The following is a 57,395-nucleotide window of genomic DNA, read 5'->3' on the forward strand; positions in this document are numbered from 1 at the left end:
GCGCACGCCACCTTCTCCGGCTCGCTGGCGTGGCCGTTTTTCTATCCGTGGCCGCCGCATAACGAGCAGCGTTTTCAGGAAGCGTTCGAGGAGCTGGCAACCCGCTGGCGGCCAATACTGGATACCTTTGGCGAGCAGGGGGTGGACGTCTGCTTTGAGCTACATCCCGGGGAAGATCTGCACGACGGCGTGACCTTCGAGCGTTTTCTGGCGCTCGTGGATAACCATCCGCGCTGCAACATCCTCTTTGATCCGAGCCATATGCTGCTCCAGCAGATGGACTATCTGGCCTTTATCGACATCTTCCATGCGCGTATTAAAGCGTTCCACGTGAAGGATGCCGAGTTTCGCCCCAGCGGACGCAGCGGCGTGTACGGCGGCTACCAGCCGTGGATCAACCGCGCCGGTCGCTTCCGTTCGCCCGGTGACGGGCAGATCGACTTTAAGGGCATTTTCAGCAAGCTGACCCAGTACGACTACGACGGCTGGGCGGTGCTGGAGTGGGAGTGCTGCCTGAAGGATGGCGATACCGGGGCGAGTGAAGGCAGCGAATTTATTCGCCGCCATATCATTCCCGTTTCCGGACGGGCGTTTGACGATTTCGCCGCAGGGGGCAGTCATGATTAACGTCGGGATCGTCGGCAGCGGGTTTATTGGCCCGGCACATATCGAGGCGCTCAGGCGCCTCGGGTTTGTTCAGGTGGTCGCGCTGTGCGACGGCTCGCTCGTTAAGGCGCAGGAAAAGGCGCGCCTGCTAAACGTACCGCACGCGTACGGCAGCGTTGAGGAGCTGCTCGCGCACCCTGATTTGCACGTGGTGCACAACTGCACGCCGAACCACCTGCACGCACAGATTAACCGCCAGATCCTGCGCGCGGGCAAACACGTGTTTTCTGAAAAGCCGTTGTGCATGACGCCTGAGGAGGCGCGCGAGCTGGTGGCGCTGGCGGAGCAGGCGGGCGTGGTGCATGGCGTGAGCTTCGTCTATCGCCAGTTTGCGATGGTGCGTCAGGCGGCGAGCATGCTGCGCGCGGGCAGCCTCGGGCGGATTTTTGCCTCACACGGCAGCTACCTACAGGACTGGATGCTGCTGGAAACCGACTACAACTGGCGGGTGGATGCCGCGCTCGGCGGCGCATCGCGCGCGGTGGCGGATATCGGCTCCCACTGGTGCGACACGGTGCAGTTCGTCACCGGGCGGCGCATTACCGAGGTGATGGCTGATTTATCCATCGTCTGGCCGACGCGCAGGGCCAGCAAGGGCGGGAATCAAACCTTCTCCCATGACGAACAGGCGGAGTATGAAGACAAACCAGTCACGACCGAAGACTTTGGCTCGGTGCTGTTCCGCTTTGACGACGGCAGCAAAGGCAGCTTTAGCGTCTCGCAGGTAAGCGCCGGGCGAAAAAACCGTCTGACCTTTGAGATCAACGGCAGCGAGCGGTCGGTGGCATGGGATCAGGAGATCCCGCAGCAGCTGTGGATCGGCCATCGCGCGCAGGCCAACCAGACGCTCACCGACGATCCGGGGCTGATGAACCCTGACGTGGCCGACAGCGCCCATTTCCCTGGCGGGCATATTGAAGGCTGGCCGGATGCCTTCAAAAATATGATGGCGCAGTTCTACCGCGCCGTGCAGGCGGGCGCAATGCCGGAGACGCCGCAGTTTGCGACCTTTCACGATGGCGCAAACGTGATGTATATCATTGATGCCATTGTGAAAAGCCATCAGCAGCAGCGCTGGGTGCGCGTGGAATGCTGACGCATTGCCCGGTTCGCCGGGCAACAAATTTATGGTAGCCTGCACAAAACGCTAACCGCAGGATGTATCGTCGCTATGTCAATTCAGAAAATCGCTCAGCTGGCCGGGGTTTCCGTGGCGACGGTCTCCCGCGTGCTGAATAACAGCGACACCGTGAAGGCGAAAAACCGCGAGCGCGTTCTGCAGGCGATTCAGGAGAGCAACTACCAGCCAAACCTGCTCGCCCGTCAGCTGCGCACCGCCCGCAGCTATATGATCCTGGTGATGGTGTCCAACATCGCCAACCCGTTCTGCGCCGAAGTGGTGAAGGGCATCGAAGCCGAGGCGGAGAAAAACGGCTACCGCATTCTGCTGTGCAACTCCGGCTCGGACATCGAGCGCTCCCGCTCGGGCTTGAGCCTGCTTTCAGGCAAAATCGTCGACGGCATTATCACCATGGACGCCTTCTCGAAGCTGCCGGAACTTGCCGCGCTGATTGGTTCTGCGCCGTGGGTGCAGTGCGCCGAATACGCCGATGCGGGCGCGGTCTCCTGCGTCGGCATCAATGATGTGGACGCTTCACAGCATGCCGTCAGCCAGCTGGCCGACGGCGGCCGCAAGCGTATCGCGATGATCAACCACGATCTCAGCTACAAGTATGCCCGCCTGCGCGAACGCGGCTACAAGAGCGTGATCCACCTGCGGGATCTGGACTATCAGGCGGTGGAGTATGCCAGCGATCTCAGCTCCGGGGCGGGCATGGCGGCGATGCAAAACCTGTTAAAAGATAATCCGCCGGATGCAGTATTTGCCGTTTCCGATACGCTGGCGGCAGGCGCGCTGCGCGCCATTCAGCAGGCAGGTCTGCGGGTGCCAGAGGATATTGCCGTGGTCGGCTTTGACGGTACGGAGCTGGCGGACATGATTTCACTCACTACCATCGAACAGCCGTCGCGGGATATCGGGCGCAAGGCGGTCAATCTTCTCTTAAACAAAATCGACAACCCGGATGCGCCCACGGAAAGGGTGATGATGGACTGGCGCTTTATTTCCCGCGCCAGCACCTGATTATCTGGCAATAACGCCTGCCAGGGAGCGAATATCGTTCCCGGTCGGCGACTGGTGAATACGCAGGCCAAACTCATCCACTACCGCGAAAATATGGTCGAAGATATCGGCCTGAATATCTTCGTATTCCGCCCAGATTACCGTATTGGTAAAGGCATATATTTCAATCGGCAGCCCGTTGGCATCCGGCGCCAGCTGACGCACCATCAGCGTCATATCTTTACGAATACGCGGATGGTTACGCAGATATTCATTCAGGTAGGCGCGGAAGGTGCCGATATTGGTCATCTTGCGCAGGTTTAATACCGATTCCCCTTCGCCGTTCTGCTGATTCCACAGGCTAATTTCCTCATGGCGCGCGGCCAGATAAGGCTTCAGCAGTTTTGCCTGAATCAGCTTCTGCTGCTCCTGCTCGTCGAGAAAATGAATGCTGGTGGTATCGATATTCAGGCTGCGCTTGATGCGTCGCCCGCCGGAGGCGGACATCCCACTCCAGTTGATAAAGGCGTCGGAGACCAGCGCCCACGTCGGAATGGTGGTGATGGTGTTATCGAAGTTGCGTACTTTAACGGTCGTCAGGCCGATGTCCGTCACTGTACCATTAGCGCCGTACTTCGGCATCTCCAGCCAGTCGCCGAGCTTGAGCATGTCGTTGGCGGAAAGCTGAATACCCGCCACAAGGCCGAGTATGGGGTCTTTAAACACCAGCATCAGGACGGCGGCCATCGCACCCAGACCGCTGATCAGAATCGCCGGGGACTGGCCGATCAGCAGGGAGATAATCAATATCCCCACCAGGATAGCGCTCACCAGCTTGATGCCCTGGAAGATCCCCTTCAGCGGCAGCTGCGAGGCGGTCGCCATCTTTTGCGACAGATTAAATATCACGTCCAGCAGCGAGAAGAAGGAGAGCAGGGCATACACCATCACCCACAGCTTCGCGCAGGTGGTGAGTATTTCCGCCGCTTCGCTGCCTTTTTGCAGCCACAGTACCGCCTGAACGTTGACGATTATCCCCTGCAGGGTAAAGGCCAGACGGTGAAATAATTTATTCTGGGTAATAATTTGCAGCCATAAATGGCTACTGGCCTGCGCGCGTTTCTCGAATGCGCGCAGCACCAGTTTGTGCAAAATAAAATGAACAATGATGGCGGTGAGAAAAATAATACCAAAGATAATCACTAAAGAGGTGGTGTGATTAATTTCAATCCCTAACTCTTCAACCTGAGCAATTAATTCCTGCATAACGTCTCCTGTATTGTTGCAGCCCCATAATGGCGGCTGCGGATCTATTATGCAAATTCACAGGGTTATTTGGCGGCCTCACAGACCTTCACTACCGGCAGGCAGAGACGATGACGCATGCGCAGCGTCGCCAGCGCCAGGATAACCATCAGGCCGGTTTCCACCGCCAGGAAAAGGTTAATCGCCTGCACGTAATCCCCGTAGTAATGCTGCAGCCCGTGCAGCAAAATCGCCCCGAAAATGGCCGGTCCCAGACCCAGCGCGGCCTGCTGCAGCGTGCTGAGAATGGCGCTTGCGGCCCCTGCGTCGTCAGGCTGGATGTCGCGCATCCCGATGCGGTAGAAGCTGTTTACAATCAGCGCCTGACCGTAGCCCACCAGCCCGGTGGCAGGGGCCAGCGTCAGCGCGGTATTGTTCACGCCCCAAAGCCGGAACGTCGCGATGAGCGCCAGCAGGCCGATTATCTGAATTGCCAGACCCGTCAGCAGAATCGTGCTGGTACTGTAGCGGGCAATCAACCGCGGCGCGAACCAGGCAGAGATAAAATAGGTCACGCCCAGGGCGATAAAGCTGTTCCCGGACTGCCACGGCGCCATCCCCAGACCGGTCTGCATGGTCAGCGCCATACAGAACATAAACCCGGACCAGACGCTGAAAAAGAGCAGCGCAATCACGATGCCAAAGCGAACGCTGCGAAGCTGAAGCAGGCGTGGCGGGATCAGCGGATGGGCATTCTCTCGCTCCTTTTTGCGTGCGTTCTGCGCCATCAGCCAGGCCAGCGGAATAATGGCAAGAAGCATAACCTTCAGCGACCACGGCCAGTGCCACTGCGGACCGAGCGCCATCGGGAACAGCAGGCAGCAAAGAATGAGGGCCAGCAGCACGGTGCCTGTCCAGTCGATGCGCGACGGCGTTTCGCGACGGGTTTCCGGCACGTAGCGGCGGCTTAACGCCAGCACCACCAGACAAATCGGCACGTTGATAAAGAAGGCGTTACGCCAGCCCAGCCCGGCGATATCCGCCGACACCAGCCAGCCGCCGCCCATCTGCCCGACGATAAACGCAATCCCGCCAATGCCGCCAAACAGGCTAATGGCTTTCGCGTGGGCGCTCCCTTTTAGCGTGACGTGCAGCGTGGCGAGGATCTGCGGCATGATGAGCGCTGCCCCCGCGCCCTGAACGATGCGTGCGGCCAGCAGTAGTTCAATATTTCCCGCCATCCCGCACAGCAGCGAGGCCAGCCCAAAAACTGCCACGCCCCACATAAACAGGCGACGGCGGCCACGGTTATCCCCCAGCTTGCTGCCGAGCGCAAGGCAGACGGCAAAGGCCACGCCGTAGAGAGCGACAATGAGCTCCAGCTCGGTGGCGGTGGCGTGCAGCGAGTGGGTGATGGCGTCCAGCGCCACGTTGGTGATTGAGGTATCAATCATCGGCAGCATCTGGCCGGTTAACAGCAATATCAGGCCTGCGCGACCCGGTGAAACAACTGACGTATTCATGGTAACTCCATTGCGTCATTCATCAGATGGTCGTAGCATCAACCATCTGATAAACGGGTACCAGTTCTTGCTTATACTGGTACTGGCACTACCATGCAGGGGGATTTATGGCCTTGATGTCTGAACCCGTCACCTCACTTCAGGATGACACCCGAAAACAGCTGGGGGCATTTTTACGCGCCCGGCGGGAAAGCCTCGATCCCCAGCGTCTCGGCCTGCCGCGCAGCGGTCGGCGGCGCACGCCGGGCCTGCGCCGGGAAGAGGTGGCGATGCTCGCTGACGTGGGCGTGACCTGGTACACCTGGCTTGAGCAGGGCAGGGACGTCAACCCCTCCAGCGCAGTGATGGCCGCCATCGCAAAAGCGCTGCAGTGCACCCCGACCGAGGCCCGGCATCTTTTCGTGCTCGCCGGCTTGCCGCCGGGTGAAGCCCCGCAGGCGGTCTGCTGCGAGGGCATCAGCGAAGGCACGCGCCGACTGCTCGATACCCTGATGCCTAAACCCGCCAGCATTCAGAAGCCCAACTTCGACATCGTCGCGTGGAATGACAGCTTCGGGCATCTCATGGGCGTCGATTTCAACGCCATCCCGCCGGAAGACCGCAACTGTATTTATCTGTTCCTCACGCATCCGGCGTGGCGCGCGCGACTCGGCAGACGCGACGACGTGCTGCCCATCTTTGTCTCCTATTTTCGCGCGGCGATGGCCGAACACCGGGGCGATCCGCTGTGGGAGGCCAAGCTGGCGCGCTTCTTCGCGGTGTCCGAAGAGTTCAAAACCCTGTGGCACCAGCGCAACGACGTGCGCGGCGTAGAGAACCAGCTCAAGCTGTTTACCCATCCAGAACTGGGAGATTTTACGCTGCAGCAGATGTACTGGTACTCCGCGCCGCGAAACGGATCGCGGCTACTGGTGTATCTCCCGGTGGATGAGGCGGGGGAAAGGGCGATGGAATGGCTGGCGGCGCAGGGGAAGTAAGTTTTTTGCGAGGCGCTTTCAGGTAATCAAAGCGGCTCCGGTTCTTCCTGTTAAAAATGGGTAAGGTGGGACACGAAAAGCTAAATTAGCCTTTAATGCAAATTGCCTTATGTGCTAATATCATCAGGGATGAAATATCGTGTTCAGACTTATCGTTCATGAGGCGGTAAGGGAAGAGATTCTCTTACTGCCTGCTGGGGTGAAGGCGAAGCTGATTCGCCAGCTTGATAAATTGCGTTTAAACCCGACGGCTCTTCGGGAACCTGACAGCAAACCATTGCCGCATGGCCTGTTTGAAATAAGGACCGTTGGGCTGATCCATACCCGAGGTATCTATGTTTACCAGCGGGAAAAGACGATTTTTCTTTTGCGCGTGTTTGTTAAGAAGACGCAAAAAACGCCCTCTGCTGAACTTCGTCTGGCACTGAAGCGACAACAGGAGATGTTGGATGAGCAAGAAGATTATTGACTGGGATGAACTCAGGGCTGAACTGTTAAGCGATTCAGAGGTTCAGGCTTCCTTTGATGCAGAAGAGCGCAAGGAGCGTTTGCGGGAGATGCTGGCGCAATGGCGCAATCATGCTGGCCTGACGCGCGCCCAGGTGGCGGAGCGGATGGGCGTCAGCGCACCAACGGTATCAAGAATGGAAGCGAATATTACCCGGGCGAGTCTTGATACATTAACGCGTTATGCGCTGGTGTGCGGGATAAAGCATCCGCAGATTACGCTCTATTGACGCTTAATCAACTTACTGAATTTACGCGATTTCTATTGGAAGTTAAGTTGACTATACTTATGCGATGAGAAACAACTAATGTCGCCACTAATGATTGATTCCGCAGAGTTCAGCCAAAAACTCGGGCTTATCTCCCGAAACGTCGAACATACCGAAGCATTTCTGGCGCGGGGTACTGCGGATTTTCATCTGCCGGGGTTCTTGCTGCCTGTCGGATACCGGCTTTTAAAATCGCGTTATGGTGATGAATATCGTCTCGTGACTACCGATGACGGTAAGCCTTATACGGCGTATGCCGTGAAGCTTACATTTCATAAAGAAATTACCTTTCCCCACGGTGCCGCCACGCAGGTGATGGTATGGCGTACCCCGCGCGCCGTCCACCAGCGCGTAATAAGCGGATTACCGCAATTATTTTTCCAGTGGGTGCTCAGCGAATACGACATCGTAGTCTCCGACAGCGAGCAAACGGGGGACGGGCAACGGTTCTGGCTGCGCATGATCGACTGGGCGTTCACCATGAACTATCGCATTAGCGTAGCAGACGGTACAGTGGGAGAAGAATGGACGTTAACGCCCGTAAACTCTTACGCCGAGCTGGAAGAGCGCTGGATTGCCTTTGCCTGGGGAAGCGATCGCGATGTACATCCACACCGCAGGCTGGTCATCAGTAAAACGTAACGGGCCGCGTGCAGCGACCCGTTTGAATCAGCACTCGGTCACAATCGTGCTCAGCGGCAGACGAGACTTCGGCAGCGTGGCGTTAAAATCTTCCACGCTGTGATGCCCAACTGGCACCACCACCAGGCTGGTGAAGCCTTTCTCTTTCAGGCCAAACTCTTCATCCAGAATCGCCGCGTCAAAGCCTTCAATCGGCACCGCGTCCAGGCCCATCGCGGCCACGCCCAGCAGGAAGTTACCGACGTTCAGGTAAACCTGTTTCGCCATCCACTGGTCGTCATCTTTCAGATCCACGCGGTGCATATCGGCGAAATAGGTGCGGCCCTTGTGGTTCGCGGCTTTGGCTTCTGGCGTGGCGAAACGGCCATCAGCCTCTTCCTGATCAACGACGCGCTCAAGCCAGGCGTCGTCCATCGCGGTTTTCGCGCAGAACACCACCACGTGAGAGGCGTCCAGCATTTTGCGTTCGTTGAACACGTAAGTGCCCGCCGCGGATTTCGCCACGCGGGCTTTACCTTCCTCGGTGCTGGCCACAATGAAGTGCCACGGCTGGGAGTTGGTGCTGGACGGGCTGTACTGCAGCAGGGTTTTGATTTTCTCTGCTTCTTCAGCGGTCAGTTTTTTGGTTGGGTCGAACGCCTTGGTAGAGTGGCGTTTCAGGGCGACAGAAATGATATCCATAACTACTCCTGGTAATGAAATTCGCCCGTGCGCGGGCGCGAAAGGAGAGCAGATTACCGCGCGAAGCGGCAAAAGATAAGTGCGATTCGAGCGGTTATACTGTTCGGCACAGACGAACAATCAGGCAGGGCGTATCCATTTCTGGTCTTTTTTCGGCAGCTTATCGACGACCAGGTTCCACGAATCCGCGATTAGGTCGGCGACCAGTTCTGGCGTGATGTCCTCGGTGCCGTAGAGCGAAATCCAGTGTTTTTTATTGAGGTGGTAACCCGGCTCAACGCCACGGTAAATGTGCTGATTTAACAGGGATTTTTCCGGGTCGGATTTCAGGCTAACGTGGGGGCGTCCGTGCGCGGTGGCCATCAGCATAAAAATTTTCCCGCCCACCTTAAACACGTCGTACTCGGGGCCAAACGGCCAGCAGTGTTCGGTGAAAGGCATCTCCAGCGCGACGCGTTTTGCGTGCGCCTGCAGGGATTTACTGTCCATCGTTATCCTCCTGAGCCAGCCCGCGCCACATGGCTTCGAAACCCAGCGCTTTAAAATCGGTAGCGCGGGACGGATCGCGGGTGGCAAACTCCATGGTGGTTTCCGCCAGCGATAAGAAAAGCGCATCGCCAAACGTTTTGAATTCATCGGACATAAACACCGGGCGCACCGAACGACGGCATAGCTCGTGAAGTTCCGGAAACATCTCTTTCACCGCCTGTTCCGTTTCAGCGCTTAGCTTTTCACTCACGCCAATCTGGCGGATTGCCGCATGCGCCACGGGGTTACGAATCCCCCAGTCCACGTAGCTGTTCCAGATATTGCGGGTATGCTCTTTAGGAAGCGTGAGGGTGCGATCGAGGTTCGCCAGCATGGTCTGGCAGAGATCCTGCTTGAGGTGCAGGTAAAGGGCATTCAGCAGATCGTCTTTAGTAGCAAAGTAGCGAAACAGCGTGCCTTCAGCGACGCCCGCATTACGGGCAATTAACGCCGTTGAGGCGGCAATACCTGACTGTGCAAATGCCACCGTCGCGGCTTCCAGTAAGGCCTGTTTTTTATCTTCACTCTTCGGACGTGCCACTAAATTTTTCCCCCTTTCAATTATAAAAACCCTGATTGAAACACGTGCTTTGACACGCTGCAACGCGGAATGTCAAAGATCGAAAACGTCTTGACGACTTTATCATCATATCTATAATGAGTGCTTACTCACTCATAATCAAGTTTCCCCCGCGTAAACCATCGGATGGCGCGCGTTTTCGGGTCAGGATATGAAAAAGCCTCTCTTCATCTGCGTGGTGTTCCTCATGATTATTGCTTCAGCTGCGAGTTTACCGTTTGTTCTGAATGCCGGATTTGGCCAGCCGCCGCAGGGTGCGCAGCTTACGGAAGTGGAGGCTTCTCCGCACTATCGCGACGGGAAGTTCCACAACGCGCTCCCGACGCCTGGCTTTACCGGGCAGCAAAACATGCTGGTGGCGTGGTGGCAGTTCCTGACCCGTAAAACCGAAAACGCTCGTCCGGCGCAGCCGCTGCCGCTGGTGAAAACCGATCTGGCGAGCCTGCCTCTGGAGCAGGATACGCTGGTGTGGCTCGGCCACTCCTCGTGGTATATGCAACTGGCGGGAAAACGCATTCTGATCGACCCGGTCCTCGGCAACTACGCCGCGCCGTTCTCGTTCCTCAATAAAGCGTTTGCGGGAGAGTATCCGTGGCGCGCGGAGAGCATGCCGGAAATCGACCTGCTGATTATCTCGCACGATCACTACGACCATCTGGACTACGCCACCATCCGGGCGCTGCTGCCGAAGGTGAAGCGCGTCGTCACGCCGCTCGGCGTGGGATCCCACCTGCGCTACTGGGGAATGAAGCCTGAGATTATCGACGAACGGGACTGGAACCAGTCGGTGCACATCAGCGATGCGCTGACGGTTCACGTCCTGCCCGCGCGCCACTTCTCGGGGCGCGGCATTAAGCGTGACCAGACCCTGTGGGGCAGCTTCATGTTTGTCACGCGAGAGCAGAAGGTCTACTACAGCGGCGATTCCGGTTATGGCCCGCACTTTAAGGCCATCGGCGAACAGTTTGGTGAAGTGGATTTAGCCATCATGGAAAACGGCCAGTACGACCAGGACTGGAAGTACATCCACATGCTGCCGGATGAAACGGCGCAGGCCTCGGCGGACCTCAATGCGAAAGCGGTGGTGCCGGGGCATAACGGACGTTTCGTGCTGGCGAAACACACCTGGAACGATCCGCTGATCCAGCTGGCGCGGGCCAGCAAGGACAAAAATTATCGGCTGCTGACGCCGGAGCTGGGTGAGCCGGTCCGGGTGAGCGATAGCACGCAACAATTTCGTGAGTGGTGGGAATAATGTTGAACCAAGAAACAGAGGGGGAGAGCAGCATGACGATTTCCGCTCAGGTCATTGATACGATTGTCGAATGGATCGATGACAACCTACACCAGCCGCTACGCATCGAAGAGATCGCCCGCCACGCGGGTTACTCCAAGTGGCATTTACAGCGGCTGTTTATGCAGTACAAAGGCGAAAGCCTGGGGCGCTACATCCGCGAGCGCAAGCTGCTGCTGGCGGCGCGGGATCTGCGTGAATCTGACGAGCGCGTGTACGAAATCTGCCTGCGCTACGGCTTTGAATCGCAGCAGACGTTTACGCGCATCTTTACCCGCACCTTCCATCAGCCGCCCGGGGCTTACCGCAAAGAGAACCATAGTCGGGCGCATTGAAATTGACGAAACAAAGGCCGGGTAAGGCATCGCTGCTACCCGGCTTTTTTATTGGCCTACGACGCCAGTGAAAACCAGCGGCGCCAGACGAAACGCAGGATGAAGAATTCGATAGCGCCGAGCAGTAAAAACCACACGCAGAACAAAATGGTGTAGAGCTGGTTCAGGTCGACCATATGAAAGGTTTGAACCAGCTTCTGCGCCAGCACCAGACCCAGCGACGGCGCGGGTAGCAGTAAGCAAGAGATCAGGGCCATCAATAAAATGCCCCCCGCAGTCAGCAGCGATTCCAACGGGTGTTTCATCGTAATGTTAATCGTCAGTTAAAAATGTCATTGTCCGGCATCCTTTAACGTAAAGCAATATCAACCCGTCGGCCCTTTTTTAATTAAATAATTCCTTCCCCCGAAGAATAATGCGCGGAAGGAGAATAATTTAATCCTGATGATTAAATTAATATCGCGCTATGTAAATAAATGTCTGCATCACGAAAATAATTTTACAAACATATAGGTGCTATATCCAATTAACGTCGCAATAACAATGGCTGCGACAATGTATAACGCCAGGCGCCGTCCGCGATAAATACCAAACATGGTTCCCCCTCGTTTAGGATTGGTTTAGAAATATTTTGTAAAAATCAGCTCGTCGAAATAATTTTAATCAATTTTGAATAACCCAGTGGTAAATATATTGCGGTAGATCAATTTTACCCGCAAGACTTTAAAATCAATTTATTTAAGCCAGAAAGGAATTCAGGCTTCTGTTCACCGGATATTGAAGGAAAAATATGATGACCGAAAAAAAATACTCCCCAAACGTGCCGCCTTCCGGCGGGCTGGCATACCAGCAGACCGCAGAGCAGGTGCTTACCCACGTGCAGAGCCAGGCCAGCGGTCTGGATCGTGCAGAGGCGCAGGCGCGTCTGCAAAAAACAGGGCCGAACGCGCTGCCGGAGAAAAAAGGTAAACCCGCCTGGCTGCGTTTTTTGGCCCATTTTAACGATGTGCTGATTTACGTTCTGCTGGCCGCCGCGGTATTAACGGCGGTAATGGGTCACTGGGTCGATACGCTGGTAATTTTGGGCGTGGCGGTCATCAATGCGCTAATTGGCCATATTCAGGAAAGCAATGCGGAAAAATCCCTGAAGAGTATTCGCAATATGCTCTCCAGCGAGGCGCGCGTTATTCGTAACGGCAATCATGAAACTATACCCACAACTGAAATAGTTCCGGGCGATATTATTGTATTGCGCGCGGGGGATCGTATTCCGGCGGATATGCGTTTAATCGAAGCGCATAATTTACGCGTGGAGGAGGCGATTCTGACCGGTGAGTCCACCGTGGTGGATAAACACACGAATTCGCTGAGCGGCGAATTACCGCTGGGCGACCGCACCAATATGGTTTTTTCCGGGACGACCGTGAGCGCAGGCGGCGGCGTCGGCGTGGTCACCGCGACCGGTAAGGATACGGAACTCGGCCACATCAACCAGATGATGGCAGGCATTGAAAAGCACCGTACCCCGCTGCTGGTGCAGATGGACAAGCTCGGTAAAGCCATCTTCGTCATTATTCTGGCGATGATGGCCGCGCTGTTCGTCTTCAGCCTGATGTTCCGCGAGATCCCGATGGGCGAGCTGCTGCTCTCCCTGATCAGCCTGGCGGTCGCCTCCGTACCGGAAGGCCTGCCGGCGATTATCTCCATCATCCTCTCCCTGGGCGTACAGGCGATGGCACGCAAGCGGGCGATTATCCGCAAGCTGCCGACGGTTGAAACGCTGGGCGCGATGACCGTGGTCTGCTCGGATAAAACCGGGACCCTGACCATGAACGAGATGACGGTAAAAGCCATTATCACCGCCGACGTCTGCTACCGCGTGGACGGTAACAGCTACGAGCCGGTAGGCAATATCTACCTGGAAGGCAGCGACGAGCCGGTGCAGATCCAGCCGGGCACCGTGCTGGAGCAGTACCTGCGCACCGTTGACCTGTGCAACGACAGCCAGCTGATTCAGGACGAGCGCGGCCTGTGGGGCATTACCGGTGGGCCGACCGAGGGCGCACTGAAGGTGCTGGCGGCGAAAGCTAACCTTGAGCCGGTGATGACCACGCTGGTTAATAAGATTCCGTTCGACTCGCAGTATAAGTACATGAGCACCCACTACCAGATTGGCGGTGAGGATCAGATTTTGATTACCGGCGCGCCGGACGTCATTTTCGCCCTGTGCAACCAGCAGCAGACGCGCAACGGTGCGGAAGCCTTCAACCGCGCGTACTGGGAAACGGAGATGGAGCGCTATGCGCGTCAGGGGCTGCGCATGGTTGCCGCGGCGTTCAAGCCGGCGAACGGCGAACAGGCGTTAACGCACGACGACCTGAGCCACGGCCTGATTTTCCTCGGCATTGCCGGAATGATGGATCCGCCGCGCCCGGAAGCGATTGATGCGATTAACGCCTGCCAGCAGGCGGGGATCCGCGTCAAGATGATCACCGGCGATCACCCGCAGACGGCGATGAGCATCGGCCAGATGCTGGGGATCAGCAACAGCGAGCAGGCGGTCACGGGCTATCAGCTGGAGAAAATGGACGACGCCGAGCTGGCGGAAGCGGCGGTGAAGTATGACATCTTCGCCCGTACCAGCCCGGAGCATAAGCTGCGCCTGGTGAAAGCGCTACAGGACAAAGGTGAAATCGTCGGCATGACCGGTGACGGCGTAAACGATGCCCCGGCGCTGCGCCAGGCGGACGTCGGCATCGCGATGGGCATTAAGGGCACGGAAGTCACCAAAGAGGCGGCGGACATGGTCCTGACGGATGATAACTTCGCCACCATCGCCAGCGCGGTGAAAGAGGGGCGTCGCGTTTACGACAACCTGAAGAAAACCATCCTGTTCATCATGCCGACCAACCTGGCGCAGGGGCTGCTGATTGTGATTGCGCTGCTGGCGGGGAACATCATTCCGCTAACGCCAGTGCTGATTCTGTGGATGAACATGGCGACCTCCGCCACGCTCTCCTTCGGCCTGGCCTTTGAGGCCGCCGAGCGCAACATCATGCGCCGCCCGCCGCGCCAGACCGGGCAGCACGTGATGGATGCCTACGCCGTATGGCGCGTGGCCTTCGTCGGCACCATGATTGCCATCGCCGCCTTTGCGCTTGAAGCCTGGCTGGCCCCGCGCGGGCACAGCGCGGAGTTCATCCGCACCGTGCTGCTGCAGATGCTGGTCTGCGCCCAGTGGGTGTACATGATTAACTGCCGCAACACCGAAGGGTTCTCCCTCAACCGCGGCCTGCTGGCGAACAAAGGGATCTGGCTGGTGACGGGCGTACTGTTCCTGCTCCAGGCGGCCATTATCTACCTGCCGTTTATGCAGATGCTGTTCGGCACCGAAGCGCTGCCGCTGCGCTACTGGTTCGTGACGCTGGCGGTGGCTGGGGTGATGTTCTTCGTCGTCGAAATCGAGAAGCGACTGACCCGCAGGTTCCGTAAGGCTGCATAACGAAAATCTTACCCCTCACCCTAACCCTCGCCCCTTTGGGGAGAGGGCCGGGGTGAGGGGAGAAACAACGCTGAGGTACTCCCATGAAACTTCCACTCCTGTTCGCCCTTCTTGTCAGTACCCTGCAACCCGTCTTCGCCGCCGCGATCCCCGTTCGCGTCGCCACCGTGGAGCAGACCGCCCATGCCGCCGAGCGCCAGATCCCGGGCCGCATCGAAGCCATTCACACCGTTGAGCTGCGCGCGCGTACGGAAGGCGTGATAACGAAAATCAACTTCCGCGACGGGCAGTACGTGAAAAAAGGCGACGTGCTGTTCGAGCTGGACGACGCCGAGCCACGCGCTGCCCTGCGTCTGGCGCAGGCTGAAGTGAGAAGCGCCGAAGCCACGCTGCGTCAGGCGCAGCAGCAGCTTTCCCGCTTCGAAAGCCTGGGCAGCAGCAACGCCATCAGCCGTCACGACGTGGATAATGCCCGCATGCAGCGCGACGTGGCGAGCGCCGCGCTGGAGCAGGCGAAAGCCCGGCTCGACACCCGCAGCGTCACCCTGAACTACACCCGCATCACCTCGCCGATTGACGGTCGCGTGGGCCACAGCCAGTTCCACGTGGGCAGCCTGGTGAATCCTGCCAGCGGCGTGCTGGTGGAGGTGGTGCAGCTCGATCCCATCCGCATCGCCTTTGCGCTGGAAGAGGGCGCGTTTGCCACCAAAGCCGGACAGCACGCGGATATCAGCGCCATGAAGCAGGCCTGGCAGGCGCTGATCGACAGCAACGGCCAGCGCGTCGGCGGGGAACTTACCTCCGTGGACAACCGGATCGATCCGCGCACCGCCAGCGTGATGCTGCGCGCCGAGTTTGCTAACCCGCGCCACCAGCTGCTGCCCGGCGGCAACGTGAATGTCTATTTGCGTCCGGCAAGCGAGCAGCCGGTGCTGACGCTGCCTGCCGCCGCGGTCCAGCAGAACGGCGCCGGGTTCTTCGCCTGGGTCGTTAATGCCCACGGCAACGCCGAAAGGCGCCCGCTAAACGTGGCCGGCCAGATCGGCCAGCAGTTTCAGATTGCCTCCGGCGTGAAGCCCGGTGAGCGAGCGATTACCGACGGCGCGCAGCGCGTGCAGCCCGGCGCTGCCGTCCAGATACTCAATTAAGGAGCCATCATGCTGACGTTTTTCATCAAACGCCCGCGCTTCGCGATGGTGATTGCGCTGGTCATCACCCTGCTGGGGGCCATCGCGCTGAGGATCATTCCGGTAGAGCAGTATCCGCAGATCACCCCGCCGGTGGTGAATGTGTCCGCCAGCTGGCCGGGCGCCAGCTCGGCTGACGTGGCGGAGGCCATCGCCACGCCGCTGGAGACGCAGCTTAACGGGGTGGATCACATGCTCTATATGGAGTCCACCAGTTCGGATGAAGGTAGCTACAGCCTGAACATCACCTTTGCGGCAGGGACCGATCCGGACCTCGCCGCCATCGACGTGCAAAACCGCGTGGCGCAGGCCGTGGCGCAGCTGCCGACCGAGGCACAGCAAAACGGCGTGCAGGTGCGCAAGCGCGCCACCAACCTGATGATGGGAGTAAGCCTTTACTCACCGAACAACACCCACACGCCGCTGTTCGTTAGTAACTACGCCAGCACCCAGGTGCGCGAGGCGCTGTCGCGTCTGCCGGGCGTGGGGCAGGTGCAGATGTTCGGCGCGCGCGACTACAGCATGCGCATCTGGCTGCGGCCGGACCGCATGAACGCCCTGAACGTGACCACCGATGACGTGGCGCAGGCGCTGCGCGAGCAGAACGTGCAGGGAGCGGCGGGCCAGATCGGTACGCCACCGGTATTCAATGGCCTGCAGCAGACGCTGACCATCAACGGTCTGGGGCGCTTAAGCCAGGCCGAAGACTTTGCCGACATCATTATTCGCGCCGGGGAGATGGGCCAGCTGGTGCGCCTGAAGGACGTCGCCACCATCGAGCTCGGTTCGCGCAGCTACAGCTCGGGCGCCCAGCTGAACGGGCATGACTCTGCTTACCTTGGCATCTACCCAACGCCGTCCGCCAACGCCCTGCGCGTGGCCGACGCGGTGCGCGCGGAGCTGGAGCGTCTCTCGACGCGCTTCCCGGACGACCTGGTCTACGAGGTAAAATTCGACACCACCACCTTCGTTGCCGCCACCATTAAAGAGATTGGCGTCTCGCTGGCGCTGACCATGCTGGCGGTTGTGGTGGTCGTTTCCCTGTTCCTGCAAAGCTGGCGCGCGACGCTGATTGTCGCCCTCGCCATTCCGGTGTCGCTGGTGGGCACCTTTGCGGTGCTCTACGCGCTCGGCTACTCCGCCAACACGCTGAGCCTGTTCGCCATTATTCTGGCGCTGACCATGGTGGTGGATGATGCCATCGTGGTGGTTGAGAGCGTCGAAACCCTGATGGCGGAAGGGCAGAGCCGCACGGCAGCGACCGCGCTGGCGCTGCGCCAGATTGCCGGGCCGGTGATTGCTACCACGCTGGTGCTGCTGGCGGTGTTTGTGCCGGTGGCGCTCCTGCCGGGAATTGTGGGCGAGCTGTACCGCCAGTTCGCGGTGACGCTCTCCACCGCCGTCACGCTCTCAAGCCTGGTGGCGCTGACCCTGACGCCCGCGCTCTGCGCGATGCTACTGCGCCCGCGTCCGGCGAAGCCTGCCGCGATTTTCCGTGGGTTCAACCGTGGGCTGGACGCCACGCGCACGCTTTACACCCGGATAGTGAGCGTGTTCAACCGGCGTCCGTGGCTGGCGCTGCTGGCCACCGCAGGCGCGGCGGCAGTGGTGGCGTTCAGCTTTATGTCGATGCCAAAGGGCTTTCTGCCCCAGGAAGATCAGGGCTACTTCTTCGCCAGCGTCCAGCTGCCGGAGGCGGCCTCGCTGGAGCGCACCGAAGCGGTGATGACCTCCGCGCGCGAGCTGATCGCTAAAAACCCGGCGGTGGAAGACGTGATTCAGGTCTCCGGGTTTAACATCCTTAACGGCACCAGCGCGTCGAACGGCGGGTTTATCTCCATCATGCTGAAGGACTGGAGCGAGCGCCCGCCGCTGGACGAGGTGATGGGCACCCTTCAGCGCCAGCTGCTGGCCCTGCCGGAAGCGACCATCATGACCTTCGCGCCGCCGACGCTGCCGGGGCTGGGCAACGCCTCTGGCTTCGACCTGCGCATTCAGGCGCAGGCGGGGCAGAGCCCGGCGGAGCTGGAGCGCGTCACGCGTGAGGTGCTGGCGAAAGCCAACCAGCATCCGCAGCTGAGCCGCGTGTTCACCACCTGGAGCAGCAACGTGCCGCAGCTGACGCTGACCGTTGACCGCGAGCGTGCGGCCCGGCTCGACGTGCCGGTGTCGCGCATCTTCAGCAGCCTGCAAACCGCCTTCGGCGGCACCCGCGCCGGGGATTTCAGCGTCAACAACCGCGTTTACCACGTGGTGATGCAGAACGAGATGCAGTGGCGCGAGCGCGCGGAGCAAATCAGCGAGCTGTTCGTGCGCAGCAACAGCGGCGAGCGGGTGCGTCTGAGCAACCTCGTCACCATCACGCCGACCGTCGGCGCGCCATTTATTCAGCAGTACAACCAGTTCCCGTCGGTATCGGTAAGCGGTTCGGCAGCGGAAGGGGTAAGCAGCAGCACCGCGATGGCGGCGATGGGCGAAATTCTGGCGCAGAGCCTGCCTGCCGGGTACGACTACGCCTGGAGCGGCATGTCGTATCAGGAGCAGCAGACCGGCAACCAGGCGGTATGGATTGTGCTGGCGGCGGTGGTGATGGCGTGGCTGTTCCTCGTCGCCCAGTACGAGAGCTGGACGCTCCCGGCGAGCGTGATGCTCTCGGTGCTGTTCGCCATCGGCGGGGCGCTGGTGTGGCTATGGCTGGCGGGCTACGCCAACGACGTGTACGTGCAGATCGGTCTGGTCTTGCTGATCGCGTTAGCGGCGAAAAACGCGATTCTTATCGTGGAGTTCGCCCGCGCGCGGCGGATGGACGGGATGGCGATTGTCGATGCCGCGCGGGAAGGGGCATCGCGCCGCTTCCGCGCGGTGATGATGACCGCCGTGTCGTTCATCATCGGCGTCCTGCCGATGATGCTGGCGACCGGGGCGGGTGCTCAGAGCCGCCGCATCATTGGCACCACGGTGTTCAGCGGCATGCTGGTGGCAACCGTGGTAGGGATTGTGTTTATCCCCGCGCTGTTCGTGCTGTTCCAGCGCCTGCGCGAGTGTGGCCACGGCCTTACGGACTCGTCGCCCACAGCTCGCAGTGCTTCTGAACCAGAGAAATCAGCGAGCCGCCGTCGGCGATGAAGTCCCGCATGCGCTGCGCCTCGCTCTTGCCCTGCTTTAACAGCAGGGCAATTTCCTTGATGGCGCTCGTTGCGCCGAGCTTCTCGGCCGACGGCGCCACCTGCTCCAGCAGCCAGGCGATATCCTCCGCCACGGTTTTGTGCTCGCCGGTATGCACGTCCGTCAGAACCCCCTCCAGCCCGTAGCGACACGCCTGAAAACGGTTAAAGCGGTACAGCAGAAAATCCCGCTCCTGATGCTTATACGGCCGCGTGGTCAGCAGCCAGTGGGACGTCGCCTGGATCAGCCCGGCGATATTAATCGCGTGGCCGAGCGTCAGCGGGGTATCCATCACCCGTACCTCGACGGTACCAAAGTGCGGGCTGGGGCGGATGTCCCAGTGCAGATCTTTAATGCTGTCGATCATGCTGGTAGCGCTCAGGCGGCGAAACAGCCCTTCGAACTCCTGCCAGCTGTTAACCCACGGCATCTGGCCGTTATCCGGGAACCCGGAGAAGATGTTGAGCCGCGACGAGGAGAACTTCGTATCGGTGCCCTGCATGTACGGCGAGGCGGCCGCCAGGGCGATAAAGTGCGGCACGAAGCGCGACAGGCCGTGCAGGAGATAAATGGCGTCATCCCCGGTCCGGCAGCCGACGTGCACGTGCTGTCCGAACACCGTTGCCTGCAAAATCAGGTAGCCAAAGCGCTCCAGCGTGACGTTATAGCGCTCGTCGTCGCACACCTCCTGACGCTGCCACTTCTGGAACGGGTGCGTCCCGCCGCCGCAGATCTGAATGTGCTGATCCGCCGCCGCGCGCAGGATGCTCTGCTGCATCACCGAGAACTGTGCCGCCGCCTGGTCGATGTTCTGGCACACGCCGGTGGCGATTTCGAGCATGCTTTCGGTGATGTCGTGTTTGACTTCGCCGCCTTTGATGTCGTCTTTGACGGCGGCAATGAGCGCGGAGGAGTCCTGGCTCAGATCGTAGCCCGGCGGGTTAACCACCTGCAGTTCGAGTTCGATGCCGAGGGTGAACGGTTCAGAGGATTTGAAATCAGGTAAAGGCATGGCGCACTCCGTTGTCTGTGAATGTTGAGTATAGACAACGGGTGTGGCGCGCTCGTCTCAGGGTGGTATAACTGATAGCAGGCTTAGCAAAAGGGGAGTGACTCATGTCTGACCATCCAACCATTGCGCTGATTGGTCCCGGTGCGATTGGCACCACCATTGCCGCGGTGTTGCATGACGCGGGCCGCACGCCGCTGCTGTGCGGACGCACCGCGCATCCTGAGCTGCGTTTGCGCTACGACGAGGGTGAAACGGTGGTGCCTGGGCCGGTATTCACCGATCCGTCCGTCATTACTCGCCCCGCAGCTCTTGTTTTTGTGGCGGTAAAAACGACGCAAAATTCCGACAGCGCCGGGTGGCTGCGCGCGCTGTGCGATGAAAATACCGTGGTCTGCGCGCTGCAAAACGGCGTAGAGCAGAAGGCGCAGCTTGAGCCTTTGGTCAGTGGCGCAATGGTGCTGCCGTCGGTGGTCTGGTTCCCGGCGCAGCGCGAGCCGGATGCCTCCGTCTGGCTGCGCGCCAAACCGCGACTGACGCTGCCGGACGCGCCGCAGGCGCAGCGGGTGGTCGAAGCGCTTCGTAATACGCGCTGCGCGGTTGAGCTCTCGGAAGATTTCCCCACCGTCGCCTGGCGCAAGCTGCTGCAAAACGCGGTCGCCGGGCTGATGGTGCTGGCCAACCGCCGCGCCGGGATGTTCAGGCGCGAGGATATCAGCGAGCTGGCCCTGGCCTACCTGCGCGAAGGGCTGACCGTCGCCCGCGCTGAGGGGGCGAAGCTGAACGATGACGTGGCGCAGGAGATCCTGACGAACTTCCAGCAAGCGCCTGAGGACCTGGGTACGTCGATTCTCGCCGACCGCCAGGCGGATCGCCCGATGGAGTGGGATATCCGTAACGGCGTCATCCAGCGCTACGGCCGCAAACATGGCATTGCGGTGCCCATCAGCGACGTGGTGGTGCCGCTGCTGGCGACGGGGAGCGAGGGGCCGGGCTAACGGCCGCTGTTTTTCCGTTCGGCGAGGGTGTCCGCGGAGCAATAATCTGGGGATAGTCAGCCTTAAACACATATGCGAAACTTACCGCTTCTGAAAAAATGTGGTGGGACCCGCTCAATGTCAGAACCAACTTCGCAGTGCCTTTTCAGTGAAGGACTGATCGCTTTTCCTGAAGGTTATCAGGATCGTACCGTCAACGTATTCGCGCCGCCCGCTGCGGATGCGCCAGCGTTCAACATCTCCCGCGATGCCCTCAACCCCGGCGAAGCGCTTGCCGCGTATATCGATCGCCAGCTCGCCCTGATGGCAAAACACATCAAGGGCTGGAAGCAGGATGAGCGCAGCGCCGCGACGCTGGGCGACGGCCTTTTGCAGGGTGAAACCGTCCATGCAAGCTACCTGCGCGACGGGAAACGCATCTGGCAGCAGCAGGCCGTATTTAACGTCGAGAACGATAAAATTCTGGTGTTCACCATGACCTGCACTCGCGCGCCGGGCGATGCCGACGGCGCGCTGTTTGGCGATCTTCTCAGGAGCTTCCGCTTCCACCATTAACACCAGGGACCGTTGTTATGTTTGAGGCTGCACGCGTAGGTGATGATATCGGCCACTCCGGTGCGCTGGCCGGGATGATTGCCGGAACGATTGTCGGGGGCCTGATTGCCGCCGCCGGGGGCATTCTGGCGGGGGCGATGTTTATTGCGGGACTCGGCGCATCCTGCCTTGGCGTGGGCGTCCTGCTCGTCGGCGCCAGCCTGGCCGTGGGATACTACACCGGGGAGCTGGCAACCGCCGCCCGGGACAGCATCGCGGACGCCGGGGCATCCAGCATGACGAAGAAAGGCGTCATCACCTCCGGCTCGCCCAATGTGTTTATCAACGGTAAACCCGCCGCCATGGCCACGGACAGCGCGGTAAAGTGCTCTGACGACGGCTCGCAGCAGATGGCCGAAGGCTCCTCGCGTGTTTCCATTAACGGCCTGCCTGCGGCCCGCATCGGGGATCGCACCACCTGCGATGCCAAGGTGATGACCGGTTCGGACAACGTCATTATCGGCGGCGATCCGCAGCAAACCCTGCCCATTCAGTCTGAAGTCCCCGAGTGGCTGTATAAAGTCTCCGATCTTACCCTGCTGTTCGCCGGGTTGATTGGCGGGTGGGGCGGTGCCGCCGGCAAAGTCGGGGCGCTCTCTAAGCTGCTGGGGAAAATCCCCGGGATCAACAAGCTGGCCCGTATCGCCTGCCGCGCCGGCACGCTGATGACCGGCGTGGCCGCCGCGGGGATCATCGCCCGCCCGGTGGATATCGTCAGCGGACAGAAGTTTCTCAGCGGGGATGATGAGCTGGACTTCATCCTGCCTTCCCGTCTTCCTGTGCGCTGGCAGCGCTACTGGCGCAGCGGCAACCCCGGCGACAGCGTGCTGGGCCGCGGATGGAGCCTGTTCTGGGAAAGCCGCCTGGAGCCTTATCAGGACGGCCTGGTGTGGCGCGCGCCGTCCGGCGATTACGTCGCCTTCCCGAAGGTCCCGAAAGGGATGCGCACCTACTGTGAAAGCGAAAAGAACTGGCTTGAACACCACCAGGACGACAGCTGGTCGGTGTATGACGTCAGCGGCGAGCGCTGGCACTATGCGCCGCTGCGGGAGGATGCCCCGTCGCTGCTTCAGCGCATCTCTGAACCCTGCGACAACGCTATCCTCTTCGAGTGGAATGCGGATAATACCCTGCATGCCCTGACCGACAGCGCGGGCCAGCGCGTGGTCTGCCGCTACGACCGCGACAGGCTCGTCGGCGCCTGGCTGGATGACGAGATCTGCCTGGTCAGTTACGCTTATGATGAACAGCGCCAGCTGGTCAGTGTGACCGGCCGGGGCGGTAGCGTGCGCCGACGCTTCCGCTGGCAGGACGGGCTGATGAGCGCCCACGAGGACGCCAACGGCCTGCTGAGCGAATACCGCTGGCGGGAGATTGACGGTCTGCCGCGCGTGGTCGGCTTCCGCCACAGCGGCGGCGAACAGCTGACGTTCGAATACGATTTTGATAACGGCACCCGCCGTGCGACCCGCGAAGACGGCGCGCAGGCGCACTGGCTGGTGGATGACGATGACAACGTCGCGCGCTTCACGGATTACGACGGTCGCCAGACGACGTTTGTTTACCGCGACGGCGAGCTCTGCGACGTCATCCTGCCCGGCGGGGCGATGCGCCGCAGCACGTGGGACAAATACGGCCGCATGACCAGCGAGACGGATCCGGCGGGCCGCCGCACGGAGTATCACTGGTATCGTCTGACCGACCGCATCACCCACACGGTGTACCCGGACGGCACCTCATCGCAGGCCATGTACGATCTTCGCGGTCGCCTGCTCTCGGAGACGGATCCGGCCGGTAGCGCCACCGCGTATCGCTATCCCGACGAAGAAGAAAACCTGCCGGAGAGCATCACCGACGCCACGGGCGGCGTGGTGCGCCTGGTCTGGAACCACCTGGGGCTGCTGACGCAGCGCACCGACTGCTCCGGCAGCGTGACCCGCTTCACCTACGACCGCTTCGGGCAGCTGATTGCCAGCGAGGATGCGGAAGGGAACATTACGCGCCGGGAGTGGAACAACGCCGGGCTGCTGAGCGCCGTTATCCACCCGGACGGCAGCCGCGAGGCGCTGGTGTGGAACGAACGCGGCCAGCTCACGGGCTGGCGCGACCCGCTGGAAAGCGAGGTGAGCTGGATCTATAACGCGCTCGGCCTCCCGGTCAGCCTTACCGACCGTATTGGCCGCGTGCGCCAGTGGCGCTACGACCCGCGCGGTAACCTGCTGCGACTCGATAACGGCAACGGAGGGGAATATCGCTTCACCTACGACGCCGTGGGTCGCCCGCTCAGCGAAACGCGCCCGGACGAGACCGTGCGCCATATGGAATGGGACGCGCGAGGGTTCCTCTGCGCGCTCGAAGAAAACGGCCGGCCTGCCGCCGACGGCGGCATCGCCCGTCGCGTCCAGCAGTTCAGCTATGACGACAGCGGCCTGCTGATCGGGCGCACTCAGCGCCACGCGGAGTACCGCTACTTCCGCGACCTGAGCGGCCAGATCGCCCGCATCCGCCGCACGCCAACCGCTGAAGGCGTTGCCCTGGGTATCGAAAGCGATGAGATCGCTTACCGCCACGACGCCGCCGGGCGCGTGCTGAGCGAGTCCGGTATTAACGGTGAGGTAAGCTACGAATGGGATGCCCTGAGCAACCTGACCGGCCTGACGCTGCCCGGCGAGCAAAAGCTGGCCTGGCTGCACTACGGCTCCGGCCACGTCAGCGCCATCCGCTTCGGGCAGCAGCTGGTGACAGAGTTCACCCGCGACCGCCTGCACCGTGAAGTTCGCCGCACCCAGGGCGCGCGCGAGCAGCTCCGTCAGTATGACAGCCTCGGCAGACGCACCCTGCAGCGCAGCGAATTGAGCACGGACGTGACCCTGCCGGAGCAGGCGATACTGGAACGCCTGTATCGCTATACCGCGCGCGGTGAGCTTTCCGGCGTCAGCGACACCCTGCGCGGTGAGGTTGACTACGGCTACGACGCCGAAGGGCGCCTGCTGAAGCACTACGAGGCCCGACAGGGGCACAGCCGCGCGCAGTTCAGCTACGACGCCGCGGATAACCTCGCCGCCAGTGACGATGCGGTACCGGTCACGGATAACCGCCTGCAGCACTGGCAGGCGCTGTTCATGAAATACGACCATTGGGGTAACCTGGTCAGCCGCCGCAACGGGCTGTATGAACAGCATTATGCGTATGACGCCGAGAACCGTCTGGTGTCCGCCCGGGGAACCGGGCCGGAAGGGCGGTTTGAGGCGCGCTATCACTACGACGCGCTGGGCCGCCGCACGCGCAAAATCGTCACCACGACGCACGGCACCACCGACACCCGCTTCCTGTGGCAGGGCTACCGCCTGCTGCAGGAGCAGCAGGAGAGCGGGCTGTGCAGCACCTATGTATACGATCCGAATGAGGCCTGGAGCCCACTGGCGCGGGTGGATCATCTTCGTGACCAGAGCAGCGGTGAGATTTACTGGTTCAACACCGACCTGAACGGCGCGCCGCTGGAAGTGACCGACGAGCGCGGCGCGGTGCGCTGGAGCGGCCAGTACGGCAGCTTTGGCGAGGTACGCCACCAGAGCGAAGGGTTCTCACGGGTTGTGAATCGCACGGCGATGGCGCGCCAGCCGCTTCGCTACGCCGGGCAGTATGCGGATGGTGAAACGGGGCTGCACTATAACCTGTTCCGCTACTACGACCCGCAGGTCGGGCGGTTTATTGTGCAGGATCCGATTGGGTTGAATGGCGGGTGGAACCTTTATCAGTATGCGCCGAATCCGCTATCTTGGATCGATCCTTGGGGCTTAAGCGGGGAAGATGTATTTATCCATTATACGGATAAGGCTGGCTTAGATCGCATCATGAATACCGGAGTTATTGAACCTAACTCAAAAGGTAAGGTTTATGTTACTGATATATTAATGTCACCTCAGGATGCAATGAGAGATATTTTCATTAACGATCCATTACATGCAGGACGTGGCGACTATTCAATTATATTCAAAGCTGATAATTCCCAAATGGGTAACATTATCCAGAGTTCCGAATTAGAATACATTCATTCAGGCCGGTTGAAATTAGGTGAGGTACTTCATGCAGGTAAAAATCCTTATGATATTGTATCCCATTTACCTTATGAGCAACGACTGAAGATGAATCAGGAACAAATAAAGTCTAGAGGAGGTAGATGTGGCTGATAACCGAGAAAAAAAATTGACTTTAAGTCAAAGTGAAGTAGTCGCCTTAAAAAAAGCGATAATGTATTTAAAATTTTCATGTGAGGAAACCGAGTCTGTAATGTATGCAGGTAGTCCTCTGATTAACTCTATTTTTTCTAAACTATTAGAGATTGATGATTTAGGGCAGCAATCTATTGATTTTTATAATAAAGGTCATGCTGAGAACGAAAGGTTTGTTTTGGCTAAATTAGATAAATTAGAACTTGAAAATGGTCGAGAATTTCAAAGTGAAGTGAAGGAAGCTTCTTTTAGGGAATGTCTTTTCCCGTTCTCAAGAAAGTAACTTATGTATTGTAAATGGTCGGTTGGGAAATAATCCTTACCGGCTCTTTTTTTATCCCCTGATGGTTAATGTTTCATTAGAGAAAAAATTACTGTACTTCGTTGTGTCTTTCTCGCATTGAGGTTCTATAGGTCAATTTGAAAATATCACGGGGTTAAGTACGAGTCTTTTGAAACTAAGAAAACAGCCAACTCATTGAGTTGCAAATAAAATAGGGGGCGCAATGTCACTTGAACTGGATTTTTATGAAGACGATGAAGGTATTTCAGTAGATTTAGTATTATCGGTATTTGGTCCTTCTCTCGTCCAGTGCATAAACCTTGAATCTGATTCGGTCGATGAAAAAATGAAAAAAGACATCGATTTTCTTATTAAGAAACAGAAAGATTTTTTCGAGAAAATCGCAACTGAAACCCAAGCATATAGCAAGCGTATTTATGGTGCGGATGCAAAAGACTTGATTTTGCTGAAAGTTTATCTATCCCCAGATGAGGACAATGAATTTGGGTTCATGTTCTCGACCAACTTAGATGAGGAACATGGGATTGGCATCAAATTTAAAGGGCTTGAAGTGAAGAAAATTGGTAGTGGCGAAACAGCATTTTTATAAAATTTAATTATGTCTATCCGATCGGTTAGACCCATTCCTGTGGCAGGATTACCGCCTGCTGCAGGATGCTGGCCTATGTCGTACTTACATTTACGACCTGAATGAAACCTGGATCCCGCTGGCGCAGGGGAACATCTTGGTGACCAGAACAGCTGTAACATTTACTGGTTCAACACCGACCTGAACTGTGCGCCGCGGTAGGTGACCGACAAGCACGTTGCATTACCGTAAGGTTATAGCCGCTATATATTTATCCTCGTTACTACTCTGATAATGTAGGCGAGCCATTTCGAGCAGATGGCGCAAATGTTGAGCCAACGTTTAACGTCAAATAGGATGGCTGCGTCACTTTTTTCTTAATACCTAGTAGAATTCCATCCAAATCAATTCCCCATAAATGCACCCACCGGCACGCCAAAACGCTTCGCCAGCGCGCGCATATGATCCAGCGTTAGCGTGCGCTTTCCGTTAAGGACCCGACTTACCAGAGACTTCTTGCCTTGACCTGCTCCGCGTTGATTCACACAGAACGCTGTTAGTAGTGTCCGCAGATCGCTCAGAGCGGACCTCCAACCCAGTTACCCTGTCCGCTCCGTGCCAGGAGCGGACAGGGCCAATACCACTGGATATTAATCAATGGGGGCAGGCCTGCATTACAAACCAAGAATCTGGGATAGCGCTGTTGCAGCCGCAGACAATGCCGCAAATGAATTGTACTTAGATTGAAGCCGCGCAGTGGCGAAGAAATCATGGAGGTTTACATTAAGTTCGGGCTCTTCATATGTGACCATGACAATTTTTTTGCCTAGCTCTACTTTTGCTGTGGCAGATTTAATCCATAAAATTGCAGATAAGACTCCAAAAGTTAATGACACCACATGATGATCCTTAATCCAGCTCATCACAAAAAGTATATCTTCCACTCATCACCTCCCTGATAAAGAACAATAGCATTACTGACAAACAAGAAATCTCTTGTCGCGAGTACCTCGTCGATTTAAACCACTACACTAGTGATTGGCTATTCGAACAGGATACAGCGGCAAGACTGCGAACTTCCGCTTATCGCTCATAAAAGCCTGATGAATTATGGCGCATTTTATGCCAGAGTTGCATATCACTCATCTCAGGATAAGCTCGTTGACGGAGAATACTTATGAATCTGCGCAAAGATGGATATCCACAAGGGCCGTTGGTACGGGCTGTATGGGAGTGTTGTGATGAACTTTATGAGAAACTAGGCCGAGCCCCCTCCCGACAGGAATTTAATGACGAAATTGGTAAACGCGAACCACATCGTATAGGTATTAGTACACATTCTCGCCAATGGGGAGAGTGGATGCGTCATCATAATTTCTCAACATTTGTTGCTAGTGAGTCGGGTATCATCCCTGAAGAAATGCACTATCCACAATATCTACGTGTATGGTATGCCGTGACACAACTCGGTTCCGCCTCTGCTGCAAATATTGTTAAGTGGATCCGTAACAGCAACGCCACTCTGAAAGAAACCGAGATTCGCATTCAACTGGATGCATTAACTGTTAATAGCAATTCACGTTATCGATATCTTGGTAGCCGTAAAAGCGCTCGTACCGACCAGGGCAATCCATACGACGTGTTGTTTCGTACAGGAAACCTACGAAATACACGGTATGAACTATATATCCAAGAACTGCACGGTATATGGGATATTGGCGATGATGGGAGAACGCCAGTTCAGATTGCTGCCTCAAGGCCATATGATCGGTTAGTACTTGAAATGAGGAATGAATTATTCACGGAGTCGCCGGAGGATGAAGGTGACATCCGTCTAAAGGCTTTACGTGAAGTCATTGTTCGGGAAGGACAGCCCGTATTTAGACGAAAACTAATCGAAGCTTATGACGGCAGATGTGCGGTAACAGGTTGTTCTATCCAGGTGTTACTAGAGGCTGCTCATATAACACCTTATGCCGGTTCCTGGCATACCCGCGCCCAGCATGGTTTATTATTGAAAACAGATATTCATACTTTATTTGATCGTGGTTTGCTCTGGATTGATGTCGAGCTAAAAATAAGAATATCTGAACAGCTCGTTGGGACGGAATATGCAGAGTTAGATGGTAGGTACCTTAGATTGCCAAAAGATAAGAAAGACTGGCCGTTAATCAATCATTTGCAAAGTCATCGGCAATACTGGAGTGATAAATATAATTATGGTTAATGCACTTAATCCAGAAACGACCCTTCCTCGCTCTTGAAGGAATTGATGGAATTAAATCATGTCCACTCTTGGTTAAGAGTGGACTATAAACATGGTAACCGCTTAACTAAATATAAACTTTATTGAGAATGTTGTTTAACTATTTATGATAAGATTTAGCGAGTTAACTTCATCTAAATCATATTTTTTAGTAAACCTTTTCCATCTTTCGACAAGAGCTCCGTAGTTAACTTTATACGTTACATGCAACTTTTTACCATGGTATCTTATGTACTCTTTATCTTTGATCTGTGGGGAAAAGTAAATTACGAATGAATTCGGTTCGATTGCAAATAGGTCCAGATCGTAAAGAGTATGCATATCACAGCGCAATAATAGTCCATTGCTGACATGATTATGTGTATCATTTTTGTATGCGGTGATATGTGCCGCTTCGAGGATATCAACTATTTCACAGCCACTTACTGCACATTTTGCTTCTTGATTTAACAAATTGTCACGGAAACTTTTTTGTCCTCGCCTTTGCTTAATTTGCCGTAAAACTGCATTGCGCTGATCATCTACATCGAGACAAGTATCATCAATGTCAGCTTCAGAAGGCTCCAACTGAATGATGCCACTAAATAGAGTACTTGCCCATTCAAAATCAATTTCTTGAATTGAACTTTGGACGTTGTAACGCGGTGTATGAGATACTAAATCCATCATGGAGATAGAATTAATGGGCATGTAGTTGTGCTTATACTCAGCTTTAAATTTGAGTGCCGGCACGTTTTCTACTTTGGGCTGCTCAAATTCATGATTATTGCTACATCGCCACTTTGGGTTTCTTGATTTTCGAAGGGTCAATTTTGCTGGTGTGCAATTCTCATATGGGCATCGGTTACGAGCTTTTAAATATGGGGAAGATGATAAATTATCTATAACTGATATACCCAGAACGTTATTCCTGTCAGTTATTATGACAATATCTCCTTTTTTGACTTGCTTATGGTTTGGTACAAAATTGTCATATTGGTAAAAACTAGTTGAGTCATCGTGATAACCATTATTCCCAAAGTACCGGAGATCATCATTACCTACTGCTTTAAAAGACCATGCTTTCTGATTCATCCGTTTGATTCCATCATAAAAAATTACAAATGAATCATAAAACAATAATGGGATGTTGAAAATGAGATGTACAAATTATGAGCTTCTCTAGCACTTAAACTATAGATGATAGCTTTTATTGTCTGCTACACGCTCCTAATGGACATTCAACAAACAACTCTGTACTTTGAGTAAGGCCAAAGTCCTGCTTTTTACCCAGCAGAATCCCGGCCTCCCATCATCCGCCTCAGTGTGCCGTTATATAAGGCTCCTTCACAAACTCCGCCAGCAGCCAGACCATATCATGCAGCAGCCCGGTGAGTTCTTTCGCCACGCTCGCAGGTAACGTCCCGCCCATTACTGCCAGCGTTAACGCCACGGCATAATCCACCTGTAGCGCCGTTTCTTGCCAGCATTCCGGCACGCAGGAGGCGATCTTTTCTCCCGCAATGAGTCGTTCGACCAGATACGGCGGAAGTTCCGAGTCACAACTCTTGCGCAGCCGTTTCAGCGCAGCCAGCAGGCGCTCGCAAAGCGTGGTGAATGTCACTGTGTCGTCCGTTTCAACCAGCACGCTCACATACGCAGTGCAGGCGTCAGCCAGTTCAAAGAGATCCGCAGACTCAGGCAGTTGCAGGAGGAGAAGATGATGAACAGCACTTTCCTCAGAAAGCGCGTAAGACAGGGAAGGGATAGTTGTCATGTGATTTTCCTTTTTAAACATACTCCAGACCACCACATAAGTTCCTACGCTCATGGGTGGTAGCGCTGACGGAGGTAGGAATACCGCACATGACTAACGGCCAACCTTCCGGTTGCTCCGCCAGCGCGACCGTATTTTAACGGGATGAGCGCTGTCGCGACAAAAATAATTGCCGTGTCATGTTTAACGGGTTCCTACGCCCGGTTACGGATGTGCCGCAACGCAGGCACTTTACGGCGGCGAAAAAAGGAAGGAAAGGGGATACCCCTGAATTACATCAGGTTGCTTGCAGGTTTGCGAGGTGGCTTCCAGAACGGCATTGCCGGGTGGCGGCTACGCCTGACCCGGCCTACAAAATCCAAAGCCCCAACAGCGACACGAACCGTAGGCCCGCGCAAGCGAAGCGCCGCCGGGCACCGCCGCGCTGTCGTCACCCCTCGCTCATCATCGCCAGAAACCGCTTCACCGTCCGCGAGCGTTCAAAGCGTCGCCAGCAGAGCGCGATATCGGTATAGAGCTCCGGTGAGCTTAGCGCATGATAGGTCACATTCGGCGGTGAAATGGCCGCCATCGATTTCGGCACCAGCGCGAAGCCACCGCCCGCGGAAACCATGCTCAGGGAGGATGAAAGCTGCGACGACTGCAGCGCGCGCTGCACGTCAATCCCGGCCCGCTCGCAGCAACCGTAAACGCGATCAAACAGGCCCGGCGCGACCTCCTGCGGGAACAGCACCACCGGCGTATCCCGCAGTTGTTCTAACGCCAGCGAATCGCACGCCGCCAGCGGATGATCGCGATGCAGCGCCACCACCATCGGCTCCCGGTCAAGGATTTTTAACTCAAACACCTTGCTGCTCTCGCACGGCAGGCGCACGAAGGCGATATCCAGTTCACCCTCCGCCAGCATCGTCGTCAGCGACGACATATTGGCTTCCACCTGGTGAACCTGTACCGCCATGTTCTGCACCTGAAACTGGCGGATCAGCGCAAAAATTTTGGGATGAAAAGCGTCGGAGCTGGTGATGCCAATCGACAGATTGCCGTTCAGCCCGCGCGCGATGCCCCGGGCTTTCTCCAGCGCGGCGTCGCTCAGCGCCAGGATCTTACAGGCGTCCTCGTAGAAGGCTTCTCCCGCTTCGGTTAGCTCCACACCTCTCGTCAGACGCCTGAACAGCGGCGTGCCCACTTCCTCTTCGAGCCGTTTGATCTGCTGGCTCAGAGGAGGTTGTGAAATACCCAGCGCTTCGGCCGCCCTGGTGAAGTGTCGCTCGCGTGCAACCGCGACAAAATAGCGCAGATAACGAAGTTCCATATCTAAAACGTCTCAAACCAGCATGGTTTCTATATTGGAACTCTCTGCTGAATCGGGTCAACATTTATTTAACCTTTCTAAATAAAGTTGAAGAGGACGAGCATGATGGAGCATTCTTCTGCCTGCGACTGTGAGGCCAGCCTGTGCGAGACCCTGCGCGGGTTCTCTGCTCAGCATCCTGACAGCGTGATCTATCAGACATCGCTAATGAGCGCCCTGTTAAGCGGCGTCTACGAAGGGGAGTCCACCATCGCCGACCTGCTGGCACACGGCGATTTTGGCCTCGGCACCTTTAACGAGCTGGACGGCGAAATGATTGCCTTCAGCAGCCAGGTGTACCAGCTGCGCGCCGACGGCAGCGCCCGCGCCGCGAAGCCGGAGCAAAAAACGCCGTTCGCGGTGATGACCTGGTTCCAGCCCCAGTACCGCAAAACCTTCGACGGGCCGGTCAGCCGTCAGCAGATCCACGACGTGATCGACCAGCAAATCCCCTCCGACAACCTGTTCTGCGCGCTGCGCATCGACGGCAATTTCCGCCACGCGCACACCCGCACCGTACCGCGCCAGACGCCGCCGTACCGGGCGATGACCGACGTGCTGGACGACCAGCCGGTGTTCCGCTTTAACCAGCGCGAGGGCGTGCTGGTCGGGTTCCGCACCCCGCAGCACATGCAGGGTATCAACGTGGCGGGCTATCACGAGCATTTCATCACCGACGACCGACAGGGCGGCGGCCATCTGCTCGACTACCAGCTGGAGAGCGGCGTGCTCACCTTCGGTGAAATTCACAAGCTGATGATCGACCTGCCCGCCGACAGCGCATTTTTACAGGCCAACCTTCATCCCAGCAACCTTGATGCGGCTATCCGCGCCGTCGAAAACTAACAGGAGAACTACCGTGAACAGTGAGAAACAGTCACGTCAGTGGGCGCACGGCGCCGATTTGGTTGTCGGCCAGCTGGAAGCGCAGGGCGTGAAGCAGGTCTTCGGCATCCCCGGCGCGAAAATCGACAAAGTCTTTGACTCCCTGCTGGACTCCTCCATCAAGATCATTCCGGTACGCCACGAGGCCAACGCGGCGTTTATGGCGGCGGCGGTAGGGCGGCTGACCGGTAAAGCCGGGGTGGCGCTGGTGACCTCCGGGCCGGGCTGCTCGAACCTGATCACCGGCATTGCCACCGCCAACAGCGAAGGCGACCCGGTGGTGGCGCTGGGCGGGGCGGTGAAGCGGGCGGATAAAGCCAAGCTGGTGCACCAGAGCATGGACACCGTCGCCATGTTCAGCCCGGTCACCAAATACGCCGTGGAGGTGAGTGCGCCGGACGCGATTGCCGAGGTGGTGTCCAACGCGTTTCGCGCCGCCGAGCACGGCAGGCCGGGGGGCGCGTTCGTCAGCCTGCCGCAGGATATTGTCGACCAGCCCGCCACGGGGGCGATTTTACCCGCCAGCGGTCCCGCGCTGATGGGCCCGGCACCGGAATCTGCCATCAACGACGTGGCGAAGCTGATTGAAAACGCCAAAAACCCGGTCATCCTGCTGGGGCTGATGGCGAGCCAGCCCGCGAACAGCGCCGCGCTGCGCAAGCTGCTGGAGAAAAGCCGTATTCCGGTTACCAGCACCTATCAGGCCGCCGGGGCGGTGAACCAGGAGCACTTCACCCGCTTTGCCGGACGCGTCGGTCTGTTCAACAACCAGGCGGGCGACCGGCTGCTGCATCTGGCGGATCTGATTATCTGCATCGGCTACAGCCCGGTGGAGTACGAGCCTTCTATGTGGAACAGCGGCGACGCTACGCTGGTGCACATTGACGTGCTGCCCGCCTATGAAGAGCGTAACTACGTGCCGGATCTGGAGCTGGTGGGGGACATCGCCGAAACGCTGAACCTGCTCGCTAACCGTATCGACCACAAGCTTGAGCTAAGCCAGCGGGCCTCCGAAATTCTGGTCGATCGCCAGCATCAGCGGGATCTGCTCGATCGCCGCGGCGCCTCGCTCAACCAGTTTGCCCTGCATCCGCTGCGCATCGTGCGCGCCATGCAGGACATCGTGAATAACGACGTAACGCTCACCGTCGACATGGGCAGCTTCCACATCTGGATCGCCCGCTACCTCTACAGCTTCCGCGCGCGTCAGGTGATGATCTCCAACGGTCAGCAGACCATGGGCGTGGCGCTGCCGTGGGCGATTGGCGCGTGGCTGGTCAACCCGGGCCGCAAAGTGGTGTCGGTCTCCGGGGACGGGGGCTTTTTGCAGTCGAGCATGGAGCTGGAAACCGCCGTGCGCCTCAACGCCAACGTGCTGCACATCATCTGGGTGGATAACGCCTACAACATGGTTGCCATTCAGGAAGAGAAAAAATACCAGCGTCTTTCCGGCGTCGAGTTCGGCCCGGTCGATTTCAAAGCCTATGCCGATGCGTTCGGCGCAAAAGGTTTTGCCGTCGAGAGTGCCGACGCGCTCGAACCGACGCTGCGTGCCGCAATGGATGTCGATGGCCCGGCCGTGGTGGCCATTCCCGTCGACTACAGCGATAACCCGCTGCTGATGGGCCAGCTCCATCTCAGCCAGATTTTGTGAATCAACATAAGGACAGAGAAATGCAAAAAGTGGCTCTCGTAACAGGCTCAGGCCAGGGGATTGGCAAAGCGATCGCGCTTCGTCTGGTGAAGGATGGTTTTGCCGTCGCTATCGCCGATTACAACGAAGAGACGGCGAAAGCGGTTGCCGATGAAATCACCCGCAGCGGCGGGAAGGCTGTCGCCGTGAAGGTGGACGTCTCTGACCGCGAGCAGGTGTTTGCGGCCGTGGAGAAAGCCCGCACCGCGCTGGGCGGCTTCGACGTGATCGTCAATAACGCCGGGGTTGCGCCGTCTACCCCTATCGAATCCATCACGCCGGAGATTGTCGACAAGGTTTACAACATCAACGTGAAAGGGGTCATCTGGGGCATTCAGGCCGCGATTGACGCCTTCCGCAAAGAGGGACACGGCGGCAAGATCATCAACGCCTGCTCACAGGCGGGGCATACCGGCAACCCGGAGCTGGCCGTCTACAGTTCCAGTAAATTTGCGGTGCGCGGTTTAACCCAGACCGCCGCACGGGATCTTGCTCCGCTGGGGATCACCGTTAACGCCTACTGCCCGGGCATCGTTAAAACGCCGATGTGGGCGGAGATCGACCGTCAGGTCTCCGAGGCCGCGGGTAAGCCGCTCGGCTACGGGACCGAGACCTTTGCCAAACGCATTACGCTTGGCCGCCTGTCCGAACCGGAAGATGTTGCCGCCTGCGTTTCATATCTTGCCGGGCCAGACTCTGACTATATGACCGGCCAGTCTCTGCTCATCGATGGTGGGATGGTGTTCAACTAAATTCTAATAAGCTCTGACATGAGTTTTCCCCTGCCCCCGTGCAGGGGCTTTTTTTTGTCTCCTCCGCCATTGTGCATTACACTGCGCGCTGCAAAACTTTAGTCATTACGATCTGACAGGCGGTAACAGCGATGAACGGTACAATCACAACGTGGTTTAAAGATAAAGGCTTCGGATTTATCAAAGATGAAAACGGTGACAACCGCTATTTTCATGTGATTAAGGTCGCGAACCCCGATCTGATTAAAAAAGACGCTGCGGTGACCTTCGAGCCAACCACCAACAACAAAGGCCTTTCCGCGTATGCGGTGAAGGTGATCCCGGAAAGCAAGCATCTCTATATCGCGGGCGAGCGCGTGAAGCTCACCTCGATCAAATCCTTCGTGGTGTTCAGCGAAGAAGAGCCCGTTGAGACCAAAATCGACAAAGAGAACGCGGTGCTGTCGGTGGGGCTGCTGATGAACAGCATCAAACCAAAATCCGACAAGAAGCCGGGTGAAATGCGTACGGTGAAGAAGCTGGCGATCACTACCTTCCAGGACACGACGATGATCTTTACCGAAGATGAAATCGACATCGACGCGACGGTTAAGCTGCTGAAGTAATTTTATGCCGGGTGGCGGCTCTCCCTTACCCGGCCTGCATTTCCTCCCTTTTCGCCCGCTTTTTAACCTGCTATAACAAACTCCTTACCTTTCAGGGAGTCATCGCCGTGCCCGAAATCAATCAACATGGTCAAACCGTTAACGATATCGTCCCGGACTGGAAATGCGCCCGGGTCTTAACCCGCACCCCGCTCACCGGTCAGTATTGTCGTCTGGAGCCGCTGGACGCCGATCGTCACTCGGCTGATTTATATGAGGCCTACGCGCTGGGTGATGACAGCGACTGGACATGGCTTGCCAGCACCCAGCCTGAAAGCGTGGAAGCCACCGCCCACTGGGTGCTCGGCAAGGTGATGGATGACGATCTGGTCCCGTTTGCGGTAATCGATTTACGCACTGAAAAAGCGGTAGGGCTGGTGAGCTACATGGCGATAGAGCGGTTCCAGGGCTCGGTGGAGATCGGCCATGTCACCTGGTCGCGAAGGATGAAAGGCACCCGCATCGGCACCGAAGCGGTGTGGCTGCTGCTGAAAAATGCCTTTGAGCATAAGTACCGTCGGCTGGAGTGGAAATGCGATTCGATGAATACCGCCTCACGCCGCGCGGCGGAGCGGCTGGGGTTTGTCTGGGAAGGGCGCCTGCGCCAAAAGCTGGTGCGTAAGGGGCGCAACCGCGACAGCGACATGCTCTCAATTATTGACGGCGAATGGCCGCAAAGGGACGCGGCGCTGCGCGCGTGGCTGGCGGCGGAGAATTTCGACGTGGAAGGGCGGCAGATTAAGCGGCTGGAGGCGTTTCGTTTATAAGCTTTTTATGTAGGGTACAGCGTAAAGATGCAGTTAATCCGCGGAAATCGCGATTTCAATCAGGTTAGTTTTTCCTGACTGCAGTCCGCGGGTTACCGCTTCGGCGATGTCTGCAGCATCGGTTATCCGACAACAGCGAATGCCCATGGCGGTGCCCAGCGACTGAAAATCGATGTGCGGATTGATCAGATCCATCCCGATAAAGCGCCCCAACTGCGTCGAGCTGTAACCCGGCTGTCCTTTCATAAAGTTTTTAAGAACGTTGTACTCCAGGTTATTCATCACGATAAAGGTGACCGGCAGGTTTTCGTGTGCTGCCGTCCAGAGCGCCTGCGGTGAATACAGCGAGGCGCCGTCGCCCATCAGGCATACTACCGGCTCGCGGCCCAGCCCCAGCGAGTGGCCCACCGCCGCAGGCATACCCCAGCCCAGACCTCCGCCGCGCATGAAATAGTAGCGCTGGTGCTGCGTGTCGGAGATAAAACGTCGGACATGTCTGGCTGTGGCAATCGCTTCATCAACAATGGTGACGCCCGGCGGAACGGCTTTGATGACTTCATAGGCCGCCACCATCGGCGAAATGGCCGGGCGCAGCCGCTCGGCAGCCAGACGTTCTTCCTGCAGTTGCCACTCTTTTTCACGTTCAGCGCGTGCCGTTTTGAACAGCCGCTGATGCGTCAATTTGCCTGCCACCAGGCGCTGCTGAAGCAGAGGTAAGAGCGCCTTCAGGGAGAGTTTGATATCCCCCATCACCGACAGGCGTGTAGCATAGGTGCGGCCCAGCTCGTTCATGTCGGCGGAGAGCTGGTAGACCGTGCATGAGCCCGGAATCGCGTCTCCTTCGCTGTATAATATGGTGATCAGGCTTCTGCCCCCGATGATAAACACCGCGTCGTAGGCGTTAACGATGCTGGCAATTTCACTGGCGGTGGTAGGCATATTGCCGCGCCAGAGGGCATGCTGCGTGGGAAAGGGCAAATTCAAAGGCCACGATGAGCCGTAAACGTGTGCACCTAGCGCTTCTGCAAGCTGGACAATATCCGGCGTCGAGCCGCTGGAGTGAACTTCATCCCCCGCCACAATCATGATCCTGCCGGGCGTAACCTGGCTCAGGTCCGCCGCCAGCTCGTCCAGGGAGCCCGCGACGGTGTGATAGTTCACTTTGGAGGCCGTTTGTATCCCGGCGTCGCTCAGCTCTTCCATCACGTTCATTGGCAGAGAGAGCAATACGGGCCCGGCGGGGGGATAGCTGGCAGCATGGAACGCGCGACGCACCAGCACCGGGAGCTGGTCGGCGCTGGTGACCTCCTGCGCCCATTTCACCACCGGCGATCCAATGGAGACTATGTCATCGTACAGGAGCGGGTCGCGCACGTAGTGCCGCGTGTCCTGCTGCCCGACGGTGACAACCAGCGGCGTTTTCATGATCCGCGAGTTAATTAAATTTCCCATTCCGTGCCCAAGACCGCTGGCGGTGTGCAAATTGATAAAACCGGTTTTGCCGGAGGCTTTCGCGTAGCCGTCAGCAATGGCGACCACGCTGCTCTCCTGGAGCGCCAGAATATAATGAATATTTTCATGCCGGAGCAGGGCGTCAATCAGCGGGAGTTCCGTCGTGCCGGGGTTGCCAAATATATATTCCACGCCTTCACTCTCAAGAACCTCAAGGAGAATGTCGGCACCTGTTCGCATATTTAAATCTGATAAGGACGTTAATGACTTAATCATAATGACACCTCATTCAGCGTTATTTAAGTCATGCTAAAATTCTTCCTGCGTTGGCCGGACGACAATTTCATTAATATCAACGTCGCCAGGCTGTTCTATGGCAAATAAAACCGCGCGGGCAATTGCGTCAGCCGGAATAGCCTGCTTATAAAATTCATGCAGGAATTTTTTACTCTCTTCGTCAGAACTGCCGAACTGCAGTTCGCTCTCGACCGCACCGGGGGAAATAAGCGTAGTGCGGACCGTTTTACCCACCTCCTGACGCAAGCCTTCGCTCAGCGCGCGGACGGCGAATTTCGTGGCGCTGTAGACCACGCCGCCGGGCGCAAGCACCTTAATTCCGGCCACAGACGCAACGTTAATAAAATGCCCGCCACCCTGGTGCTGGAACACCGGTAACGCCGCCGCAATGCCGTATAAAACGCCTTTGAGGTTGGTATCGATCATCCGATCCCACTCGTCGGTCTTGAGCTCGTTGATGGGGGCGATAGCCATAAAGCCCGCGTTGTTGATCAGCACATCGACACGTTGGTATGCGGCAACGGCAGCGTCAATCGCGTGCTGGACCTCCTCCTGACGGGTCACGTCCGCCTTCACGGCAATCGCCCGGCCGCCCTGCTGGATGATGCGATCCACCAGGGCGTTAACTCTGTCCAGACGACGCGCCACCAGTACCAGCGAAAAGGGCTTATTCGCTAAATACAGGGCAATAGCCTGACCGATACCGCTGCTGGCGCCGGTGATAACAACAACTTGGTTTGCACTATTATTCATGATCTTATCTCGCGTTTGAGTGATGCAAAAATAAAGGCAGGGGAGAATTAAAGAATAATGACGCTTTCTTTAATTTCAGTTTTAAATATATTGTATATTTCGAATGGAAAGACATTCGATTAAACTTAGTTGAATTACGGGAGCAGTGTCAACAGACTTTTAAATGAACAAAATAATTGCCGGGTAATATTTATTTCTTATAGTTATCGAAAAATATTATCGTAATGAAGGGATGTATTGAAAACCCTCTCGTTTTACGGAGAGGGCAGAATATTAAACGTTCTGTAATGCCTGACGAACCGGCGCCCCGTTCGCCACATAATACGCCGCCGTGCTCTTCGCCAGCGGCTCGCGCCCGCGAATCGCATCAGCAATTTTCTCACCGATCATAATCGTGGTGGCGTTCAGGTTGCCGGTAATAATCTGCGGCATGATCGACGCATCCACCACGCGTAATCCTTCCAGCCCGTGAACGCGGCCTTCACCGTCAACCACCGCCATCTCGTCATAGCCCATTTTGCAGGTGCCGCACGGATGGAACGCGGTTTCGGCGTGGTTACGCACGAACTCGTCCAGCTGTTCGTCGGTCTGGCATTCGACGCCCGGGCTGATTTCACGACCGCGGTATTTGTCTAGCGCCGGCTGGTGCATGATCTCGCGGGTGATGCGGATCGCGTCGCGAAACTCCTGCCAGTCCTGCTCGTGGGACATATAGTTGAACAGGATCGCCGGATGCTGGTGCGGATCGCGGGACTGAATGCGCACGTGTCCACGGCTCGGGGAGCGCATGGAGCCGACGTGGCACTGGAAGCCGTGCTCTTTTACCGCGTTCGAGCCGTTGTAGTTAATCGCCACCGGCAGGAAGTGGTACTGAATGTTCGGCCACTCAAACTCCTCGCGGCTGCGGATAAATCCGCCTGCTTCGAAGTGGTTGCTCGCACCCACGCCGGTGCCGCCAAACAGCCACTCCGCGCCAATCTTCGGCTGGTTCCACCACTGCAGGGCAGGGTAGAGGGAGACCGGCTCTTTGCACTCGTACTGGAGGTACATCTCCAGATGATCCTGCAGGTTTTCGCCCACGCCGGGCAGGTCGTGCACTAGCGGAATATCAAACTGCTTCAGCAGCTCTGCGCTGCCTACGCCGGAGCGCTGGAGGATCTGCGGGGAGGCAATAGCCCCTGCGCACAGCAGCACCTCTTTGTTCGCCGTCGCTTTGGATGGAATGGTGCTTTCGCCTTCCAGCCATTCAACGCCCGCCGCGCGCTTGCCGTCAAAAATAATGCGATCGGTCATGGCGTGGGTGCGGATGGTCAGGTTTGGGCGCGGTTTTGCCTGGTCCAGATAGCCGCGCGCGGTGCTGGCGCGTCGGCCCTGCGGCGTAACCGTGCGGTCCATCGGGCCGAAGCCTTCCTGCTGGTAGCCGTTGAGATCGTCGGTGCGCGGATAGCCCGCCTGCACGCCTGCTTCCACCATTGCTTCAAACAGCGGGTTTACGCCCGGCTTAGAGGTGGTGACGCTCACCGGACCGTCGCCGCCGTGGTAGTCGTTCGGCCCCACGTCGCGGGTCTCTGCCTTGCGGTAGTAGGGCAGGCAGTTGAGGTAGCTCCAGTGCTCCAGGCCAGGCTCTTTCGCCCAGTGGTCGAGGTCCATCGCGTTACCGCGGATGTAGCACATGCCGTTGATCAATGACGAGCCGCCCAGCCCTTTGCCGCGTCCGCACTCCATGCGGCGGTTGTTCATGAAGGGTTCTGGCTCGGTTTCGTACGCCCAGTTGTAGCGCTTGCCCTGCAGCGGGAAGGCCAGCGCGGCAGGCATCTGGGTGCGGAAATCAAAACGGTAGTCCGGCCCGCCCGCCTCAAGCAGCAGGACGGTGGTGTTCGGATCTTCAGTCAGTCGTGTAGCCAGTACGTTGCCGGCAGAGCCGGCCCCGATAATGATGTAGTCAAATTGCAAATAAACCTCCCGGTTAAAATATGGACTGGAATTTACCCATCTCAACCTGGATGGACTTCACCTGGGTGTAACTCTGCAGCGTCATCACGCCGTTCTCGCGGCCAATGCCGGAGTGCTTGTAGCCGCCAACCGGCATCTCCGCAGCGGATTCACCCCAGGTGTTGATCCAGCAGATGCCCGCTTCAAGCTGATGAATGGCGCCGTGGGCGCGGTTCAGGTCGGTCGTGACGATGCCTGCCGCCAGCCCGTAGTCGGTGTCGTTGGCGCGGCGAATGGCTTCTTCATCGCTTTCATAGGTGAGGATGGACATCACCGGACCGAAGATCTCTTCGCGCACGATGGTCATCTCGTCGGTGCAGTCGGTGAACACGGTCGGGGTCACCCACGCGCCGTTATCAAATCCGTCGCCCTTCAGCACGTCGCCGCCGCACAGCACCCGCGCGCCTTCTTCTTTGCCTTTGGCGATGTAGCGCATCACGCTGTCGCGGTGCGGGAAGCTGACCATCGGGCCAAAGTTGGTGCGTTCATCGAACAGATCGCCCGCGCGGATGCGGCCCACGCGCTCGACGATTTTCTGCTCAAACGCGGTTTTAAATTTCGCGGGTACGAACACGCGGGTGCCGTTGGTGCACACCTGGCCGGAGCTGAAGAAGTTCGCCATCATCGCGATGTCCGCCGCGAGATCGAGATCCGCATCGTCAAACACAATCAGCGGCGATTTGCCGCCCAGCTCCATCGTCACCTCTTTCAGGGACGAGGCCGCCGAGTTGGCCATCACTTTTTTGCCGCTGGCGACGCCGCCGGTAAAGGAGACTTTCGCGATGCCCGGGTGCTCGGTCAGGTACTGGCCGGTCTCCGCGCCTACGCCCGGCAGGACGTTAAACACGCCGTCCGGAACGCCCGCTTCGGTGTAGATCTCCGCAAGCTTCAGGGCGGTAAGCGGCGTGACTTCGCTCGGCTTGAAGATCATCGCGTTGCCCGCCGCCAGCGCCGGGGCCGATTTCCACAGGGCTATCTGGATCGGGTAGTTCCACGCGCCGATACCCGCCACAACCCCCAGCGGCTCGCGGCGGGTGTAGACGAACGAGGTATCGCGCAGCGGGATCTGGCTGCCTTCCAGCGCCGGGATCAGCCCCGCGTAGTACTCCAGCACGTCCGCGCCGGTGACGATGTCGACGGTTGAGGTTTCGGAATACGCTTTACCGGTGTCGAGGGTTTCCAGCTTTGCCAGCTCGTCGTTGCGCTCGCGCAGGATGTCGACGGCACGACGCAGGATGCGCGAGCGCTCCATGGCGGTCATCGCCGCCCAGATTTTTTGCCCGCGCGTTGCGCTTTCCACGGCGCGATTGACGTCTTCGCGCCCGGCGGCCTGCACGCTCGCCAGGACTTCACCGTTGGCCGGGTTGATGGTCTCGAAGGTGCGACCGCTGGTGGCCGATGTATAACCACCATTGATATAAAGCTGCTGTTCTGCCATTCGGGACATAAATTCTCCTCGGTTAGTCGGTCGGTAAATGCTGGCTGATAAAGTGGCTGGTGAGCGACTGGGCCAGGGTTTTATCCAGCGGTTTGCCGCTCAGCGCAGCGCGTAGCCACAGCCCGTCAATCAGCGCGGCGAGCCCGTAGCCCGCCTCCTGCGCCTGTTCGCGCGGCAACACACGGCGGAACTCGTACACCAGGTTCGACAGCAGGCGGCGGCTGCTCACCTGCTGTAAACGGTAGAGCATCGGCTGGTGCATGCTGCTCGCCCAGAAGGCCAGCCAGGCCTTCATCGCCGCGCTGCTGATTTGCGTTTCATCAAAGTTGCCGCCGACAATCGCCTGCAAACGCTGCTCTGCGCTGCCGTCCGGCAGGGCGTGCAGGCGGCTTAATACCGCATCGCGCAGCTGGCCGGTGATGTCGCGCATGGTCGCTTCCAGCAGACCGTTTTTGTCTTTGAAATAGTGGCTGATGATCCCCGTGGACACACCCGCCCGACGGGCGATCTGCGCGATGGTCGCGTCATGCATTCCCACTTCATTTATTGCTTCCAGCGTGGCGTCGATTAGCTGCCTGCGCCGGATCGGCTGCATCCCCACTTTGGGCATTTTTGCCACTCCATTCATCAGCGTTGGTTATACATTAAAGCGGTTTTTGATTGGACGTTCAATATAAAATGTGTCTTAATTGTTGCGGATTTGGATTTTAATAGTTACAAAAACAGTGGGGATACTGGATGACAGACCTTTCACAGGACAGAGAAAAAGACAAAATCAACCCGGTCGTTTTTTATACGTCCGCCGGGCTGATTTTGTTGTTTTCCCTGACGACCATCTTCTTTCGTGATTTTTCTGCCGAGTGGATTGGCCGCACCCTGAACTGGGTATCGAAGACCTTCGGCTGGTACTACCTGCTGGCGGCGACGCTCTATATCGTCTTCGTCGTCTGCATTGCCTGCTCGCGCTTCGGCTCCGTGAAGCTCGGGCCCGAGCAGTCGAAGCCCGAGTTCAGCCTGCTGAGCTGGGCCGCGATGTTGTTTGCCGCGGGCATCGGCATCGACCTGATGTTCTTCTCCGTGGCGGAACCGGTCACGCAGTATATGCAGCCGCCGGAAGGGACAGGGCAGACGATGGAGGCCGCGCGCCAGGCGATGGTCTGGACGCTGTTCCACTACGGGCTGACGGGCTGGTCAATGTACGCCCTGATGGGCATGGCGCTCGGATACTTTAGCTATCGTTATAATTTGCCCCTCACCATTCGCTCCGCGCTGTATCCGATTTTCGGTAAAAAAATTAACGGACCGATTGGCCACAGCGTCGACATTGCGGCGGTCATCGGCACCATCTTTGGTATCGCGACAACGCTCGGGATTGGCGTGGTGCAGCTCAACTACGGGCTGAGCGTGCTGTTTGATATTCCGGATTCAATGGCGGCGAAAGCGGCGCTGATTGCGCTCTCCGTCATTATCGCCACCATTTCGGTGACGTCGGGCGTCGATAAAGGCATCCGCGTGCTCTCCGAGCTTAACGTCGCGCTGGCGCTGGGGCTGATCCTGTTCGTGCTGTTTATGGGCGACACCTCGTTCCTGCTCAATGCCTTAGTGCTGAACGTGGGTGATTACGTGAATCGCTTTATGGGCATGACGCTGAACAGCTTCGCCTTTGACCGTCCGACAGAGTGGATGAACAACTGGACGCTGTTCTTCTGGGCGTGGTGGGTGGCGTGGTCGCCGTTTGTCGGCCTGTTCCTGGCGCGTATTTCACGTGGCCGCACCATTCGTCAGTTTGTGATGGGCACCCTGATCATCCCGTTCACCTTTACCCTGCTGTGGCTGTCGATTTTCGGCAACAGCGCGCTGCATGAGATCATCCACGGCAATGCGACCTTCGCGCAGGAAGCGATGGCGCATCCGGAGCGCGGCTTCTACAGCCTGCTGGCGCAGTACCCGGCGTTTACCTTTAGCGCCTCGGTAGCGACCATTACCGGCCTGCTGTTCTACGTCACCTCGGCGGATTCCGGCGCGCTGGTGCTGGGGAACTTCACCTCGAAGCTGAAAGACATCAACAGCGACGCGCCGAACTGGCTGCGCATCTTCTGGTCCGTCGCCATCGGCCTGCTGACGCTCGGCATGCTGATGACCAACGGCATTTCGGCGCTGCAGAACACCACGGTGATCATGGGCCTGCCGTTCAGCTTTGTGATCTTCTTCGTGATGGCCGGGCTGTATAAATCGCTCAAAGTGGAAGACTACCGCCGCGTCAGCGCCAGCCGCGACACCGCGCCGCGGCCAATGGGCGCTCAGGACAGGCTGAGCTGGAAGAAACGCCTGTCGCGCCTGATGAACTACCCGGGCACGCGCTACACTAAACAGATGATGGAGACGATCTGCTACCCGGCGATGGAAGAGGTGGCGCAGGAGCTGAGGCTGCGCGGCGCCTACGTGGAGCTGAAAAACCTGCCGCCGGAAGAGGGCGAAAATCTGGGACATCTGGATCTGCTGGTGCACATGGGCGACGAGCAGAACTTTGTCTATCAGATCTGGCCGCAGCAGTACTCGGTACCCGGCTTTACCTACCGGGCGCGCAGCGGGAAATCAACCTACTACCGGCTGGAAACCTTCTTACTGGAGGGTAGTCAGGGGAATGATTTGATGGACTATAGCAAGGAGCAGGTGATCACGGACATTCTGGACCAGTATGAACGGCACCTGAACTTTATCCATCTGCACAGGGAAGCACCGGGGAATAGCGTGATGTTCCCGGATGTCTAAACGGATTCTTAAAATACCTTTAAGCTGTATATAAATACAGTTATTTGGCGCAGCATTACTCAAGGAAGAGTAACCATGCAGCATGAGCCTGGTGTTGAAGCATTCGGGCTTTTGCTGCGTTTAGGGAAGGAACTATGGATGAGTCATGCGATAGAGTTTATCGAAACATCACTCTTTACCCGACAGATTAAAAGCATTGCTACGGATGATGAATTAAAGGATCTGCAAAAGGAACTTATTGCGTGGCCTGATAAAGGTGACCTGATCCAGCAGACGGGTGGTTTACGTAAAATAAGGATGGCGGCAGCCTCAAAGGGAAAGAGAGGGGGTATCAGAGTGATTTACTTTCTGGCCACGGAGGAGGTGATCTATTTCATTATGGCCTATCCAAAATGCATAAAGGACAGCCTGACAGAGGCAGAGAAAGCAGAACTTAAAAAGCTGACTTCCATTCTGAAAAATACTGCTTCCAGTGCCGTAAATGAGAGGTGTACTATGTACCCTAATCAGGCAGGTGGAGGCTAATAATGAGTATTTTTAATGAATTAAAATCTTCGCTTGAAGAGGCCGTTGAGATCCATAACGGAAGAAAAGCCGCTTCCCGAGTAACCCGCTATGAAGTTGCTGATGTGCGTGCCATCAGAGAGCAGCTCAATATCACGCAAAGCGAAATGGCGAAGGCGCTTGGCACGAGCGTCGATACGATAAAGAGCTGGGAGTCCAAACGCCGCAATCCAACCGGGCTGGCGGCGAAGGTACTAAATGTGATTCGGGAGAATCCTGCATTTTACAAGGCACTTGCCGGGCTGTGAGTCGCCCTTATGCCGGGTGGCGCTGCGCTTACCCGGCCTTCAAAACTGCTTTTCCGTAGGCCTGATAAGCGAAGCGCCGTCAGGCCCACCCTTCATTGACATAACTTTAATGATAACCATTTTCATTTAAATATAGCCTGTGCTATACCTTATAGCACGGGCTAATTTTGCTTTGAATTTCACCACCTCAGGAGACTTCTGCGATGCACCCACTGCAAGGATTAAAGCGTCTGTTGCTCGGCGCGCTGCTCACGGCTACGACCAGCACGGGCGCGCTGGCGGCTGAAAAGTTCCAGGTCATCACCACCTTTACCGTCATCGCGGATATGGCGAAAAACGTGGCGGGGGATGCCGCAGAAGTCACCTCCATCACCAAACCGGGCGCGGAAATCCACGAGTACCAGCCAACGCCGGGCGATATCAAGCGCGCGCAAAAGGCGCAGCTGATCCTTGCGAACGGCATGAACCTGGAGCTGTGGTTCCTGCGTTTTTATCAGCACCTGAACGGCGTGCCGGAGGTGATTGTCACCCAGGGCATCACCCCGATGGGCATCAGCGAGGGGCCGTACGACGGCAAGCCTAACCCGCACGCGTGGATGTCGCCGGACAACGCGCTGATTTACGTTGATAACATCCGCGACGCGCTGGTGAAGTACGACCCGGCCAACGCGCAGGTCTACCAACGTAACGCTGAAGCCTACAAGCAGAAGATCGTCGCGACCCTCGAACCGCTGCGCAAGCAGGTGGCGGAGATCCCGGAAGACAAACGCTGGATGGTGACCAGCGAGGGCGCCTTCTCCTATCTTGCGCGGGATCTGGGCATGAAGGAACTTTACCTGTGGCCGATCAACGCCGATCGGCAGGGGACGCCGCAGCAGGTGCGCAAGGTGATCGATCTGGTGAAGAAACATCGCATCCCGGCGGTATTCAGCGAAAGCACGGTCTCCGATAAGCCGGCGCGTCAGGTGGCGCGGGAAACCGGCGCCCACTACGGCGGCGTGCTGTACGTTGACTCCCTGAGTGCGGAAAACGGCCCGGTGCCGACCTATATCGATCTGCTGAACGTGACCACCCGCACGCTGGTGCAGGGCATTCGCGACGGCATGAAGGAGTGACCATGCAAAAGGGGATTGTCGTCACGGACGTGACCGTGACCTACCGCAACGGCCACACGGCGCTGCGCAATGCGTCGTTCAGCGTGCCCGGCGGATCGATTGCCGCGCTGGTGGGGGTGAACGGCTCCGGCAAGTCCACGCTGTTTAAGGCGGTGATGGGCTTTGTGCGGGCGGCGAGCGGCACTATCACCCTCCATGGGCTGCCGCCTCACCGGGCGCTGCGCCAGAACCTGGTCGCCTACGTGCCGCAGTCGGAAGAGGTCGACTGGTCGTTTCCGGTGCTGGTCGAGGACGTGGTGATGATGGGGCGCTACGGGCATATGAGGTTTCTGCGGCGGCCTAAAGCGCAGGATCGGCAGATCGTGACCGACGCCCTGAAGCGCGTGGATATGCTCGAGCTGCGCCATCGGCAGATTGGCGAACTGTCCGGCGGGCAAAAGAAGCGCGTCTTCCTGGCGCGGGCGATTGCCCAGCAGGGCGAGGTGATCCTGCTCGACGAGCCGTTTACCGGTGTGGACGTTAAAACCGAAGCCAGAATCATCAGCCTGCTGCGCGAGTTGCGCGACGAGGGCAAAACCATGCTGGTCTCGACCCACAATTTGGGCTCGGTCACGGAGTTTTGCGATTACACGGTGATGGTCAAAGGCACCGTGCTGGCGAGCGGTCCGACGGAAACCACCTTCACCGCCGAAAACCTTGAGCGCGCCTTCAGCGGCGTGCTGCGCCACGTGGTACTCAGCGGCTCGGAAGATCGCATCATTACCGACGATGAGCGACCCTTCGTGACGCACCGGCAGGAGGCAAAATGAACGCGCTTCTCGAACCCTTCAGCTATGAGTACATGCTTAACGCGATGTGGGTCTCGGCGATGGTGGGTGGGCTCTGCGCGTTTCTCTCCTGCTACCTGATGCTCAAAGGCTGGTCGCTGATCGGCGATGCGCTCTCGCACTCCATCGTGCCGGGCGTGGCGGGGGCTTACATGCTCGGGCTGCCGTTCTCGCTGGGGGCGTTTTTATCGGGCGGGCTGGCGGCGGGCAGCATGCTGTTTCTCAACCAGCGCAGCCGCCTGAAGGAGGACGCCATCATCGGGCTGATCTTCTCCTCCTTTTTCGGGATGGGGCTGTTTATGGTCTCGCTCAACCCGACCTCGGTGAATATTCAGACCATCGTGCTCGGCAATATTCTGGCTATCGCACCGGAGGATATCGTCCAGCTGGCGATTATCGGCGTGGTGTCGATGGTTATCCTGCTGTTCAAATGGAAAGATCTGATGGTGACCTTTTTTGATGAGAACCACGCCCGCGCCATCGGCCTGCGCCCTGAGCGCCTGAAGATCCTGTTCTTCACGCTGCTGGCGGTCTCCACCGTGGCGGCGCTGCAAACCGTCGGCGCGTTTCTGGTGATTTGCCTGGTGGTTACGCCCGGCGCAACCGCGTGGCTGCTCACCGACCGCTTCCCGCGTCTGCTGATGATTGCCGTCACCATTGGCAGCCTCACCAGCTTCCTCGGCGCGTGGGCCAGCTATTACCTGGACGGCGCCACCGGCGGCATTATTGTGGTCGCCCAGACGCTGCTGTTCCTGCTGGCGTTCGTTTTTGCGCCGAAGCACGGGCTGCTCGCCAGCCGTCGTCGCGCGAAGGAGGCACATCCATGATGGCGCTGCTCCTTGAACCCTTTCAGTTTGCGTTCATGAACAACGCGCTGCTGATTTCACTTCTGGTAGCCGTGCCCTGCGCGCTGCTGTCGGTTTTTCTGGTGCTCAAAGGCTGGGCACTGATGGGCGACGCCATGAGCCACGCGGTGTTTCCCGGCGTGGTGCTGGCGTGGGTGATGGGCCTGCCGCTGGCGGTGGGCGCATTCGTTGCCGGTCTGTTTTGCGCGGTCGCCACCGGCTACCTCAAGGACAACAGCCGGATCAAGCAGGATACGGTGATGGGGATCGTCTTTTCCGGGATGTTCGGCGCGGGGCTGATCCTCTATATCGCCGTCAAACCTGAGGTGCATCTCGACCACATTCTGTTCGGCGATATGCTGGGCATTAACGGGATGGACATTCTGCAAAGCGGTCTCGTCGCGGGGCTGATTGCGCTGGTGATTGGCCTGAAATGGCGCGATTTCCTGCTGTTCTGCTTTGACTATCAGCAGGCGCAGGCGAGCGGCCTGCGCGCCCGCTGGCTGCACTATGGCTTACTGTGCATGGTGTCGCTGACCATCGTGGCGACGCTGAAGGCGGTGGGGATTATTCTGTCGATTTCGCTGCTGATTGCCCCCGGCGCGGTGGCGGTGCTGATCGCCCGACGCTTCCACATGGCGCTGCTCGTGGCAGTGGCGGTATCAGTGCTGGTGTCGGTCAGCGGCGTGTATGCCTCGTTTTATCTCGACAGCGCGCCCGCGCCGACCATAGTGGTCCTGTTCGCGGTGGTGTTTATCGTGACGTTTTTGATGACCAGCGTGAAGGCGCGTCGGCAGGAACGTGTGACAGCAGGGTGATCGCCTGCTCGCCGCGCAGTTGCCAGTGCAGGGTGAAGGGGGTGCCTTCGTTAAAGCCTGACAGTTGACGGGTCAACGCCAGCGTAAGCGTCTTATCGTCGAGCAGGGTGACGCGCGCGCTGTCAAACCCCATGTAAGCCTGCACCTTCGGAAAGAGGGCCTTAAACAGGCTCTCTTTGGCGCTGAAAACCAGCGTCAGGGCGAGGGCGAACGGGTAACCCGAGTGGGAAAGCACGCGCTCTTCCTGGGCATCAATAATGCCGTCCTTAATTTCTCTGGCTTCATTTTCGGGCAGGATAGTTTCGCAGTCGATGCCGATAAGCGCGTGTCGATCGCGAACCACTACCGCCATGGCATGGGTACCGCTGTGGGTGATGCTGCCGGAAATTCCGTCCGGCCAGAGCGGTTCCCCGCTGGGGCCGATGGCGGGAACGGTGTGGTCAGGCAAGGCGTGCGCGGCGGCGATGCGTCCTGCCAGATGGTCAGCCTTGCGTTTACGTCCGGCGTCAGCGAGCTGGGCGTGATGCGGGAGCCAGAGGAGATCGGCGTCGGTGAAGGTGGCGGGGGCGAAGGTGATGCGGTGGAGGGTGAGGCCGGCGAGAGAAAATGTGCTGTGGGTGGTGTGCATGGTTTTTCCCTCTGAATTGTGCGGACTGATGCCCTCACCCCAACCCTCTCCCATGTACAGTCCGGGGACATGGTAGACAGGTGTTCGGGGACATGGTGAACACTTTTTAACATCCTTTACCCATGGTGATCGACTTTTTCTTCAGGTCGATCACCCCCACTTTTGTGCTGTACCACCACACTTCATAGCAGCCGTCATCCTGTGTCTCCCTCAGCCCGACCCGTTCTCCCCTGAACGCCTTGCCTGCGCTCAGACTGACACCCTGTATGCTCAGCTTTCCGCTGACATCCACTTTCCTGACCTTCACCCCTTCATCGTATTCAGGTGGCGTTACGCTGCCGCTGTACTGCCGCGCTGACGGCTGATACCGCGAGGCCGGTACCGCCATATCCAGCGCCTCGTGCGGGCGTTCAAGGTTGTACACCGTGCGCCAGTGATCGAAGGCGCGCTGCAGCTCACCGCTGTCCGCGAACCATTTTCCCTGCAGCACTTCCGACTTCAGGCTGCGGTGAAAACGCTCCAGCTTGCCCTGCGTCTGCGGATGATAAGGCCGGGAGTGCCCCACCCGGATACCGTGGCGCATCAGCCACAGCTCCAGCGCCGTCCAGGTGCCGGTGGTGTCTCCCCACGGTGAGCCGTTGTCCATCGTCATCCGGTCCGGCAGGCCGTAGCGTTCAAACACGCTGACCAGCTGCTGCTGCACGGTCTCGCGCCGTTCATCGTTACAGTGCGCCAGGCACAGGGAAAAACGGGAGTGGTCATCCAGCAGGGTGAGCGGATGGCAGCGGCCACCGCCAAAGGGAAAGTGGCCCTTAAAATCCATCTGCCAGAGGCGATTCGGCGCGTCGTGTTCGAACCGTCCCGTGGCGGGAATGCCCGGTGTTGCGCCCGGCAGCAGGCCGTGACGGGCCATCAGGCTATGGACGGTGCTGAAGGCGGGCATACGGTGCCCCTGGTCTTCGAGCCAGCGCTTAATCTTGCGTGCGGTTGATGACGGTCATGCGCCATGCGCAGCAGGGCCGTGATGTCGTCAGATGAGCGGTTCGGGGAATGGTGCGGTATGCGCGGGCGGTCCTGAAGGCCGGCGGCACCTTCCTGAGCCCAGCGGCGAAGCCACTTGTAGGCGGTGGCAGGAGAAATGCCGAACTGACGGCAGAGGGAACGGATGTTCGCCCCGTCCTGCGAGGCGAACAAAACAAACTCGGTACGTAATGACATGGTATCTCTCGCATCCCAGGGCATAAGCGACTCCATAAACGGGTTCTTATGCCTCAGTTGTAAGTGTCTACCATGTCCCCGAACAAGTGTTCACTATGTCCCCGGACCGTACACCCACGGGGAGAGGGAGAAGACCAGGGGAGACGTGGTCAGTTACGCCAGCAGCAGCGCATTCACACGTTTAATGAACAGGTTAGGATCTTCCAGGGTGCCGCGCTCGGCCAGCAGGGACTGATCCAGCAGGAGTTCAACCCACTCGGCAAAGCGAGCTTCATCCTGGGTATCCGCCGCGCGTTTCACCAGCGGATGATCCGGATTAAGCTCAAAGATATATTTCACTTCCGGCACGGCCTGGCCCGCCGCGGCGAACAGCTTCGCCATCTGGGTGCTCATTTCGTCCGCATCGGTGGTGACAATCGCCGGAGTATCGGTCAGACGGTGCGTAAAGCGCACCTCTTTCACGCGGTCGCCCAGCAGGGTTTTGACACGCTCAACGAACGGTTCCAGCGCCTTCTCGGCTTCTTTCGCGCTTTCGTCCACTTCATCCGCCAGCTTGTCGATGGACTCGTCGGCTTTGGCAACGGACTGGAACGCCTTACCGTCGAACTCGGTCAGGTAGTTCATCATCCACTCGTCGATGCGGTCAGAAAGCAGCAGCACTTCGATACCTTTCTTACGCAGCAGCTCCAGGTGCGGGCTGCTCTTCGCTGCCGCATAGCTGTCGGCGGTGATGTAGTAGATCTTCTCCTGCCCTTCCTTCATGCGGGAGACGTACTCTTCCAGCGACACGGTCTGGGCGGAGGAGTCAGTGTGCGTAGAGGCGAAGCGCAGTAGTTTGGCGATGGTTTCAACGTTCGCCATGTCTTCAGCCGGGCCTTCTTTCAGCACCAGGCCGAACTGTTTCCAGAAGGTCTGGTATTTTTCCGCGTCGTCTTTCGCCAGTTTTTCCAGCATCTGCAACGCACGTTTGGTCAGAGCGTTACGCAGATTACGGGTAACGGTGCTGTCCTGGAGGATTTCACGGGAGACGTTCAGCGGCAGATCGTTGGAGTCTATCAGGCCACGAACAAAGCGCAGGTAGTTCGGCATGAACTGCTCGGCGTCGTCCATGATGAAGACGCGCTGCACGTACAGCTTCAGGCCGTGCTTGTGATCGCGGTTCCACATGTCCCACGGTGCCTGTGCCGGGATATACAGCAGGCTGGTGTACTCCTGCTTCCCTTCCACGCGATTGTGGCTCCAGGTCAGCGGGTCGGTAAAGTCGTGAGCGATGTGCTTATAAAACTCGTTGTACTCGTCGTCTTTGATTTCAGCCTTGTTACGCGTCCACAGCGCCTGCGCCTTGTTGATTTTCTCCCAGGAAACAACGGTTTCACCGTCTTTCTCTTCCTGTTTTTCAATCTCTACTGGCAGCGCGATGTGGTCGGAATATTTGCTGATGATGGAGCGTACGCGCCAGTCGTTCAGGAAATCATCTTCGCCTTCGCGCAGGTGGAGGGTGATTTCGGTGCCGCGATCCGCTTTGGTGATGTCATCAACGGTGTATTCGCCTTCCCCTTTGGATTCCCACAGCACGCCGTTCTCGGCGCTGTCGCCCGCCGCGCGGGTGCGCACGGTGACTTTGTCCGCCACGATGAACGCCGAGTAGAAGCCTACGCCGAACTGGCCAATCAGCTGGCTGTCTTTCGCCTGGTCAGAGCCCATGGACTCCAGAAACGCTTTGGTGCCGGATTTCGCGATGGTCCCGAGGTGGTCGATGACCTCGTCGCGGTTCATCCCGATGCCGTTATCGGCAATCGTCAGGGTGCGGTACTCTTTGTTGAAAGAGACGCGCACGCGCAGCTCGCCGTCGCCTTCGTACAGATCCGGGTTAGACAGCGCGCGGAAGCGCAGCTTGTCCGCCGCATCGGAGGCGTTGGAAATCAGCTCACGCAGGAAAATTTCTTTGTTGGAATACAGGGAATGGATCATCAGGTGCAGAAGCTGTTTTACTTCTGACTGGAAACCACGGGTTTCTTGTCCTTTCATCTATGTCGACCTCAACAATGCCATTTAATGGGGTTTTAAAACGTTGAGTGAGAGATGGGGATACGGGGGGAAATTTTCAAGCGGAGGCCGCGCGCGCGGCCTCCGTTTGGTCAGAAAATAATCTTGTGACGTCCGGCCAGAGAGTGCGACAGCGTGGTGCCGTCGACCATTTCCAGCTCGCCGCCGACCGGCACGCCGTGGGCGATGCGGCTGGCGTCAACGCCGTACTGCGCGCACAGCTCGGCGATGTAGTTGGCGGTTGCCTCCCCTTCCACCGTGGGGTTGGTGGCGAGGATCACCTCTTTGATCGTTTCGGATTCAAGACGCTGTTCAAGGCGGTCAAGACCGATATCGTCCGGGCCAATGCCGTCCAGCGGGGAGAGATGCCCCATCAGCACGAAATAGCGGCCGGAAAACTGCCCGGTTTGTTCGATGGCGTAGATGTCCGCCGGACTCTCCACCACGCAAATCTGGCCGTTCTCCTGACGACGCGGGTTCGTACAGATGTTACACACGTCCTGCTCGGTAAAGGTCCGGCAATCCGCACAGTGACCAATTTCTGACATGGCGCGGGTCAGAGCCTGCGCCAGGCGCATCCCGCCGCTGCGGTCGCGCTGCAATAGCGTAAACGCCATGCGCTGCGCCGACTTCGGGCCAACGCCCGGCAGGCAGCGCAGTGCTTCCATTAACTGCGTGAGCAGCGGACTGGTTTGCATCAGAATGGCATCTTAAAGCCCGGCGGCAGCTGCATACCGCTGGAAACAGAGGCCATTTTCTCTTTCTGGGTTTCGTCGATACGGCGAGCGGCATCGTTAAACGCGGCTGCAACCAGATCTTCCAGCATCTCTTTGTCGTCTTCGAGCAGGCTCGGGTCGATTTCAACGCGACGGCAGTTGTGCGCACCGTTAATGGTCACCTTGACCAGACCGGCACCGGATTCACCCGTGACTTCCAGCTGAGCGATCTCTTCCTGCATCTTCTGCATTTTTTCCTGCATCTGCTGAGCCTGCTTCATCAGGCCACCCAGACCGCCTTTTCCACCAAACATAGGCTTCTCTCTTCTTTCACGTTTAAGGATTACAACCGTAAGTCAGACTCACGATCAAATGGGGCGAATACTCTCTTCATCCAGATCGGCGTCGAAGAACCGGCGCAGGGTCTGAATGTTGTTATCCGCAATAATTGCCTCGCGCGCCTGCGCGAGCTTCTCTTCATAAATGGCCTGGCGCCACTCAAGCGGCGTTTTCACTGCCGGATTATCATCTTCAATGATAGTCAATTCAACCGGTGAACCCTGTAAAGCAGCAAGCGCCTCGGCCAGCGCCTTTTGCGCGCCAGGGGAATTGAGGTGCCGCTGGCCCGGACGCAGGTGCAGACGCACCTGATTGCCGTCCTGCTCTTTCCAGGCGTTTAGCGCGACCTGCTCCACCAGCTTCGGCAACTGGAGTTTGCTGACCTCAGCGGCCCAGGCGTCGCGCGCGATGGACTCTTCGGCGAGCTTCGCGGAAAGCTCCGGCGTTTTTTCATGCTCCAGCGCCTTTTTCAGCGCTTTCGGCGTGGCGACCACTTCCTTGACCGTTTCAACAACGGTGGTCGCCTTCCAGCGGTAAGCCTCTTCTTTCACCGGGGCTTTCTGCTCGAGCGCGGACGGTGCCGGACGCGCCTGTACGCGCTCCGTTACCGAGGCCAGTCGTTCAAGCGCGGCGTTGTTCACCGGCCGCGCTCTTCCTGGCGCTGCCGGTTCACTCTTTTTTGGTTTGGTTACTCCCTGCGCACGCTGCAGCTGGCTGCGTGCGGCAAGCACCGAACTGGTGGCATCCGACAGCGGTACGTTTTGCTGTGGCGGCGGCGTCGGCTGCGGTGGCACCTGCTGCGGTGACATTACCGCGGTCGGAGCAACCGGCGCAAAAGACTGCCGCGGCGCTTCCGGTTCCGGCAACGGCATGCGCGGATGGAACGCCAGCGCGCGCAGCAGCGTCATTTCGACGCCCATCCTGGGGTCCGGCGCGAACGGTAACTCTTTGCGGCCAATCAGCAGCGTCTGGTAATACAGCTGCACGTCGGCAGGCGGCACGGTGCGGGCCAGTTCACGCATCCGCTGTTCAATGGCGGCCATGTCCGCACCGATGGCCGACGGAGACAGCTGCAGCATCGCCACGCGGTGCAGCAGGCTGAGCATCTCGACCAGCAGCGCTTCCCACTCAATACCGCGGGCAGCGGCCGCGTTGACCAGCGACATCACGCGCTCGCCGTTGGCGGCAATCATCGCTTCGATGAGCGACAGCGCCTGATCGTCATCCAGCGTGCCGAGCATGGTGCTGACCGCTTCGGTCGAGAGCTTGCCGTCACCGCTGGCAATCGCCTGGTCGGTCAGGCTTAGCGCATCACGCAGGCTGCCGTCAGCCGCGCGGGCCAGCAGCTGCAGGGCGCGCGGCTCGTGAACGATCTTCTCTTCATCAAGGATATGCTCAAGCTGCGCGCGGATCTGCTCAACGTCCAGCGCCTTCAGGTGGAACTGCAGGCAGCGCGACAGGATGGTGACCGGCAGCTTTTGCGGATCGGTGGTCGCCAGCAGGAATTTAACGTGCGCGGGCGGCTCTTCCAGCGTTTTCAGCAGGGCGTTAAAGCTGTGGCGCGACAGCATGTGCACTTCATCGATCAGGTAGACCTTGAAGCGGCCGCGCGCCGGGGCGTACTGCACGTTGTCGAGCAGATCGCGGGTGTCTTCCACCTTGGTACGCGAGGCGGCGTCGATCTCGATCAGATCGACAAAACGCCCCTGCTCGATCTCGCGGCAGTTGTCACATACGCCGCACGGGGTGGCGGTGATCCCGGTTTCGCAGTTGAGACCTTTCGCCAGCAGACGGGCAATAGAGGTCTTACCGACGCCGCGGGTGCCGGAAAAAAGATAGGCGTGATGGATGCGACCTAGCGACAAGCCGTTCGCCAGGGCCGTCAGCACATGTTCCTGACCGACAACGTCAGCAAAGGTTTGAGGTCGCCATTTACGGGCTAACACCTGATAACTCATGGGCAGGCTCTGCAACGCTGGAAGGTGAATTTATGGAGGGGAATGCTATCACAACCTCACCCATTGAGCGAGGTTGTGAAAACCGGGATTAATGACCCGGGAAAGGCACCAGGCTGTAGCTGGTAATGCCCTGTTTTTCCAGGCGCTGTTCACCGCCAAGATCGAACAGGTTGATGATGAAGGCCGCGTCGGTCACTTCACCACCCAGACGGCGGATCAGCTTGACGGTCGCTTCGATAGTGCCGCCGGTTGCCAGCAGATCGTCCACCACCAGCACTTTGTCGCCGGGCTTGATCGCGTCAACGTGGATCTCCAGCTGATCGGTGC

At 57.9% G+C, this 57,395-nt stretch carries 53 protein-coding genes, 1 pseudogene and 1 other annotated feature (2 of these 55 only partly in view); of the genes and pseudogenes, 30 read left to right on the top strand and 24 right to left on the bottom strand.

The window, feature by feature from the left end; all coding sequences use genetic code 11:
- From IM314_RS10275 to IM314_RS10285, 3 genes are all read left to right on the top strand, one after another.
- On the top strand, positions 1-627 hold the 3' portion of the coding sequence (locus tag IM314_RS10275) for a sugar phosphate isomerase/epimerase (RefSeq protein WP_193359293.1). It extends 399 nt beyond the left edge of the window; 627 of the gene's 1,026 nt are visible here — the last part of the coding sequence; its start codon lies off the left edge, out of view; its stop codon occupies positions 625-627.
- Entirely contained in the window at positions 620-1,762 is a 1,143-nt protein-coding gene (locus tag IM314_RS10280) for a Gfo/Idh/MocA family protein (protein ID WP_193359292.1), read from the top strand. The genes IM314_RS10275 and IM314_RS10280 overlap by 8 nt, the downstream gene beginning before the upstream one ends.
- Positions 1,763-1,837: 75 nt before the next feature.
- Entirely contained in the window at positions 1,838-2,809 is a 972-nt protein-coding gene (locus IM314_RS10285) for a LacI family DNA-binding transcriptional regulator (RefSeq protein WP_047362669.1), read from the top strand.
- Here IM314_RS10285 and IM314_RS10290 read toward each other — a convergent pair whose 3' ends face one another.
- On the bottom strand, positions 2,810-4,054 hold the full coding sequence (locus tag IM314_RS10290) for a mechanosensitive ion channel family protein (protein WP_041911005.1): 1,245 nt from the start codon (positions 4,052-4,054) through the stop codon (positions 2,810-2,812).
- A 65-nt stretch (positions 4,055-4,119) separates the two neighbouring features.
- On the bottom strand, positions 4,120-5,556 hold the full coding sequence (locus IM314_RS10295; protein ID WP_193359291.1) for an MFS transporter: 1,437 nt from the start codon (positions 5,554-5,556) through the stop codon (positions 4,120-4,122).
- 107 nt (positions 5,557-5,663) lie between these two features.
- On the opposite strand from IM314_RS10295, the gene IM314_RS10300 reads away from it, so the two are divergent.
- From IM314_RS10300 to IM314_RS10315, 4 genes are all read left to right on the top strand, one after another.
- Entirely contained in the window at positions 5,664-6,533 is an 870-nt protein-coding gene (locus tag IM314_RS10300; RefSeq protein ID WP_047367648.1) for a helix-turn-helix transcriptional regulator, read from the top strand.
- 139 nt (positions 6,534-6,672) lie between these two features.
- Positions 6,673-7,002: a type II toxin-antitoxin system RelE/ParE family toxin gene (locus IM314_RS10305; protein ID WP_028012246.1), complete on the top strand. Its 330-nt coding sequence runs from the start codon at positions 6,673-6,675 to the stop codon at positions 7,000-7,002.
- On the top strand, positions 6,983-7,270 hold the full coding sequence (locus tag IM314_RS10310) for a helix-turn-helix domain-containing protein (protein WP_028012247.1): 288 nt from the start codon (positions 6,983-6,985) through the stop codon (positions 7,268-7,270). The genes IM314_RS10305 and IM314_RS10310 overlap by 20 nt, the downstream gene beginning before the upstream one ends.
- Positions 7,271-7,348: 78 nt before the next feature.
- Positions 7,349-7,951, top strand: a complete 603-nt coding sequence (locus IM314_RS10315) for a hypothetical protein (protein WP_045260722.1) — start codon at positions 7,349-7,351, stop codon at positions 7,949-7,951.
- Between the two features lie 27 nt (positions 7,952-7,978).
- On the opposite strand, the gene nfsB is transcribed toward IM314_RS10315, so the two are convergent.
- The 3 genes from nfsB to IM314_RS10330 all read right to left on the bottom strand — a co-directional run bounded on the left by nfsB (position 7,979) and on the right by IM314_RS10330 (position 9,701).
- Positions 7,979-8,632, bottom strand: coding sequence for an oxygen-insensitive NAD(P)H nitroreductase (gene nfsB, locus IM314_RS10320; RefSeq protein ID WP_193359290.1), 654 nt, complete (start codon positions 8,630-8,632; stop codon positions 7,979-7,981).
- Between the two features lie 120 nt (positions 8,633-8,752).
- Positions 8,753-9,121, bottom strand: coding sequence for an MmcQ/YjbR family DNA-binding protein (locus IM314_RS10325; RefSeq protein WP_136486460.1), 369 nt, complete (start codon positions 9,119-9,121; stop codon positions 8,753-8,755).
- Positions 9,111-9,701, bottom strand: a complete 591-nt coding sequence (locus tag IM314_RS10330) for a TetR/AcrR family transcriptional regulator (RefSeq protein WP_028012251.1) — start codon at positions 9,699-9,701, stop codon at positions 9,111-9,113. Before IM314_RS10330 ends, IM314_RS10325 begins: the two co-directional genes overlap by 11 nt.
- A gap of 190 nt (positions 9,702-9,891) precedes the next feature.
- Between IM314_RS10330 and IM314_RS10335 the strand changes: the two genes are divergently transcribed.
- Both IM314_RS10335 and IM314_RS10340 read left to right on the top strand, forming a co-directional pair.
- Positions 9,892-10,995 (top strand): RomA family MBL fold metallo-hydrolase, encoded by a 1,104-nt coding sequence (locus tag IM314_RS10335; RefSeq protein WP_047362673.1) that lies wholly within the window; start codon positions 9,892-9,894, stop codon positions 10,993-10,995.
- Positions 10,996-11,027: 32 nt separating this feature from the next.
- Entirely contained in the window at positions 11,028-11,369 is a 342-nt protein-coding gene (locus IM314_RS10340; RefSeq protein ID WP_028012253.1) for a RamA family antibiotic efflux transcriptional regulator, read from the top strand.
- 56 nt (positions 11,370-11,425) lie between these two features.
- Here the strand turns inward: IM314_RS10340 and IM314_RS10345 are convergent, their stop codons facing one another.
- Positions 11,426-11,674: a DUF1158 domain-containing protein gene (locus tag IM314_RS10345; RefSeq protein ID WP_041910998.1), complete on the bottom strand. Its 249-nt coding sequence runs from the start codon at positions 11,672-11,674 to the stop codon at positions 11,426-11,428.
- Between the two features lie 488 nt (positions 11,675-12,162).
- On the opposite strand from IM314_RS10345, the gene IM314_RS10350 reads away from it, so the two are divergent.
- The 3 genes from IM314_RS10350 (at position 12,163) to IM314_RS10360 (ending at position 19,184) form a co-directional block, all read left to right on the top strand.
- Positions 12,163-14,871 carry a cation-transporting P-type ATPase gene (locus IM314_RS10350; RefSeq protein ID WP_193359300.1) on the top strand — a complete coding sequence of 903 codons (2,709 nt, stop codon included), beginning with the start codon at positions 12,163-12,165 and terminating at the stop codon, positions 14,869-14,871.
- Between the two features lie 83 nt (positions 14,872-14,954).
- Positions 14,955-16,019, top strand: coding sequence for an efflux RND transporter periplasmic adaptor subunit (locus IM314_RS10355; RefSeq protein ID WP_193359289.1), 1,065 nt, complete (start codon positions 14,955-14,957; stop codon positions 16,017-16,019).
- A gap of 9 nt (positions 16,020-16,028) precedes the next feature.
- Positions 16,029-19,184, top strand: coding sequence for an efflux RND transporter permease subunit (locus IM314_RS10360; protein WP_193359288.1), 3,156 nt, complete (start codon positions 16,029-16,031; stop codon positions 19,182-19,184).
- Here the strand turns inward: IM314_RS10360 and IM314_RS10365 are convergent.
- Entirely contained in the window at positions 19,114-20,235 is a 1,122-nt protein-coding gene (locus IM314_RS10365; protein ID WP_163333301.1) for a YbdK family carboxylate-amine ligase, read from the bottom strand. The two genes, IM314_RS10360 and IM314_RS10365, sit on opposite strands and share 71 nt — an antisense overlap.
- Before the next feature lie 104 nt (positions 20,236-20,339).
- Here IM314_RS10365 and IM314_RS10370 point away from each other — a divergent pair, with 104 nt between their 5' ends.
- The 5 genes from IM314_RS10370 to IM314_RS10390 all read left to right on the top strand — a co-directional run bounded on the left by IM314_RS10370 (position 20,340) and on the right by IM314_RS10390 (position 26,949).
- The gene (locus IM314_RS10370) at positions 20,340-21,230 is read left to right on the top strand and encodes an oxidoreductase (RefSeq protein WP_193359287.1); all 891 of its coding nucleotides are present in this window, start codon (positions 20,340-20,342) and stop codon (positions 21,228-21,230) included.
- A 117-nt stretch (positions 21,231-21,347) separates the two neighbouring features.
- Entirely contained in the window at positions 21,348-21,785 is a 438-nt protein-coding gene (locus IM314_RS10375) for a DcrB-related protein (RefSeq protein ID WP_060573728.1), read from the top strand.
- A 17-nt stretch (positions 21,786-21,802) separates the two neighbouring features.
- Entirely contained in the window at positions 21,803-26,014 is a 4,212-nt protein-coding gene (locus IM314_RS10380) for an RHS repeat-associated core domain-containing protein (protein ID WP_193359286.1), read from the top strand.
- Entirely contained in the window at positions 26,007-26,339 is a 333-nt protein-coding gene (locus IM314_RS10385; protein WP_193359285.1) for a hypothetical protein, read from the top strand. Before IM314_RS10380 ends, IM314_RS10385 begins: the two co-directional genes overlap by 8 nt.
- A gap of 223 nt (positions 26,340-26,562) precedes the next feature.
- Positions 26,563-26,949 (top strand): hypothetical protein, encoded by a 387-nt coding sequence (locus IM314_RS10390; protein WP_041910989.1) that lies wholly within the window; start codon positions 26,563-26,565, stop codon positions 26,947-26,949.
- A 383-nt stretch (positions 26,950-27,332) separates the two neighbouring features.
- Here IM314_RS10390 and IM314_RS10395 read toward each other — a convergent pair whose 3' ends face one another.
- Together IM314_RS10395 and IM314_RS10400 are read right to left on the bottom strand one after the other, a co-directional pair.
- Entirely contained in the window at positions 27,333-27,473 is a 141-nt protein-coding gene (locus tag IM314_RS10395; RefSeq protein WP_369797268.1) for a helix-turn-helix domain-containing protein, read from the bottom strand.
- Between the two features lie 129 nt (positions 27,474-27,602).
- Positions 27,603-27,872, bottom strand: coding sequence for a hypothetical protein (locus IM314_RS10400; protein ID WP_041910988.1), 270 nt, complete (start codon positions 27,870-27,872; stop codon positions 27,603-27,605).
- Between the two features lie 233 nt (positions 27,873-28,105).
- On the opposite strand from IM314_RS10400, the gene IM314_RS10405 reads away from it, so the two are divergent.
- Entirely contained in the window at positions 28,106-29,155 is a 1,050-nt protein-coding gene (locus IM314_RS10405; RefSeq protein WP_193359284.1) for an HNH endonuclease, read from the top strand.
- A 135-nt stretch (positions 29,156-29,290) separates the two neighbouring features.
- Here the strand turns inward: IM314_RS10405 and IM314_RS10410 are convergent, their stop codons facing one another.
- The 3 genes from IM314_RS10410 to IM314_RS10425 all read right to left on the bottom strand — a co-directional run bounded on the left by IM314_RS10410 (position 29,291) and on the right by IM314_RS10425 (position 32,262).
- Positions 29,291-30,268: an HNH endonuclease gene (locus IM314_RS10410; protein WP_163333310.1), complete on the bottom strand. Its 978-nt coding sequence runs from the start codon at positions 30,266-30,268 to the stop codon at positions 29,291-29,293.
- A gap of 226 nt (positions 30,269-30,494) precedes the next feature.
- Positions 30,495-30,950, bottom strand: coding sequence for a hypothetical protein (locus tag IM314_RS10415; protein ID WP_193359283.1), 456 nt, complete (start codon positions 30,948-30,950; stop codon positions 30,495-30,497).
- A gap of 430 nt (positions 30,951-31,380) precedes the next feature.
- A complete protein-coding gene (locus IM314_RS10425) occupies positions 31,381-32,262 on the bottom strand; it encodes a LysR family transcriptional regulator (RefSeq protein WP_193359282.1) in 882 nt (293 codons plus the stop codon).
- Between the two features lie 105 nt (positions 32,263-32,367).
- Here IM314_RS10425 and budA point away from each other — a divergent pair, with 105 nt between their 5' ends.
- From budA to IM314_RS10450, 5 genes are all read left to right on the top strand, one after another.
- Positions 32,368-33,147, top strand: coding sequence for an acetolactate decarboxylase (gene budA, locus IM314_RS10430; RefSeq protein WP_193359298.1), 780 nt, complete (start codon positions 32,368-32,370; stop codon positions 33,145-33,147).
- Positions 33,119-34,840 (top strand): acetolactate synthase AlsS, encoded by a 1,722-nt coding sequence (alsS, locus tag IM314_RS10435; protein WP_227008773.1) that lies wholly within the window; start codon positions 33,119-33,121, stop codon positions 34,838-34,840. Before budA ends, alsS begins: the two co-directional genes overlap by 29 nt.
- A gap of 20 nt (positions 34,841-34,860) precedes the next feature.
- Positions 34,861-35,631, top strand: a complete 771-nt coding sequence (locus IM314_RS10440) for a (S)-acetoin forming diacetyl reductase (RefSeq protein ID WP_193359280.1) — start codon at positions 34,861-34,863, stop codon at positions 35,629-35,631.
- Between the two features lie 131 nt (positions 35,632-35,762).
- Entirely contained in the window at positions 35,763-36,236 is a 474-nt protein-coding gene (locus tag IM314_RS10445; RefSeq protein WP_193359279.1) for a cold-shock protein, read from the top strand.
- A gap of 107 nt (positions 36,237-36,343) precedes the next feature.
- Entirely contained in the window at positions 36,344-37,042 is a 699-nt protein-coding gene (locus IM314_RS10450) for a GNAT family N-acetyltransferase (RefSeq protein WP_193359278.1), read from the top strand.
- 33 nt (positions 37,043-37,075) lie between these two features.
- On the opposite strand, the gene IM314_RS10455 is transcribed toward IM314_RS10450, so the two are convergent.
- The 5 genes from IM314_RS10455 to betI all read right to left on the bottom strand — a co-directional run bounded on the left by IM314_RS10455 (position 37,076) and on the right by betI (position 43,584).
- Complete coding sequence (locus IM314_RS10455) at positions 37,076-38,770, bottom strand: thiamine pyrophosphate-binding protein (protein WP_193359277.1); 1,695 nt, start codon at positions 38,768-38,770, stop codon at positions 37,076-37,078.
- 33 nt (positions 38,771-38,803) lie between these two features.
- On the bottom strand, positions 38,804-39,544 hold the full coding sequence (locus IM314_RS10460) for an SDR family oxidoreductase (RefSeq protein ID WP_193359276.1): 741 nt from the start codon (positions 39,542-39,544) through the stop codon (positions 38,804-38,806).
- Between the two features lie 273 nt (positions 39,545-39,817).
- Positions 39,818-41,497: a choline dehydrogenase gene (gene betA, locus IM314_RS10465; protein WP_193359275.1), complete on the bottom strand. Its 1,680-nt coding sequence runs from the start codon at positions 41,495-41,497 to the stop codon at positions 39,818-39,820.
- 13 nt (positions 41,498-41,510) lie between these two features.
- Positions 41,511-42,983, bottom strand: coding sequence for a betaine-aldehyde dehydrogenase (gene betB, locus IM314_RS10470; protein WP_193359274.1), 1,473 nt, complete (start codon positions 42,981-42,983; stop codon positions 41,511-41,513).
- 13 nt (positions 42,984-42,996) lie between these two features.
- The gene (betI, locus tag IM314_RS10475; RefSeq protein ID WP_041910966.1) at positions 42,997-43,584 is read right to left on the bottom strand and encodes a transcriptional regulator BetI; all 588 of its coding nucleotides are present in this window, start codon (positions 43,582-43,584) and stop codon (positions 42,997-42,999) included.
- A gap of 128 nt (positions 43,585-43,712) precedes the next feature.
- On the opposite strand from betI, the gene betT reads away from it, so the two are divergent.
- The 7 genes from betT (at position 43,713) to IM314_RS10510 (ending at position 50,163) form a co-directional block, all read left to right on the top strand.
- The gene (betT, locus tag IM314_RS10480) at positions 43,713-45,746 is read left to right on the top strand and encodes a choline BCCT transporter BetT (RefSeq protein WP_041910965.1); all 2,034 of its coding nucleotides are present in this window, start codon (positions 43,713-43,715) and stop codon (positions 45,744-45,746) included.
- 138 nt (positions 45,747-45,884) lie between these two features.
- Positions 45,885-46,271, top strand: a complete 387-nt coding sequence (locus IM314_RS10485; RefSeq protein ID WP_041912044.1) for a type II toxin-antitoxin system RelE/ParE family toxin — start codon at positions 45,885-45,887, stop codon at positions 46,269-46,271.
- A gap of 2 nt (positions 46,272-46,273) precedes the next feature.
- A complete protein-coding gene (gene nadS, locus IM314_RS10490) occupies positions 46,274-46,558 on the top strand; it encodes a NadS family protein (RefSeq protein ID WP_041910964.1) in 285 nt (94 codons plus the stop codon).
- A 203-nt stretch (positions 46,559-46,761) separates the two neighbouring features.
- A complete protein-coding gene (locus tag IM314_RS10495; RefSeq protein WP_193357213.1) occupies positions 46,762-47,673 on the top strand; it encodes a metal ABC transporter substrate-binding protein in 912 nt (303 codons plus the stop codon).
- 2 nt (positions 47,674-47,675) lie between these two features.
- The gene (locus IM314_RS10500) at positions 47,676-48,482 is read left to right on the top strand and encodes a manganese/iron ABC transporter ATP-binding protein (RefSeq protein WP_193359273.1); all 807 of its coding nucleotides are present in this window, start codon (positions 47,676-47,678) and stop codon (positions 48,480-48,482) included.
- Positions 48,479-49,327 carry an iron/manganese ABC transporter permease subunit SitC gene (gene sitC, locus IM314_RS10505; protein WP_193359272.1) on the top strand — a complete coding sequence of 283 codons (849 nt, stop codon included), beginning with the start codon at positions 48,479-48,481 and terminating at the stop codon, positions 49,325-49,327. Before IM314_RS10500 ends, sitC begins: the two co-directional genes overlap by 4 nt.
- Entirely contained in the window at positions 49,324-50,163 is an 840-nt protein-coding gene (locus IM314_RS10510) for a metal ABC transporter permease (protein ID WP_188245968.1), read from the top strand. The genes sitC and IM314_RS10510 overlap by 4 nt, the downstream gene beginning before the upstream one ends.
- On the opposite strand, the gene entD is transcribed toward IM314_RS10510, so the two are convergent.
- From entD to apt, 7 genes and pseudogenes are all read right to left on the bottom strand, one after another.
- Positions 50,099-50,791 (bottom strand): enterobactin synthase subunit EntD, encoded by a 693-nt coding sequence (gene entD, locus IM314_RS10515; protein WP_193359271.1) that lies wholly within the window; start codon positions 50,789-50,791, stop codon positions 50,099-50,101. The genes IM314_RS10510 and entD overlap by 65 nt on opposite strands.
- Positions 50,792-50,897: 106 nt before the next feature.
- A pseudogene (locus IM314_RS10520) lies at positions 50,898-52,045 on the bottom strand (IS481 family transposase).
- A gap of 117 nt (positions 52,046-52,162) precedes the next feature.
- Entirely contained in the window at positions 52,163-54,037 is a 1,875-nt protein-coding gene (htpG, locus tag IM314_RS10525; RefSeq protein WP_193358887.1) for a molecular chaperone HtpG, read from the bottom strand.
- Positions 54,038-54,147: 110 nt separating this feature from the next.
- A complete protein-coding gene (gene recR / locus IM314_RS10530) occupies positions 54,148-54,753 on the bottom strand; it encodes a recombination mediator RecR (RefSeq protein WP_006809843.1) in 606 nt (201 codons plus the stop codon).
- Positions 54,753-55,085, bottom strand: coding sequence for a YbaB/EbfC family nucleoid-associated protein (locus IM314_RS10535; protein ID WP_003858972.1), 333 nt, complete (start codon positions 55,083-55,085; stop codon positions 54,753-54,755). Before IM314_RS10535 ends, recR begins: the two co-directional genes overlap by 1 nt.
- Before the next feature lie 54 nt (positions 55,086-55,139).
- A complete protein-coding gene (gene dnaX, locus IM314_RS10540) occupies positions 55,140-57,068 on the bottom strand; it encodes a DNA polymerase III subunit gamma/tau (RefSeq protein ID WP_193358886.1) in 1,929 nt (642 codons plus the stop codon).
- Positions 55,746-55,810: a sequence feature (DnaX frameshifting element), on the bottom strand. Its footprint overlaps the gene before it by 65 nt.
- 88 nt (positions 57,069-57,156) lie before the next feature.
- On the bottom strand, positions 57,157-57,395 hold the 3' end of the coding sequence (gene apt / locus IM314_RS10545) for an adenine phosphoribosyltransferase (protein ID WP_012016353.1). It continues 313 nt past the right edge of the window; the window shows 239 of its 552 coding nt (coding positions 314-552); its start codon lies beyond the right edge, outside the window — the gene reads right to left on this strand; it ends in the stop codon at positions 57,157-57,159.

The organism is Enterobacter cloacae complex sp. P42RS, assembly GCF_014930595.1.
Classification (GTDB): Bacteria; Pseudomonadota; Gammaproteobacteria; order Enterobacterales; family Enterobacteriaceae; genus Enterobacter; species Enterobacter bugandensis.

Excerpts from the sequence above, each read along its gene's own strand:
- IM314_RS10355 (WP_193359289.1), top strand. The coding sequence starts at position 14,955 with ATGAAACTTCCACTCCTGTTCGCCCTTCTTGTCAGTACCCTGCAACCC.
- IM314_RS10375 (WP_060573728.1), top strand. The coding sequence starts at position 21,348 with ATGTCAGAACCAACTTCGCAGTGCCTTTTCAGTGAAGGACTGATCGCT.
- IM314_RS10310 (WP_028012247.1), top strand. The coding sequence starts at position 6,983 with ATGAGCAAGAAGATTATTGACTGGGATGAACTCAGGGCTGAACTGTTA.
- IM314_RS10285 (WP_047362669.1), top strand. The coding sequence starts at position 1,838 with ATGTCAATTCAGAAAATCGCTCAGCTGGCCGGGGTTTCCGTGGCGACG.
- IM314_RS10415 (WP_193359283.1), bottom strand. The coding sequence starts at position 30,950 with ATGACAACTATCCCTTCCCTGTCTTACGCGCTTTCTGAGGAAAGTGCT.
- IM314_RS10360 (WP_193359288.1), top strand. The coding sequence starts at position 16,029 with ATGCTGACGTTTTTCATCAAACGCCCGCGCTTCGCGATGGTGATTGCG.
- IM314_RS10315 (WP_045260722.1), top strand. The coding sequence starts at position 7,349 with ATGTCGCCACTAATGATTGATTCCGCAGAGTTCAGCCAAAAACTCGGG.
- IM314_RS10445 (WP_193359279.1), top strand. The coding sequence starts at position 35,763 with ATGAACGGTACAATCACAACGTGGTTTAAAGATAAAGGCTTCGGATTT.
- IM314_RS10350 (WP_193359300.1), top strand. The coding sequence starts at position 12,163 with ATGACCGAAAAAAAATACTCCCCAAACGTGCCGCCTTCCGGCGGGCTG.
- IM314_RS10345 (WP_041910998.1), bottom strand. The coding sequence starts at position 11,674 with ATGAAACACCCGTTGGAATCGCTGCTGACTGCGGGGGGCATTTTATTG.
- alsS (WP_227008773.1), top strand. The coding sequence starts at position 33,119 with ATGCGGCTATCCGCGCCGTCGAAAACTAACAGGAGAACTACCGTGAAC.
- IM314_RS10440 (WP_193359280.1), top strand. The coding sequence starts at position 34,861 with ATGCAAAAAGTGGCTCTCGTAACAGGCTCAGGCCAGGGGATTGGCAAA.
- dnaX (WP_193358886.1), bottom strand. The coding sequence starts at position 57,068 with ATGAGTTATCAGGTGTTAGCCCGTAAATGGCGACCTCAAACCTTTGCT.
- IM314_RS10365 (WP_163333301.1), bottom strand. The coding sequence starts at position 20,235 with ATGCCTTTACCTGATTTCAAATCCTCTGAACCGTTCACCCTCGGCATC.
- sitC (WP_193359272.1), top strand. The coding sequence starts at position 48,479 with ATGAACGCGCTTCTCGAACCCTTCAGCTATGAGTACATGCTTAACGCG.
- IM314_RS10335 (WP_047362673.1), top strand. The coding sequence starts at position 9,892 with ATGAAAAAGCCTCTCTTCATCTGCGTGGTGTTCCTCATGATTATTGCT.
- betT (WP_041910965.1), top strand. The coding sequence starts at position 43,713 with ATGACAGACCTTTCACAGGACAGAGAAAAAGACAAAATCAACCCGGTC.
- IM314_RS10510 (WP_188245968.1), top strand. The coding sequence starts at position 49,324 with ATGATGGCGCTGCTCCTTGAACCCTTTCAGTTTGCGTTCATGAACAAC.
- budA (WP_193359298.1), top strand. The coding sequence starts at position 32,368 with ATGGAGCATTCTTCTGCCTGCGACTGTGAGGCCAGCCTGTGCGAGACC.
- IM314_RS10325 (WP_136486460.1), bottom strand. The coding sequence starts at position 9,121 with ATGGACAGTAAATCCCTGCAGGCGCACGCAAAACGCGTCGCGCTGGAG.
- IM314_RS10495 (WP_193357213.1), top strand. The coding sequence starts at position 46,762 with ATGCACCCACTGCAAGGATTAAAGCGTCTGTTGCTCGGCGCGCTGCTC.
- IM314_RS10410 (WP_163333310.1), bottom strand. The coding sequence starts at position 30,268 with ATGAATCAGAAAGCATGGTCTTTTAAAGCAGTAGGTAATGATGATCTC.
- IM314_RS10390 (WP_041910989.1), top strand. The coding sequence starts at position 26,563 with ATGTCACTTGAACTGGATTTTTATGAAGACGATGAAGGTATTTCAGTA.
- IM314_RS10405 (WP_193359284.1), top strand. The coding sequence starts at position 28,106 with ATGAATCTGCGCAAAGATGGATATCCACAAGGGCCGTTGGTACGGGCT.
- IM314_RS10425 (WP_193359282.1), bottom strand. The coding sequence starts at position 32,262 with ATGGAACTTCGTTATCTGCGCTATTTTGTCGCGGTTGCACGCGAGCGA.
- IM314_RS10460 (WP_193359276.1), bottom strand. The coding sequence starts at position 39,544 with ATGAATAATAGTGCAAACCAAGTTGTTGTTATCACCGGCGCCAGCAGC.
- IM314_RS10295 (WP_193359291.1), bottom strand. The coding sequence starts at position 5,556 with ATGAATACGTCAGTTGTTTCACCGGGTCGCGCAGGCCTGATATTGCTG.
- IM314_RS10290 (WP_041911005.1), bottom strand. The coding sequence starts at position 4,054 with ATGCAGGAATTAATTGCTCAGGTTGAAGAGTTAGGGATTGAAATTAAT.
- IM314_RS10535 (WP_003858972.1), bottom strand. The coding sequence starts at position 55,085 with ATGTTTGGTGGAAAAGGCGGTCTGGGTGGCCTGATGAAGCAGGCTCAG.
- betB (WP_193359274.1), bottom strand. The coding sequence starts at position 42,983 with ATGTCCCGAATGGCAGAACAGCAGCTTTATATCAATGGTGGTTATACA.
- IM314_RS10500 (WP_193359273.1), top strand. The coding sequence starts at position 47,676 with ATGCAAAAGGGGATTGTCGTCACGGACGTGACCGTGACCTACCGCAAC.
- IM314_RS10300 (WP_047367648.1), top strand. The coding sequence starts at position 5,664 with ATGGCCTTGATGTCTGAACCCGTCACCTCACTTCAGGATGACACCCGA.
- htpG (WP_193358887.1), bottom strand. The coding sequence starts at position 54,037 with ATGAAAGGACAAGAAACCCGTGGTTTCCAGTCAGAAGTAAAACAGCTT.
- recR (WP_006809843.1), bottom strand. The coding sequence starts at position 54,753 with ATGCAAACCAGTCCGCTGCTCACGCAGTTAATGGAAGCACTGCGCTGC.
- nfsB (WP_193359290.1), bottom strand. The coding sequence starts at position 8,632 with ATGGATATCATTTCTGTCGCCCTGAAACGCCACTCTACCAAGGCGTTC.
- IM314_RS10485 (WP_041912044.1), top strand. The coding sequence starts at position 45,885 with ATGAGTCATGCGATAGAGTTTATCGAAACATCACTCTTTACCCGACAG.
- IM314_RS10370 (WP_193359287.1), top strand. The coding sequence starts at position 20,340 with ATGTCTGACCATCCAACCATTGCGCTGATTGGTCCCGGTGCGATTGGC.
- nadS (WP_041910964.1), top strand. The coding sequence starts at position 46,274 with ATGAGTATTTTTAATGAATTAAAATCTTCGCTTGAAGAGGCCGTTGAG.
- IM314_RS10380 (WP_193359286.1), top strand. The coding sequence starts at position 21,803 with ATGTTTGAGGCTGCACGCGTAGGTGATGATATCGGCCACTCCGGTGCG.
- entD (WP_193359271.1), bottom strand. The coding sequence starts at position 50,791 with ATGCACACCACCCACAGCACATTTTCTCTCGCCGGCCTCACCCTCCAC.
- IM314_RS10455 (WP_193359277.1), bottom strand. The coding sequence starts at position 38,770 with ATGATTAAGTCATTAACGTCCTTATCAGATTTAAATATGCGAACAGGT.
- betI (WP_041910966.1), bottom strand. The coding sequence starts at position 43,584 with ATGCCCAAAGTGGGGATGCAGCCGATCCGGCGCAGGCAGCTAATCGAC.
- IM314_RS10340 (WP_028012253.1), top strand. The coding sequence starts at position 11,028 with ATGACGATTTCCGCTCAGGTCATTGATACGATTGTCGAATGGATCGAT.
- IM314_RS10280 (WP_193359292.1), top strand. The coding sequence starts at position 620 with ATGATTAACGTCGGGATCGTCGGCAGCGGGTTTATTGGCCCGGCACAT.